General features: G+C 59.4%; 45 protein-coding genes (2 of these 45 running past the window's edge). 19 read left to right on the top strand and 26 right to left on the bottom strand.

Annotated elements, in window-relative coordinates; translation table 11 throughout:
- On the bottom strand, positions 1-729 hold the 5' portion of the coding sequence (locus WJU23_RS10830) for a tyrosine-type recombinase/integrase (protein ID WP_346332576.1). Its footprint begins 753 nt before the window's first position; only the first 729 of its 1,482 coding nucleotides appear in the window; the start codon lies at positions 727-729; the stop codon falls past the left edge of the window.
- 216 nt (positions 730-945) lie between these two features.
- Between WJU23_RS10830 and WJU23_RS10825 the strand changes: the two genes are divergently transcribed.
- Positions 946-5,226 (top strand): PVC-type heme-binding CxxCH protein, encoded by a 4,281-nt coding sequence (locus WJU23_RS10825; protein ID WP_346332575.1) that lies wholly within the window; start codon positions 946-948, stop codon positions 5,224-5,226.
- 121 nt (positions 5,227-5,347) lie between these two features.
- Here the strand turns inward: WJU23_RS10825 and WJU23_RS10820 are convergent, their stop codons facing one another.
- From WJU23_RS10820 to gatC, 5 genes are read right to left on the bottom strand one after another with little or no spacing between them, the layout of a single operon-like run.
- Complete coding sequence (locus tag WJU23_RS10820) at positions 5,348-6,658, bottom strand: putative DNA modification/repair radical SAM protein (protein WP_346332574.1); 1,311 nt, start codon at positions 6,656-6,658, stop codon at positions 5,348-5,350.
- 36 nt (positions 6,659-6,694) lie between these two features.
- Positions 6,695-6,931, bottom strand: a complete 237-nt coding sequence (locus WJU23_RS10815; RefSeq protein ID WP_346332573.1) for a TIGR03643 family protein — start codon at positions 6,929-6,931, stop codon at positions 6,695-6,697.
- A 1-nt stretch (position 6,932) separates the two neighbouring features.
- Positions 6,933-7,757, bottom strand: coding sequence for a hypothetical protein (locus WJU23_RS10810; RefSeq protein WP_346332572.1), 825 nt, complete (start codon positions 7,755-7,757; stop codon positions 6,933-6,935).
- Between the two features lie 56 nt (positions 7,758-7,813).
- Positions 7,814-9,232 carry an Asp-tRNA(Asn)/Glu-tRNA(Gln) amidotransferase subunit GatA gene (gene gatA, locus WJU23_RS10805; RefSeq protein WP_346332571.1) on the bottom strand — a complete coding sequence of 473 codons (1,419 nt, stop codon included), beginning with the start codon at positions 9,230-9,232 and terminating at the stop codon, positions 7,814-7,816.
- A 55-nt stretch (positions 9,233-9,287) separates the two neighbouring features.
- The gene (gene gatC, locus WJU23_RS10800) at positions 9,288-9,572 is read right to left on the bottom strand and encodes an Asp-tRNA(Asn)/Glu-tRNA(Gln) amidotransferase subunit GatC (protein ID WP_346332570.1); all 285 of its coding nucleotides are present in this window, start codon (positions 9,570-9,572) and stop codon (positions 9,288-9,290) included.
- Positions 9,573-9,738: 166 nt separating this feature from the next.
- Between gatC and WJU23_RS10795 the strand changes: the two genes are divergently transcribed.
- Positions 9,739-14,577, top strand: a complete 4,839-nt coding sequence (locus tag WJU23_RS10795; protein WP_346332569.1) for a PVC-type heme-binding CxxCH protein — start codon at positions 9,739-9,741, stop codon at positions 14,575-14,577.
- A 576-nt stretch (positions 14,578-15,153) separates the two neighbouring features.
- Positions 15,154-15,876 carry a methyltransferase domain-containing protein gene (locus tag WJU23_RS10790; RefSeq protein ID WP_346332568.1) on the top strand — a complete coding sequence of 241 codons (723 nt, stop codon included), beginning with the start codon at positions 15,154-15,156 and terminating at the stop codon, positions 15,874-15,876.
- A gap of 15 nt (positions 15,877-15,891) precedes the next feature.
- Here WJU23_RS10790 and WJU23_RS10785 read toward each other — a convergent pair whose 3' ends face one another.
- On the bottom strand, positions 15,892-17,202 hold the full coding sequence (locus WJU23_RS10785) for a hypothetical protein (protein WP_346332567.1): 1,311 nt from the start codon (positions 17,200-17,202) through the stop codon (positions 15,892-15,894).
- 172 nt (positions 17,203-17,374) lie between these two features.
- Here WJU23_RS10785 and WJU23_RS10780 point away from each other — a divergent pair, with 172 nt between their 5' ends.
- Positions 17,375-18,508: an ATP-binding protein gene (locus WJU23_RS10780; protein WP_346332566.1), complete on the top strand. Its 1,134-nt coding sequence runs from the start codon at positions 17,375-17,377 to the stop codon at positions 18,506-18,508.
- 14 nt (positions 18,509-18,522) lie between these two features.
- Here the strand turns inward: WJU23_RS10780 and WJU23_RS10775 are convergent, their stop codons facing one another.
- Both WJU23_RS10775 and glmS read right to left on the bottom strand, forming a co-directional pair.
- Positions 18,523-19,347 carry a hypothetical protein gene (locus WJU23_RS10775; protein ID WP_346332565.1) on the bottom strand — a complete coding sequence of 275 codons (825 nt, stop codon included), beginning with the start codon at positions 19,345-19,347 and terminating at the stop codon, positions 18,523-18,525.
- A 228-nt stretch (positions 19,348-19,575) separates the two neighbouring features.
- Complete coding sequence (gene glmS / locus WJU23_RS10770) at positions 19,576-21,429, bottom strand: glutamine--fructose-6-phosphate transaminase (isomerizing) (protein WP_346332564.1); 1,854 nt, start codon at positions 21,427-21,429, stop codon at positions 19,576-19,578.
- Between the two features lie 153 nt (positions 21,430-21,582).
- Here glmS and WJU23_RS10765 point away from each other — a divergent pair, with 153 nt between their 5' ends.
- Positions 21,583-22,734 carry an iron-containing alcohol dehydrogenase gene (locus tag WJU23_RS10765; protein ID WP_346332563.1) on the top strand — a complete coding sequence of 384 codons (1,152 nt, stop codon included), beginning with the start codon at positions 21,583-21,585 and terminating at the stop codon, positions 22,732-22,734.
- Between the two features lie 79 nt (positions 22,735-22,813).
- Entirely contained in the window at positions 22,814-24,082 is a 1,269-nt protein-coding gene (locus WJU23_RS10760; RefSeq protein ID WP_346332562.1) for a hypothetical protein, read from the top strand.
- A 20-nt stretch (positions 24,083-24,102) separates the two neighbouring features.
- On the opposite strand, the gene WJU23_RS10755 is transcribed toward WJU23_RS10760, so the two are convergent.
- From WJU23_RS10755 to WJU23_RS10745, 3 genes are all read right to left on the bottom strand, one after another.
- Positions 24,103-24,480 carry a hypothetical protein gene (locus WJU23_RS10755; RefSeq protein WP_346332561.1) on the bottom strand — a complete coding sequence of 126 codons (378 nt, stop codon included), beginning with the start codon at positions 24,478-24,480 and terminating at the stop codon, positions 24,103-24,105.
- A gap of 54 nt (positions 24,481-24,534) precedes the next feature.
- Positions 24,535-25,410, bottom strand: a complete 876-nt coding sequence (locus tag WJU23_RS10750) for an alpha/beta hydrolase (protein ID WP_346332560.1) — start codon at positions 25,408-25,410, stop codon at positions 24,535-24,537.
- A 121-nt stretch (positions 25,411-25,531) separates the two neighbouring features.
- Entirely contained in the window at positions 25,532-28,261 is a 2,730-nt protein-coding gene (locus tag WJU23_RS10745; RefSeq protein WP_346332559.1) for a helicase-related protein, read from the bottom strand.
- 167 nt (positions 28,262-28,428) lie between these two features.
- Between WJU23_RS10745 and metG the strand changes: the two genes are divergently transcribed.
- Both metG and WJU23_RS10735 read left to right on the top strand, forming a co-directional pair.
- Complete coding sequence (gene metG, locus WJU23_RS10740) at positions 28,429-30,006, top strand: methionine--tRNA ligase (protein WP_346332558.1); 1,578 nt, start codon at positions 28,429-28,431, stop codon at positions 30,004-30,006.
- 39 nt (positions 30,007-30,045) lie between these two features.
- On the top strand, positions 30,046-30,987 hold the full coding sequence (locus WJU23_RS10735; RefSeq protein WP_346332557.1) for an AEC family transporter: 942 nt from the start codon (positions 30,046-30,048) through the stop codon (positions 30,985-30,987).
- Positions 30,988-30,991: 4 nt separating this feature from the next.
- Here WJU23_RS10735 and WJU23_RS10730 read toward each other — a convergent pair whose 3' ends face one another.
- The 3 genes from WJU23_RS10730 to WJU23_RS10720 form a co-directional block, all read right to left on the bottom strand.
- On the bottom strand, positions 30,992-32,197 hold the full coding sequence (locus WJU23_RS10730; RefSeq protein ID WP_346332556.1) for an alpha/beta hydrolase: 1,206 nt from the start codon (positions 32,195-32,197) through the stop codon (positions 30,992-30,994).
- A gap of 103 nt (positions 32,198-32,300) precedes the next feature.
- Positions 32,301-32,942: a hypothetical protein gene (locus tag WJU23_RS10725; RefSeq protein ID WP_346332555.1), complete on the bottom strand. Its 642-nt coding sequence runs from the start codon at positions 32,940-32,942 to the stop codon at positions 32,301-32,303.
- Between the two features lie 110 nt (positions 32,943-33,052).
- Positions 33,053-34,237, bottom strand: a complete 1,185-nt coding sequence (locus WJU23_RS10720) for a hypothetical protein (protein WP_346332554.1) — start codon at positions 34,235-34,237, stop codon at positions 33,053-33,055.
- Between the two features lie 118 nt (positions 34,238-34,355).
- On the opposite strand from WJU23_RS10720, the gene WJU23_RS10715 reads away from it, so the two are divergent.
- Positions 34,356-35,048 (top strand): SDR family oxidoreductase, encoded by a 693-nt coding sequence (locus WJU23_RS10715; RefSeq protein ID WP_346332553.1) that lies wholly within the window; start codon positions 34,356-34,358, stop codon positions 35,046-35,048.
- A 3-nt stretch (positions 35,049-35,051) separates the two neighbouring features.
- On the opposite strand, the gene WJU23_RS10710 is transcribed toward WJU23_RS10715, so the two are convergent.
- Positions 35,052-39,374: an AAA domain-containing protein gene (locus WJU23_RS10710; protein ID WP_346332552.1), complete on the bottom strand. Its 4,323-nt coding sequence runs from the start codon at positions 39,372-39,374 to the stop codon at positions 35,052-35,054.
- A gap of 186 nt (positions 39,375-39,560) precedes the next feature.
- Here WJU23_RS10710 and zwf point away from each other — a divergent pair, with 186 nt between their 5' ends.
- The 6 genes from zwf to WJU23_RS10680 all read left to right on the top strand — a co-directional run bounded on the left by zwf (position 39,561) and on the right by WJU23_RS10680 (position 43,992).
- Positions 39,561-41,102, top strand: a complete 1,542-nt coding sequence (zwf, locus tag WJU23_RS10705; RefSeq protein ID WP_346332612.1) for a glucose-6-phosphate dehydrogenase — start codon at positions 39,561-39,563, stop codon at positions 41,100-41,102.
- A 44-nt stretch (positions 41,103-41,146) separates the two neighbouring features.
- Entirely contained in the window at positions 41,147-41,350 is a 204-nt protein-coding gene (locus WJU23_RS10700; protein WP_346332551.1) for a hypothetical protein, read from the top strand.
- Positions 41,347-41,583, top strand: coding sequence for a hypothetical protein (locus WJU23_RS10695; protein ID WP_346332550.1), 237 nt, complete (start codon positions 41,347-41,349; stop codon positions 41,581-41,583). Before WJU23_RS10700 ends, WJU23_RS10695 begins: the two co-directional genes overlap by 4 nt.
- Entirely contained in the window at positions 41,580-41,879 is a 300-nt protein-coding gene (locus WJU23_RS10690) for a type II toxin-antitoxin system RelE/ParE family toxin (RefSeq protein WP_346332549.1), read from the top strand. The genes WJU23_RS10695 and WJU23_RS10690 overlap by 4 nt, the downstream gene beginning before the upstream one ends.
- A 4-nt stretch (positions 41,880-41,883) precedes the next feature.
- Positions 41,884-42,939 (top strand): glucose-6-phosphate dehydrogenase assembly protein OpcA, encoded by a 1,056-nt coding sequence (locus tag WJU23_RS10685; protein WP_346332548.1) that lies wholly within the window; start codon positions 41,884-41,886, stop codon positions 42,937-42,939.
- Positions 42,940-43,008: 69 nt separating this feature from the next.
- The gene (locus tag WJU23_RS10680; RefSeq protein WP_346332547.1) at positions 43,009-43,992 is read left to right on the top strand and encodes a SurA N-terminal domain-containing protein; all 984 of its coding nucleotides are present in this window, start codon (positions 43,009-43,011) and stop codon (positions 43,990-43,992) included.
- Between the two features lie 34 nt (positions 43,993-44,026).
- On the opposite strand, the gene WJU23_RS10675 is transcribed toward WJU23_RS10680, so the two are convergent.
- Complete coding sequence (locus WJU23_RS10675) at positions 44,027-46,525, bottom strand: CehA/McbA family metallohydrolase (protein ID WP_346332546.1); 2,499 nt, start codon at positions 46,523-46,525, stop codon at positions 44,027-44,029.
- A 140-nt stretch (positions 46,526-46,665) separates the two neighbouring features.
- Here WJU23_RS10675 and WJU23_RS10670 point away from each other — a divergent pair, with 140 nt between their 5' ends.
- Both WJU23_RS10670 and WJU23_RS10665 read left to right on the top strand, forming a co-directional pair.
- On the top strand, positions 46,666-47,283 hold the full coding sequence (locus tag WJU23_RS10670; protein ID WP_346332545.1) for a YdeI/OmpD-associated family protein: 618 nt from the start codon (positions 46,666-46,668) through the stop codon (positions 47,281-47,283).
- 16 nt (positions 47,284-47,299) lie between these two features.
- On the top strand, positions 47,300-48,634 hold the full coding sequence (locus WJU23_RS10665; protein ID WP_346332544.1) for a POT family MFS transporter: 1,335 nt from the start codon (positions 47,300-47,302) through the stop codon (positions 48,632-48,634).
- Positions 48,635-48,661: 27 nt separating this feature from the next.
- Here WJU23_RS10665 and WJU23_RS10660 read toward each other — a convergent pair whose 3' ends face one another.
- The 3 genes from WJU23_RS10660 to WJU23_RS10650 are packed head-to-tail and all read right to left on the bottom strand — an operon-like array spanning position 48,662 to position 52,216.
- Positions 48,662-49,099 carry a TA system VapC family ribonuclease toxin gene (locus tag WJU23_RS10660; RefSeq protein ID WP_346332543.1) on the bottom strand — a complete coding sequence of 146 codons (438 nt, stop codon included), beginning with the start codon at positions 49,097-49,099 and terminating at the stop codon, positions 48,662-48,664.
- Positions 49,096-49,347, bottom strand: coding sequence for a ribbon-helix-helix protein, CopG family (locus WJU23_RS10655; RefSeq protein WP_346332542.1), 252 nt, complete (start codon positions 49,345-49,347; stop codon positions 49,096-49,098). Before WJU23_RS10655 ends, WJU23_RS10660 begins: the two co-directional genes overlap by 4 nt.
- Before the next feature lie 52 nt (positions 49,348-49,399).
- Positions 49,400-52,216 (bottom strand): PVC-type heme-binding CxxCH protein, encoded by a 2,817-nt coding sequence (locus WJU23_RS10650; protein ID WP_346332541.1) that lies wholly within the window; start codon positions 52,214-52,216, stop codon positions 49,400-49,402.
- A 90-nt stretch (positions 52,217-52,306) separates the two neighbouring features.
- Here WJU23_RS10650 and WJU23_RS10645 point away from each other — a divergent pair, with 90 nt between their 5' ends.
- On the top strand, positions 52,307-54,154 hold the full coding sequence (locus WJU23_RS10645) for a GDSL-type esterase/lipase family protein (protein WP_346332540.1): 1,848 nt from the start codon (positions 52,307-52,309) through the stop codon (positions 54,152-54,154).
- 57 nt (positions 54,155-54,211) lie between these two features.
- On the opposite strand, the gene WJU23_RS10640 is transcribed toward WJU23_RS10645, so the two are convergent.
- The 3 genes from WJU23_RS10640 to WJU23_RS10630 all read right to left on the bottom strand — a co-directional run bounded on the left by WJU23_RS10640 (position 54,212) and on the right by WJU23_RS10630 (position 55,578).
- Positions 54,212-54,742, bottom strand: coding sequence for a hypothetical protein (locus tag WJU23_RS10640; RefSeq protein WP_346332539.1), 531 nt, complete (start codon positions 54,740-54,742; stop codon positions 54,212-54,214).
- 261 nt (positions 54,743-55,003) lie between these two features.
- A complete protein-coding gene (gene rnhA, locus WJU23_RS10635) occupies positions 55,004-55,495 on the bottom strand; it encodes a ribonuclease HI (RefSeq protein ID WP_346332538.1) in 492 nt (163 codons plus the stop codon).
- Positions 55,492-55,578 carry a hypothetical protein gene (locus WJU23_RS10630; protein ID WP_346332611.1) on the bottom strand — a complete coding sequence of 29 codons (87 nt, stop codon included), beginning with the start codon at positions 55,576-55,578 and terminating at the stop codon, positions 55,492-55,494. Before WJU23_RS10630 ends, rnhA begins: the two co-directional genes overlap by 4 nt.
- A gap of 18 nt (positions 55,579-55,596) precedes the next feature.
- On the opposite strand from WJU23_RS10630, the gene WJU23_RS10625 reads away from it, so the two are divergent.
- Complete coding sequence (locus tag WJU23_RS10625) at positions 55,597-55,845, top strand: hypothetical protein (RefSeq protein WP_346332613.1); 249 nt, start codon at positions 55,597-55,599, stop codon at positions 55,843-55,845.
- A gap of 130 nt (positions 55,846-55,975) precedes the next feature.
- Here the strand turns inward: WJU23_RS10625 and WJU23_RS10620 are convergent, their stop codons facing one another.
- The 3 genes in view from WJU23_RS10620 to ribD are tightly spaced (at most 4 nt apart) and all read right to left on the bottom strand, a layout consistent with a single transcriptional unit that may run on beyond the window.
- The gene (locus tag WJU23_RS10620; protein WP_346332537.1) at positions 55,976-56,215 is read right to left on the bottom strand and encodes a UPF0175 family protein; all 240 of its coding nucleotides are present in this window, start codon (positions 56,213-56,215) and stop codon (positions 55,976-55,978) included.
- A 4-nt stretch (positions 56,216-56,219) separates the two neighbouring features.
- On the bottom strand, positions 56,220-56,777 hold the full coding sequence (locus WJU23_RS10615; protein WP_346332536.1) for an HAD family hydrolase: 558 nt from the start codon (positions 56,775-56,777) through the stop codon (positions 56,220-56,222).
- A protein-coding gene (ribD, locus tag WJU23_RS10610; RefSeq protein WP_346332535.1) for a bifunctional diaminohydroxyphosphoribosylaminopyrimidine deaminase/5-amino-6-(5-phosphoribosylamino)uracil reductase RibD crosses the window boundary here: on the bottom strand, positions 56,774-57,671 show its 3' portion. 161 nt of this gene lie beyond the right edge of the window; only the last 898 of its 1,059 coding nucleotides appear in the window; its start codon lies beyond the right edge, outside the window; it ends in the stop codon at positions 56,774-56,776. Before ribD ends, WJU23_RS10615 begins: the two co-directional genes overlap by 4 nt.

Raw genomic sequence — 57,671 nt, 5'->3', positions numbered from 1 at the left:
GGGAAGCGGGGAGGGTAAAATCACCCGGTTTGTCACCAATCGCAGCAAGCGTTTGGCGAAAAGGCCTTTGCCCATTCGGATCAGCGAGTTGGCGCTGTTTTTCGATGCACGGGCTTGAGTTTCATCCTTTTTTGCACGGCTCCTCACATAGCGCAGCTTCCAGGCCTCAATCTTGTCAGGGGTGAGGTTGGCCAAAGGCACCGCATCCACAGCCGCCAGCCATGAGGCTCTCCCGTCTCCAGTGCGGGCGAAACGCCCAGCATTGGCCTCAATGCCCTCGACATCGGCTACGATGCGCCTGAAGGTCGCTTGATAGCTCCGTAGGGTGACAGGACGCACATTCGCCAGTTCAGCGACAGCGGTCAGCAGTTCCCCAACCGTGGAGCCTTTGACCGGTTTGACGGTGCCTGGCTTGTATTTGGCAATGGTGGCTTCCCAGCCGCTTGCACGAAGGTGCTGGTAGATCGCCACGGCCTTCTTGGCGGCAGCGTCTTTGTTGGGCGTTTCCAGAGGGAACCGGCTGCGCTGCCCGTGGTAGGCAATCTGGATGCTATAATCAGACGAATCCTCTTTGCGCACGCGAGACTGCCAATAGCGAACATCACCTTTGGCAAATCCACCGTGCGTTTTCCGTGCACTTTTTTTGCTCACTCTTGATCTTTTCTGATCACTTCCGATAGTGTCAGAAAGCTCTGCGTCCCCTTTGTTTGCTTGGCTAGAAGTGATCACAAAGGATCATAAGCGATCAGGAGCTAAAATTCAATTAATGAATTTGTAATCATCAGGTCGTCGGTTCAAATCCGACTCTCGGCTCCAGCTTTAGTTTTGATGGATTGAGTGAGTCAGCCAAACAGGCTGACAATGGGAATCTTCCGGCAAGAAAGAAAAAGTTGTCCGGTTTAGATGGCTGGTGCGGTATATCCATCCCTGCCTGTTTTTCCAACCATGAAGCTTCTCTTACTCACCCTTGCCCTTTTTAGCTCTTCCGTGCTCGGTGCGGACTGGCTGCATCTGCCGGCCAAACCTGGAACTGCCAATGGCAAAAAGATCGTCCTGGTGGCCGGGGATGAGGAATACCGCACGGAGGAGACCTGCCCGATGCTGGCCAAGATCCTCAGCCAGAAGCACGGCTTCGAGTGCACCGTCCTGTTTTCCATCAATCCGGACGGCGGCTACATTGATCCCAATTTTCAGAAGAACATTCCTGGCACGGCTTCCCTGGCCTCGGCGGACCTGCTCATCATTGGCTCGCGCTTCCGCCAGCTTCCGGATGACCAGCTTGTTCATTTCGCGAATTACCTGAATTCGGGCAAGCCGGTCATCGGCTTCCGCACGGCCACCCATGCCTTCACGGGTGCGGCGGCGACGGGGGATTTTAAATGGGCCGAGTTCGGCCTGAAGATCCTGGGTGAAAAATGGGTGAACCATCATGGCAAGCACAAGGTGGAAGGCACTCGCAGCCAGGTTGTCGAGGCAAACAAAACCCATGAGGTGCTCAATGGCGTGGGCGAAATCTTTGCCACCACGGATGTCTATGGCATCGCCAATCTGGATGAAAAGGTCGCCAAGGTGCTGCTGCGTGGCGCGGTCACCGAATCGCTGGACCCGGCTTCCAAGGCCGTCACCGGAGTGAAAAACAGCCCCATGATGCCGCTGGCCTGGCTGTATGAATACACCGCGCCGGATGGCAAGACGAAGGGCAAATCCTTCTGCACCACCCTGGGTGCCTCCGTGGACTTTGCCGATGAAGACCTGCGCCGTCTGGTGGTGAATGCGGCTTACCATCTGGTGGGCAGCAAGGTGCCGGAGAAGGCGGATGCGGGTTATGTGGATCCTTTTCAGCCGACTTTTTATGGCAACAACGGTGGCGAACATTATAAAAAACTGAACCGTAAACCAAGCGACTACGGTCTGGGCAAAAGCCCGTCCACCGGCCTGGCACCGGCCCTGAAAAAGCCAGGCAACGCCAAAAAAGACCGGCCCAAAAACAATGCCGCCAAAAAGGCCGAGGCGAAGAAAACTGCCGCCAAGACCCCGCCGGTGGATGCCCAGGGCGAGCGCATCCGCCCGGACAACAGCGGCGACGGCGGGCCCCACCAGCCGAAGATTGAGCCGCCTACGGCCACTGCCAAGCGCGCCCAGAATGTGACCCCGCCTGTGGATGGCGAGCGCATCGTGCTCATTGGCAACGGCCTCGCCGAGCGGGATGTGTATTACAGCCGCATCGAGACGGAACTGCACCTGCGCTATCCCGACCAGAACCTGTTCTTCCGCAACATGGGCCATGTGGGTGATACACCCGGCTTCCGCCCGCATCCGTCACGTGTCTCCCAGTGGGCCTTCCCAGGCGCGGAGAAGTTTCATCCCGACAAGCAGATCCATCGTGGCAAGGGCTTCTACGCCACACCGGACCAGTGGCTCACGCACTTGCAGGCGGATACCATCGTGGCCTTTTTTGGGTATAACGAATCCTTTGATGGCCCCAGCAAAGTCGGCAACTTCGAAGCGGAACTGGATGCCTGGGTGCAGCACACGCTGAGCAAGGCGTACAACGGCAAGGCCGCTCCACGGGTGGTGCTCGTCTCCCCCATCGCCTATGAGGACCTGTCCGCCAGCCGCGACCTGCCCAATGGCCAAAAGGAGAATGCCAATCTGATCCTGTATTCGGCAGCGGTGGAAACGGTGGCCAAAAAACACGGTCTGACTTTCATTGACCTGTTCTCCCCGACCAAGGCGCTCTATGCCAAGACGGAGCAGCCGCTGACCACCGGCGGCTTTATCCCCAATGACGAAGGTTATACCCAGATCGCCGACCTCCTGGCGACGGGCCTATACGGCCATCAATCCCGCGTTTCCAAGGCGGATCCCGCGCTGGTGCATCAGGCAGTGAAGGACAAGGACTGGTTCTGGAACAACGATTACAACATCGTCAACGGCGTGCATGCCCACGGCCAGCGGTATAACCCCTTCGGCCCGCAGAACTACCCGGACGAAATCAAGAAAACGCGCGAAATGGCCGCGCTGCGCGACAACCTCATCCATGAGGTGGCCGCCGCCAAAAAGACCGATCTGGCCGTGGACGACAGCAAGACCCACAAGCTGCCGGACGTGCCCACCAACTACCAGCCGAGCGTGAAGAACGGCAGTACCGAATACCTTTATGGTGACGATGCGGTGAAATCCCTGACGGTGCCGGAAGGGTATAAAGTGGAGCTGTTTGCCAGTGAGAAGGAGTTCCCGAATCTGGCCAACCCGATGCAGCTTTCTTTTGATGACAAAGGCCGTCTTTGGGTGGCCACGATGCCCACTTATCCCCATTACAAACCGGGCGATGCGCTGCCGGATGACAAGCTGCTCATTTATGAGGACACCGATGGCGATGGCAAGGCGGATAAGGAAACCGTCTTCGCCGACAAGCTGCATCTGCCCATCGGCTTCGAGTTCGCCCCGGAAGGCGTGTATGTTTCCCAGGAACCGAATCTGGTCTTGCTTCGCGACACCAATGGCGATGACAAGGCCGACAGCATGGAGATCATCCTTGGCGGATTCGATACCCACGATACGCACCACGCCATCAGCGCCTACACGGCGGATCCCAGTGGTGCCTTCATCATGTGCGAGGGTGTCTTCCTGCATTCCAACATCGAGACACCTCATGGCCCAGTGCGCTGTGTGGACGGTGGTTTCTTCCGCTACAGCCCGCAGCGCGGTCTGCTGGAGCGCACCGCCCAGCTCGCCATCCCGAATCCCTGGGGCGCGGTCTTTGACCAGTGGGGCCAGGATTTCTTCCTGCACACCTCCGGCACCAGCATGAACTGGATGCTGCCCGTCTCGGTCAAGCCCGCCTTTGGCAGCAAAACACCCTCCACGCCGGATCTCATTCCGACGGAGCACAAAGTGCGCCCCACCTCTGGTCTGGAGATCGTTTCCTCCCGCCACTTCCCGGATGAAGTCCAGGGCGATATCATCCTCGCCAATGCCATTGGTTACCTCGGCATCAAGCAGCACCAGATTGTGGATGACGGCACCGGCTGGAAGACCACCTACCGCCAGGACCTGCTGAAGAGCAGCGACGGTAACTTCCGCCCGGTGGACCTGGAGTTTGCCCCGGACGGCTCCCTCTACGTCATTGACTGGCATAACGTACTGGTCGGCCACATGCAGCACAATGCGCGAGATCCCCTGCGCGACCACGTGCATGGCCGCGTCTATCGCATCACCTACCCAGGCCGCCCGCTCGTCAAACCCGCTCAGATCGAAGGCGCACCGCTCGCCACGCTGCTGGACAATTTAAAGGAACCAGAACTGCGCACCCGCTACCGCAGCCGCCGCGAGATCCGCAGCCATCCGGTCAGCGAGGTGCTGCCCGCCGTGAAGGCCTGGGTGGCAGCGCTGGACAAGAATGACGCCCGTTATGAGCACCACGTCCTGGAAGCCCTCTGGACCACCTGGGGCATGAATGAAACGGATGAAGCGCTGCTGCGCCAGATGCTGGAGGCCAAGGATTTCCACGCCCGCGCAGCCGCCGTCCGCGTGCTGCGTTATAACCACCACCGCATCGCCGATCACGCCGCTTTGCTGGAAAAAGCCGCCGCGGATGAGCATGGCCGCGTGCGCCTGGAGGCCATCGTTGCCGCCTCCTGGATCCCGGATGTGGCCGCCGCCAAAAAGATCGTCGCCATTGCCGCCGCCAAACCTCTGGATGTGTGGAGCGAAAACGCCGCCAAAACCGCCGCCGACCGCCTGGCCGGCGTGGTGGAAGTGGAGAAGCCCGAGTTTGCTGCCGCGCCGGTCCCCGCTCATTTGAAAGGTGCCGCCAGGAAGCAGTTCGTCGCAGGGGAGAAGATCTACCACCGCGAAGGCCACTGCGTGACCTGCCATCAGGCCAACGGCAAAGGCCTGGACCCCGCCTTCCCTTCCGTGGAAAACAGCCCGTGGGTGCAGGGCGATCCCGACCGCCTCATCAAGCTGGCCATGTATGGCCTCATGGGCCCACTGGAGGTCAACGGCAAGAAGTATGACGGCCAGGTCCCCATGACTCCCTTCGCCGGCATGCTGAAGGACGATGAAATGGCCGCCGTGCTCACCTTCGTCCGCAACAGCTTTGGTAACAAAGGCGATGCCATCCAGCCCGCCCAGGTCAAAGCCATCCGCGATGCCAACGCCGGCCGCCTGCAGTTTTACACCACCGAGGAACTGCTGAAAGAGCACCCGATGAAGAACTGAGGCCGGGCCTCATGAACCGCGGTTTACTCACCGCCTGAAGACCCGGGTCTTCAGGCGGTTTTTTGCCTTTATCAGGATGCGGAAGGTGAAGCCATGAGTCAGACGGTCTAACAAACGATTATCAAAGCTCACCACTCCGCGCCATAAGAGCATCGGCGGACGTGCTGAGGCTGACAGGATTGGCGAAATTCAGCTCCAGTTGCTTGGGCGCTGGCAGGAAGCGCTGGCGGAGCTGGTCGCTTTCCAACAGGGAAATTTTAGGGATGTGATCGGCGGCGATGATGAAGGGCAGGACCTTTTTCAGGCTCACGCGCATCCTTTGCAGATCCGCCAGGTGCAGGCGGGTGTAGCGGCGGGCGGCGAGGATGCGGGCCACGTTGGTGACGCCCAGGCCGGGGATGCGCCAGAGCAGCTCCTGCGGGGCGCGGTTGATGTCCACCGGGAACATCTGGCGGTTGCGCAAGGCCCAGGCGAGCTTGGGGTCCAACTCCAGGTCTAACAAAGGATTCTCCGCCGGGAGCAGCTCCTTCACATTGAAGCCGTAAAAGCGCAGCAGCCAGTCGGCCTGGTAAAGGCGGTGCTCGCGGACCAGCGGCGGCGGCTTGATGGGCAGCAGCACGCTGGGCTCAGGAATGGGGCTGAAGCCGCTGTAATAGACACGGCGCAGCCGGTAGTCGCGGTACAGCTCATCGGCGCGGCCCAGGACTACGGCGTCATCGGAGGCATCCGCACCCACCAGCATCTGGGTGCTCTGGCCGGTGGCAAAGGCGGGCGGCCTGGCGCGTGGGGCGGACTTGATCTGGCGGGCCTCTTTTTTGGCGGTGAAGGATTCCTGGATGCGGTTGCGGATGCCGCCCATGGCAGCCTGGGTGCGCTTCAGGTTCTTCTCCGGGGCCAGGGTGTCCAGGCTCTGCTGCGTGGGCAGCTCGATGTTGATGCTGATGCGGTCGGCATACTGCCCGGCTTTTTCGATCAGTTCCGGTGAGGCCTCCGGTATGGTTTTCAAATGGATGTAGCCGCGAAAGTGATGCACCTCCCGGAGCTGCCGGGCCACCTCGATGACCATCTCCATGGTGTAATCCGCGCTGCGGACGATGCCGGAGCTGAGAAAGAGGCCTTCGATGTAGTTCCGCTTGTAGAAATCCAGGGTCAGCTTCACCACCTCCTCCGGCGAGAAGCGGGCGCGGTTGACGTTGCTGCTGCGACGGTTGATGCAGTAGTGGCAGTCATACAGGCAGACATTCGTTAGCAGCACCTTCAGCAGGGACACACAGCGCCCGTCCGGCGTGTAGCTGTGGCAGATGCCCGCCCCGCCTGTGGACCCGACGCCCTGGCTGCCGCGCGAGTCCTTCCGCGCAGCGCCAGAGCTGGCGCAGGAGGCGTCATACTTGGCCGCATCAGCCAGGATTTCGAGTTTGCGGTCAAGGTCCATAAATTCAGACGAACAGTATTCATTGGAATACGTTTGTCACGCTTCATCGTCCGTCCTGATCGCTGAAAGATGCCTTTCCAGGAGTTTGCGGTGTTTGGTCACCCGCCCGGAGACGCGCTTCCGCCACAGACGGAAACTGGAGGGCTTCAGCTCGCGGCGCATGATGGCAATGACCTGCGGTTCCGTCAGCCCGGTGCGTTCTTCGATCTCCTCGAAGGTCGTCCGGTCCTCCCAGGCCAGCCGGATGATGAGGGAAGGATCCGTGGCATTCATGTTAGCGGACACGTTGACCCTCCAGTTTCAGGCCAACGAGCTGCCATTCGTGGGCTTTAAAGACAAAGGGCCGGCGGACGTATTCGACAAACCGTGTCGGCCACACACTGCCATCGGAGGCGGTGATAAAGTCATGAAAAGCGACGTCTGCATCGGCTCCTCGGGTGCTCTCCAGGCCATTGAGGGAAAACTGCACGCGCCGCAGTTTCCCGCTTTTTTGGGAAACCCAGGCGATGACAAAATCCGACTCGCTGTCGCCCAATCCAGGACGGATTTCGCAGTGGATCAGGTCGCAGCGGTCACCCTCGACGGCACGCGCCCGCAACATGGAAAAGGCATCCGCGTTTTCCAGCAGCCAACTGCTGCCAAAGAGGAAAAGCGTGTAGGCATCGGTCACCAGACCGGCGGCGGAGATGACTTCGGTGTCGCTGCTTTTTTGGCCGTTGTAGGTCACGACCGCAGGCTCCCGGCCCTGGCGGAGAACCGTCTTCATACCCGCAGGTCCGCGATGCGTCTGGCGGACCCGCTTTTGCCCAGGAGTATAGATCTCCTCGGAGGCATGGCGGTATCTCTCATCCACGAGCACGGGCTGGATCTTTGGCGACAGCCGCGACCACTGGCCCTGGTAGCTCACCTCCACGGTCCGGTAGCGCTGCCAGGCCTGGCCGGTGGTTTTCGCACTGCGCTCCAGGACGGCTCGCGCCTCGTGATCCGAGGTGGCCTTGGCGGGAGGCGATGCGCCTGGACGCGGCAGGGAGGAGCACTGGGGAAGCGTGACCAAAAGGAGGCCGATGAATGCCCAACGGGAGAGGGAGAAAGGAAGCATTGTTTCCTTTACGCTCCGCAAGCTCCCGTGGGCGGGCTTCGATCCATCACTTCACGTCAGGCTTTTTCAAATGCATCTGCCACACGCAGGATCGTGGCTTCATCCAGGGGCTTGCCGATGATCTGGAGGCCGACGGGAAGCTGCTTGCCGCCTTCCTCCGCCGTGCCGCAGGGGATGCTGATGGCGGGCAGACCGGCGAGGTTGACAGGAATGGTGAACACGTCCTCCAGATAAGCGGCCAGCGGGTTTTCCTTTAGCTCGCCCAGCTTGTGGGCAGGAGTGGGACTGGTGGGGCTGACGATGACGTCCACCTGCTGGAAGGCTTTTTCAAAGTCCTGGCGGATGAGCGTGCGGGCGCGCTGGGCCTTGATGTAATAGGCATCGTAATAGCCGCTGCTGAGCACGTAGGTGCCCAAGAGGATGCGGCGCTTCACCTCGGGGCCGAAGCCTTCCTCGCGGCTTTTCATGTAATGCTCCAGCAGGTCCTTGGACTCTGCCGTGCGGTGGCCGTAACGCACGCCGTCAAAGCGGGCCAGGTTGGCCGATGCCTCTGCGGGAGCGATGATGTAATAGGTGCTGACACCGACATCGGTGTGCGGCAGGCTGATCTCCACCGGAATGGCTCCCAGCGACTCCAGCTTTTTGATCGCCGCATTGACGCTGGCGGAGACTCCGGCGTGGATGCCACTGATAAAATATTCCTTCGGCAGGCCGATGCGCAGGCCCTTGATGTCGCGGCCCAGGGCGGCGGTGAAGTCCGGCACTTCCACGTCCAGGGAGGTGGAATCGCGCAGGTCCTTGCCGCAGAGGTGGTTCAGCAGCAGGGCGGCGTCTTCCACCGTCTTGGTGATGGGACCGATCTGGTCCAGGGAGGAGGCAAAGGCGACGAGACCGAATCGGGAAATGCGCCCATACGTGGGCTTGATGCCGACGCAGCCGCACAGGGCCGCTGGCTGGCGGATGGAGCCGCCCGTGTCCGACCCGAGCGTGGCGATCGCCAGGTTTCCGGCCACCGCAGCAGCGCTGCCACCGCTGGAGCCGCCAGGAATGCGGTCCAGATCATGCGGGTTGCGCGTGAGGCCCAGGGCGGAGTTTTCCGTGGAGGAGCCCATGGCGAACTCGTCCATGTTCAGCCGCCCAAAAGGAATGCCGCCGCCTGTGCGGAGTTTTTCAATCGCGCCCGCATTGTAAGGAGCGGTGTAGCCGGAGAGCATCTTGGACGCGCAGGAGCAGGGCTCGCCGATGACGTTCATGTTGTCCTTGATGCCGATGGGAATGCCGCCCAGCGGCTGGGAAAGGTCCGCCTGGTCCGCCTCGGCCAGGGCCTTTTCCAGATCCCAGGACAGGTAGGCCCCGAGGGAGGCATTCTGCGCCTCAATGGCGGCGGCGACATCCTGGACGATGTCACGCGCGGTGATTTCTTTGGAAACAAGCCGCTGGCGAAGGCTGGCGATGGTGGAGGAGACGAGGGACATCGGGGAAAGACGAATGCAAAAAGGAAGGACGACGATGCAGAGACGTAGGCGGAGGTTACTCCATGACTTTGACGATCTGAAACTGGTCCATAACGCGGCGCGGCGCATTGACCAGGGCTTCATCCTGGGTGAAACCGGGGCGGGCGATGTCCGGGCGGACGACATCAAAAATGGGCATCGCGTGGGCGCTGGGTTCAGCATCCAGCGGGTAGCTGCTGAGCTGGTCAATGTGGCCGAGGATTTGCGAAAGCTGCTCCTTGTAGCATTTGGCCTCCTCCTCGGTCAGGTCGAGGCGCGACAGCTTGGCGATGTGGGCGATGTTGATCTCAGGAGACGGCATACGCCTTTTTTAAACCGCAGGGCGGGGCGTGCAAGACGGAGAACGATTTTTCCACAGGTATGGCAAGGAGGGCGCGAAAGGACAATCGGTGTCCGATCCATCCTAAATCTTGTCCGAGAGCGGGCTTATCTGATAACGTTTCCTCTGGCCAACCAGCCAGCGAACCATGAAAAGCCAGATCCTCCTCGCCCTCGTCGGTGTGTCCTTGTTACAGGCGGAGCCTTTAATCACCTGGAATCGCGTCCAGCTCACGGACAAGTTTTATGCTGAAGGCGCGAATTATGCCGACCTGAACAAGGACGGCCACATGGACATCATCAGCGGCCCTTTCTGGTATGAAGGGCCGGACTGGCAGAAGGCGCACGCCTATTACGAGCCGAAGGAATTTAACATCGTTGGTTATTCCGATCACTTTTTCTGCTATCCGCAGGACTTCAATGCAGACGGCTGGCTGGACATCCTGGTTCTGGGTTTTCCCGGCAAGGAGGCACGGCTGTATCTGAATCCGGGCCAGTTTGAAAAGGAGGTTCACTGGCCGGTGCACATCGTGGCGGACGTGGTGGACAATGAATCGCCGACCTTTACGGACATCACGGGAGACGGAAAACCGGAGATCGTATGCAGCACGGGCGGACGGTTTGGCTGGTTTGCGCCGGACTGGGAAAAGCCGACGGAGAAGTGGATCTTCACCGCTGCGACGGATGACAGGAAGGTGGCCAAGTTTACCCATGGCCTCGGCGTCGGCGATGTGAATGGCGATGGCAAGATGGACCTGCTGGAGGCCAGGCACTGGTGGGAGCAGCCGAAAGAGGCCGGCGGATTATTCACCCAGCATACCTTTGCGACAGGGATCCGGGGCGGGGCGCAGATGTTCGCCTATGACTTCGACGGCGACGGTCGCAACGACGTGGCTACCTCTCTGGCCGCGCATGGTTACGGCGTGGCGGTTTACATGAACCGGGCCGGTGATGAAGGTGCCCAGTGGCAGAAAAAGATGCTGGTGGGCGAGCAGCCCTGGGAGAATGATTATGGCATCGTTTTCAGCCAGCCGCATGCCGTGCATCTGGCGGACATGGACGGCGATGGTGTGATGGATCTGGTGACGGGCAAACGCTACTGGGCGCACAATGGCAAGGGTGACCAGGACGAGGGCAATGCCCGTGTGCTCTACTGGTTCCAGACCAAGCGTGACGGTAAAGGCGGTGTGGAATTCATTCCGCATCTGGTGGATGCCGAGAGCGGCGTGGGCACGGATGTACAGGTGGGAGATGTGAATGGCGACAAGCTGCCGGACATCCTCGTGGGCAACAAGGCGGGTGTCTTTGTGCTGCTGCAGGAGCGCAAAGAGGTGACGCCAGAGGTCGCAGAACTGATGCGGCCCAAGAAGATGTACGGTGAGGGACTGGTCCCACAAAAGGATTACAAGGCAGGCCAGTCGCCGCAGGAGGCGTTGAAGAACTTGCAGTTACCCACGGGTTTCAAAGCGGAGCTGATCGCCGCTGAGCCGGATGTGGTGCAGCCCATCGCTATGGCCTGGGATGAGCGCGGCAGGCTGTGGGTGATGGAGGGCAACAGCTACCCTAAACCGCGTGAACCGGGCGCAGGACAGGACCGCATTTTGATCTTCGAAGATGCGGATGGCGACGGCAGCTTCGAGACGCGCAAGGTCTTCGCGGAGGGCATCAGCCTGGCCAGCGGCATCGAGCTCGGCTTCGGCGGTGTGTGGGTGGGCGCGGCACCTTATCTGATGTTCATTCCGGATGCAGACCGCGATGACAAACCCGATGCGGCGCACAAGGATTATGAGGCCAACGGTGTGCCCAAAGTGCCCGGTTTAAACTTCACCGCCTATGCGCTGCTGGATGGCTGGGGCAGCCAGGACACGCATGAAACGCTGAACAGTTTTATCTGGGGGCCTGATGGCTGGCTGTATGGCTGCCATGGCATCTTTACACACTCCAAGGTAGGCAAGGTGGGTGCGCCTGAGGCTGAGCGGGTGCCGCTGAATGCGGGCGTGTGGCGGTATCATCCAGTGCGGCACACCTTTGAAGTCTATACGCACGGCACCAGCAATCCGTGGGGCCTGGACTATGACCAGTACGGCGAGTTTTTTGTGACCGCCTGCGTGATTCCGCATTTGTATCACATCGTGCCCGGCGGGCGCTATCACCGGCAGGGCGGGCAGCATTTCAATCCTTATACCTATGAGGACATCAAGACCATCGCGGACCACTCCCACTTCGCCGGTGACATCCGCGAGAATGCGCATTGGGGAAAACGCAAAGAAGGCGGCATCGTGGCGGAGGATACCAACCAGGCCGGCGGCGGCCATGCCCACTGCGGTCTGGCCATCTACCAAAGCAGCCAGTTCCCGGCGGTGTATCGAAATCAGCTCATGTTCGGCAACCTGCACGGGCACCGCCTGGTGACCAATTACCTGGACCCCAAAGGCAGCACCTACGTCGGCAAGCATGGCAGCGATTTCATGCGGTCTAACGACATGCATTTCATCCCCGTAACGCAGAAAGTGGGCCCCGATGGCTCCCTCTACATCAGCGACTGGAGCGACAAACAGATCTGCCATCGCGGCAGCAATGCCATTGAAATGTGGGACCGCAGCAACGGGCGGATTTATCGCGTGAGCTATGGACCAAGTACTGCGGGCACTCCTGCCCGCATCAAAAACAGTGGCGGCGAAGCCGCGAATAAAAACGAAGCATACAAAAGTGTCCGCGCTCCTCTCGGCTTCGCTGCACGCGACTTCCAGTTCCCGAAAGCGCCGTTCGACCTGGCGAAGGAGAGCGATGTGACGTTGGCGAAATTGGCGGTGCAGTCGGAGAACGATTGGTTCTCACGGATGGCGCGGCGTGTGATCATGGAGAGTATCGCAAACTCGCCTCCATCAATGAAGGGGAGTAACAAAAGCGAGGTGGAACGTGTTCTCTTTGGGACTGACGAGACGAAGGCTCTTAAATCTCTTTGGGCAGAAGCCGCGTTTGGTTCGGGAATTACCGGAGATTATCGAAACTACCTCTCTCATCCCAATGAACGCACCCAGGTTCAGGCGATCAGGTTCGTGAAGGAGATCATCTTGAACAATCTCTTGGTCCTTGCCGATTCGCAGCACGACATCGCCGAGCCTTACAAGACCTGGTATGGCAGCCTACGTCCACTGGCCAAGGATTCTTCATCCGCGATCGTTCGCCGGGAACTCGCATCCCTCGTCATCGCTCTTCCAATAGATCTGTCTCTAAAGATGGAACTCGCCACCGCCCTCCTCCAACGCGCCGAAGACAAAGACGATCCTTACATCCCGCTGCTGATCTGGTATGGCATTGAGCCACTCGTGGGCACAGATGCACAAGCCGGGCTGGAGCTGGCGAAGGCCTCCAAGATGCCGAAGGTGACGGAGTTCATCTACCGTCGCCTCGGAGCTGAGGAGGCGGGCCGGGCGACGCTGCTGGGCATCGCGGCGGATTCAGACGATGAGGTCTTGCGAGAGACCCTGCTGCGCACCGTCGTGGAAGCGGCGAGGAAAGGGAACCTGGTGACGCTGCCGAAGGACTGGAATTTGATGAAAAGTAAGTTAGGCGATTCGGCCCTGGTCCCGGAGCTGGAGGCTTTCATGGGCGTGGAGGCAAGCATTGTGGCGTATCGTGAAAAGCTGCTGTCGAAAGAAAATGCATCTGCGCGTGAGGCGGCTTTGCGCATCCTGCTGCAAGTGCGCGATACCCAGACAGCCGGTCTTCTTCATCAGCTCATCCAAAAGGATGACAAGGCCATGATGCGCCGTGCCGTGCAGGCTCTGGCCACGCTGCCGCATGAAGGAACACCAGCGCTGCTGCTGGAGAAGTTCGCCAACCTGGATGCGACCACGCAGAATGATGCGATCAACACACTGGCGACGACTCCTGCCGGGGCCAAAGGGCTGCTCCTGGCGGTGAAGGATGGCCGGGTGAAACGGTCCATGCTTTCGCCTTTCCTGGCGCGACAGATCTCGGCGCTGGATGACGCAGAGGTGCGGAGCCTGATCAAAACAGTGTGGGGAGATTTGAACGCACCGAAACCGGACATGGAGGAAAGGAAGGCCAAATTCCGCACCACCCTTTCCAAAGAGGCGCTGGCCCGCGCAGATGCGGCGAAAGGCAAGGTGATCTTCAGCGCCACCTGCGGCACCTGTCATCGTTTGTTAGGCGAAGGGCAGGATGTCGGGCCTGACTTGACCGGGTCCAATCGTGCGGACCTGGATTATCTTTTGGACAATGTCCTGGATCCGAATGCGGTGATCGGCAAGGATTACCAGCTCAACATCTTTGAGCTGAACGACGGCCGCATCGCCAGCGGCGTGATCAAGGAGGAAACGGCCGCCGCTTACCGTGTCGCGCTGCCAGGTGGCATCGAGCAGACGGTTACCAAGGCGGAGGTGAAAAAGCGCACGCTGTCTCCTATGAGCACTATGCCCGAAGGGCTGTTCGATGCCCTGCCGCAGGACATGCTGCTGGACCTGGTGAAGTATCTGCAAAGCCAGGCTCCCGCCGCCAGCGCTGGCAGCAAAGAAAAGGCGGAATCACCCTCAGTGCCCGGCGCAATCGAGGGCGAATCGCTCCAGGCCAAAGCCACTGGCGGCAAGACGAAGTCCCAAAATATGGCAGGCTTCAAAACCGGTGAGTGGAGCGGCGGCAAGCATCTCTGGTGGACGGGTGCCAAGGTGGGAGACAAGCTCAGCATCACCTTTCCAGTGACGAAAGCAGGCAGGCAAAAAGTGCATGCCGTCTTCACCAAGGCTCCCGATTATGGCATCGTCCGTCTGGCAGTGGATGGCCAGCCGAGCGTCCTGGGAGACCTGGATCTTTACCGCAGCAATGTCTCCAACACAGCCGTGCGTTTCATTGGCGAATTTGACCTCCAGCCTGGCAATCACACCCTGGAGGTGACCATCATCGGTAAGAATGAAAAAGCGAAACCGGCCATGATGTTTGCACTGGATTATCTGACGGTGAAGTGAAGTAGAACTATCATCAATATTCAGTCGAGATCATTGCTGCATGGAGTAATCACTGGCTTGTGACAACAAACGAATCAAGTAATGCTGTTGCAGCCGAATTTTTTCAGGCTGAATTGCTCGCGCTCTGGTTACAGTGTTCTGAGCAAGCACGACCACCTAATGTTTGGTTTCGGGAGCATGCGGCATTCATTCTGGACGATAACTCTTATCGTCCAGACTCTCCTGTACTTGCGGCATGGATTTTGAAGGCTGGGAAATTTGAAGAACGCTCAGTGTCCGAATTTTTGCGCTTTTACGTGGTTCAGGGAGACCGAATTTGGGCATCCGCCATGTCGCCACCGCCTTCGGAGCTTTGGGGACGTGGGCCGCACGAATTCGCTTTGTCGTCATTTGCACCCATAGCCGGAACCAATGACTTTTACTTTGAGTGGCAGTTTGCTGGCTGCCATGGTTGTGGTTCACGATATAGGCTTGAGAATGGCAGGTTTCGAATCATTGAAAATCTGTGGATATCTTGAGCGCACATCGGGGAAAATGCCGCCCTGCCATGCTCTCAGGCGTAGCTTCACTTCTCCCATGAACATTTACGAAACCCGTCGCCTGCTCGATGAATACCTGCTTTTCCATTATGGGTCTGCACAAGAGGTGCTGCCTTGGGCGGAGGGGCCGCAATCGGCGCTGGGGTTTGCGGTGCGGACGGTGACGGAGCTGGCGGATTTTTCCCGCAGGCCGCAGTCGGCGCTGGATCTGGGTTGTGCGGTGGGGCGCTCATCATTTGAGCTGGCGAAGCAGGTGCCCTCGGTGCTGGGCATGGATTACAGCCACAGTTTTGTTGAGGCGGCAGCGCAGTTGATCACGGCGGATCTGCCCTATGAACGGGTGGATGAGGGCGCGGCGACGACGGCGCTGGTGGCGCGGGTGCCGGTGGATTGTCCGCGTGACCGGGTGCGTTTTGAGCAAGGGGATGCGATGCATCTGCGGGCGGACCTGGGCAGCTATGATCTGGTGCATGCGGCGAATCTGCTGTGCCGTCTGACGGACCCGGCGCTGCTGATCGCACGCCTGCCGGAGCTGGTGAATCAAGGGGGGCAGCTTTTGCTGACGACGCCGTGCACGTGGCTGGAGGACTTCACGCCGCGTGGCAACTGGCCCACCGGCTCGACCTTGGACTGGCTGAAGAAGGAGCTTTCGGCGAACTTTGATCTGGCTGAGCAAAAGGACCTGCCTTTCCTGATCCGCGAGCACGCGCGCAAGTATCAATGGAGCGTGGCGCTGGGCACACGCTGGGTGCGCCGGTAAACGGCTCCATCGGACTCACCCGACGCAGGGCAGCATCATGGCGTCCTTCATGCCGTGGAGAATCTTTTTATCCGCCGGGCAGACAGTGGCCAGGACACCGCCGAGGCGGGTTTCCTCGGTGCCTTTGGGGACGAAGTAATAGGGGCAGAGGCGGACGCGGGATTTCATGTTGGCGGTCTCCTGGCGGGCCTCATCCCAGGCGGGATGGTTGACCACTTTGGCGCGGTGAAATCGCTGCATGACATAGGGATTGGTGGGGAAGCTGGCCAGGGCTTCATCCAGGGCGGCGGACCACTGCTCCTGCGAGAGGTCATGACCGATGGAGACGCTACGTGAGCCCCAGCCGACCTCGGAGAAGCCGCTGATTTTGAGCACCAGTTCACGTTGCTTGCCGCCGAATTTTTTGGCCTCCTGCCAGGACTGGATGTTGAGGCCCGGATACACGGCGAAGGGCGGCAGCGCCACCGGGTCCACGACCCAGCCCTGAGGGATGCATTTTTGCAAAAGGGCGAAGTGCTCTTCACCCAAGGCTGTGCGCCACCAGTCCTGAAGCTGCGGCGACCAGAACAGGACGAGCCAGAGCTTTTCCTCCAGGAAGGCTTTCAGCGGCGGAGTGAACTGCAACTCGCCCTCCTGCGCCATTTTCAGCATCTCAGCAGCGAGGTCCACGTTATCGAGGTCGAATAGCTCAAAGAAGCGGTAGATGCTGGAGCCGGCCACCTCACGGGGGGTGAGGTTCCAGGGGTTCATGACGCTGCGCGGGAAGCCGCCCGAGCGCGCGTTCAGCCTGCCGATGAGCCATTCCATCTCCGGCTGATAATCGCCGGATTCTTTGGAAATGAGGATGTCCTCATGCGGAAAAGCGGCAGCGAAGGCATCCAGCAGACCGGTGCTCCCGCCGATGACGGGCTGGTCCAGGGCGGCGTAGGTTTCATTCAGCCAGCCAGTGAGGCCGATGCCGCCGGGCAGGGAATCCAGTTCGGAAATGCACACGCCGTCCTCCGTCAGCACCAGGTCAGGCCGCAGCACACCGGGCAGGTCCTCCCGCCACCGGGCCTGCCGCCCCAGGGCGATGATGGAGTCCGGCTTGCCCTGGTCCATGAGCCTGGCCACCCAAGCGATGTCCGGGTTTTCCAGGCTGTCAAAATAGAGCTGGTTGCAGGCCCGCTGGAAGGCCCGCAGGGCAGGCCCCAGATCCTGGATCAACTGCACCGTCTCCGCATCCAGGTGGAAAGCCTCCGGCGACATGACCCATTCCTTGTCACGAAAAAGACCCTCCTCAGGAAAGCTCTGGCGGATATGGGCGATGCGGTCGGCGGGAAACATGGGGAGTAAGGTAACGAATGAACCGGGCTGCCGGACGATGCGCAGAGCGAGGCGGGCAGATGCTTGCCTTGTCAACTTCAGGGTCCTTCAAAATGCAGATCTTAAGTTCAATAATCGGATAAGACCTTGAAAATTAAACTTCAAGTGTTGGATTTTCATGGTAGAATGAGGAATGCTTGAACGCAGTTCAATCAAGGAATCCATCTCAGACGCCCTCCGCAGAAGCCGGATTGTGGCCCTGATTGGTCCACGCCAATGTGGCAAAACCACCCTCGCCCAGGAATTCCTTTCCCCTGATTCCGCCAATTATTTTGATCTGGAAGATCCTGTCAGCCTTGCCCGGCTGGATGAACCCAAGACAGCACTGGAGCCTCTGCAAGATCTGGTGGTCATTGATGAAATCCAGCGCAGACCAGAGCTTTTCCCCATTCTCCGGGTGCTGGCTGACCGCAAACCCAACCCTGCCAGATTCCTGATTCTGGGCAGTGCTTCACCCGAACTTCTGCGCCAGTCCTCTGAATCCTTGGCAGGCCGGATGGAGACGATTGAACTTACCGGATTCAAACTGAAGGAAGTGGGGGCTGAGCGTTCCCCTCTGCACTGGTTGCGCGGTGGGTTTCCGCTTTCGTTCCTGGCCGAAAATGAGAAGGACAGCTTTGCCTGGCGGAGAAACTTCATCGCGACTTTTCTGGAACGTGACCTGCCCAGCTTTGGCGTGGGCGTCTCCTCTGTCACGATGAACCGCTTTTGGACCATGCTGGCCCATTATCACGGCCAGATCTGGAATGCTTCAGAAATAGCGGGTTCCATGAATGTGACTGCTGTCACCACCAAACGTTATCTGGATGTCCTGACCAGCACCTTCATGATCCGCCAGCTCCAGCCCTGGCATGAAAACCTCGGCAAACGGCAGGTCAAAGCTCCGAAGGTTTATTTTCGTGACAGTGGCATTTTTCATACCCTGGCCGGTATTCGCACAGAGGCTGACCTGTTCACCCATCCCAAACTCGGAGCCTCCTGGGAGGGCTATGCCATTGAGGAATCCATCCGCCACTTTGAACCCGACCAAGCGTATTTTTGGGCCACTCACGGCGGGGCAGAGTTGGACCTTTTGCTCTTCAAAGACGGCAAACGCATAGGAATTGAGTGCAAGCGTCAGGACGCACCCAAATTAACCCCCTCCATGAAAATCGCCATTGAAGATCTCAAGCTGGATGAATTGCGTGTGATTTATCCGGGTTCCAAGTCCTATCCGCTTGCGGAGCACATTAAAGTCGAGCCTTTGGCTTCACTGGCCGATGGGTGATTACCCGTGGGTGCCTACTTCAGCGTCAGCTCCGCCATGACATCACGCAGTTGCTCATGGGTGCGGGCGACCATGGACTGGGTGGGAGGGCCGGTGTTGGTGTCGTTCCAGACTTTTTCCAGCTCGGTCAGCACGCTGATGACGGGCTGAACGAGGAGTGAGCGGCGGGTGACCTCGCCAAGGGTGGCGAAGTCCTGGCGCAGCTCGGCCAGGAGGGCAGGGGAGCCGATGCAAAGAGGGCGCTTGTCCACATCCGGGATTTCGACGACGAGCTTTGAGACGATCTCCAGGGAGCGCATCCAGGCTCCGATGTCTACCAGGATGGCCAGATCGTCATCCATCTGCTCACGCAGGAGGCGCATGAGCTCCTGGTGGCCGTCCACAATCTCCTGGCGAAGGTTTTTCCAGTCGTCCATTTCTGCCATTTTGGCCTGGGCCATGAGGCGGGGTTTCATTTTTTCCCCAAGGCCGAGCATGCGGCAGTAGGTGACGATGTCCTGGTTGTTATTGCGGAACTGCTGGGAATCCCCGGCCTCCCAGATGAGGAAGGTTTCTCCAATCAAGCTGCCGAGGGTGAAGGCGGCCTTGTTACGGTCCGCCGTGGGGGAGGGGGGCTGAGGACGGTACATCGTGCGCCAGCGCGCCTTGGTATGCTGCCCGGCCATTTCCAGGAAGTCGGCCGGGGTCTGGTCCTCCGTCCAAAAAATGACCTGGGCCACAAACGTGCCCGCACTGGCGGCAATGGAATTGGACTGGGATGTTTCCTGGCTCCGACCGTGATTTGTCATCACGACGACGAGCGCCATGCTGAGATAGAGCACGTTCAGAAACTTGGACACGGTGGGTTTGGTTGGAAAGGTTTTAGATGCTGGTTTGGAGCACGGTGTTCAATGAACCGGACTTTTTTCAGCATCCAAATTAATCTCTCCTGGTCACTTGTGTGACAGCTTTTGGATTTTGTCCACCGCACATCCGAGTGCAAGAGGGGCACAAAAGGATGCCTGGGGAGGTCTGTTTGCTGCTGACAAACCCATGTGTCTGCCAGCAGCATAAAACGGAGCCGCGAATCACTCCACCGTCACGCTTTTCGCCAGGTTGCGCGGCTTGTCCACATCGCAGCCACGGGCCACGGCGGTGTAGTAGGACAGGAGTTGCAGCGGGATGACGGTGAGCAGGGGGCTGAGGTAGGAGGGGCAGTCGGGGATGTAAATGACGTCTTCCGTCAGGCGTTCCAGCTCGGTGCGGCCCTCAGTGGTCACGCAGATGACGGGGCCTTTGCGGGCGAGCACTTCCTCGATATTGCTGACGTTTTTGTCAAAAACGGCATCGTCGGGAGCAATGAAAACGGAGGGCATGTCCGGCTTGACCAGGGCGATGACGCCGTGCTTCAGCTCGGCGCTGGGGTGACCGCTGGCGTAGATGTAACTGATTTCCTTCATCTTCAGCGCGCCTTCCAGCGCGACGGGGTAGTTGGCCTGGCGGCCCATGAAGAGCATGCCCTCGGCATGGGCGTGCTTTTCAGCGATGGCCTTGATGCGGTCCGTCTGGGTGAGGATGCTGGCGATCTTGTCCGGGATGGCTTCCAGCTCGTCAATCATCTCCATGCCGTCGGCGCTGGAGAGGTGATGAATGCGGCCAAAGAGCATGCCCAGGAGCGTCATGATCATCACTTGGGAGGTGAAGGTCTTCGTCGCGGCCACACCGATCTCAGGTCCGGCATGGATGTAGCAGCCGCCGTCGCTCTCGCGGGCGATGGTGCTGCCGACGCTGTTGACGATGCCGAGGCATTTGATGCCCTTACGGCGTGCTTCCCGCATGGCGGCCAGGGTGTCAATGGTCTCGCCACTCTGGCTGAGGACGAACTGGAGGGTGTTTTTATCCGCCGGGACGTTGCGATAGCGGAACTCGCTGGCGATTTCCACCTCCGTAGGGACGCGGGCCAGGGTTTCGATGACGTATTCACCCACCATGGCGGCATGGAAGGCCGTGCCGCAGCCGCTAAGGATGATGCGGTCAATGCCACGCAGCTCCTGGGGCGTCATGTTCAGGCCGCCCAGGATTGCGACGCCGTCATCGCGCAAAAGGCGGCCGCGCATGGCATTGCGCAGGGAGTTGGGCTGCTCAAAGATCTCCTTGAGCATAAAATGCGGGTACTCGCCCTTTTCGGCATCATCCGCAGTGAACTCTACCCGGCTAACTTTGACCTGGGCAATGCCGCCATCCATGGAAGTGACGTCATAACGGGCCTCAGTGAGGCTGACGATGTCATGGTCATTCAGATAAACGACATCGCGGGTATGAGCGACGATGGCGGAGACATCGCTGGCTAGGAAATGCTCACCATCCCCCAGTCCGACGACGAGCGGGCTGCCCAGACGGGCGCCGACGATGACACCGGGAACGCTGGCATGCATGGCGGCGATGCCATAGGTGCCTTTGACCTTGGCCAGGGCAGCCTGCAGGGCCAAGCGAAGACGTGCGGCACCGTCTTTTTCATCGCTGGCATCGAAGTAGCGCCCGACTAAATGGGCCAGCACCTCGGTATCGGTCTGTGATTCAAAAGTATCACCTTGGGCCAGCAATTGATCCCGCAGCGTCTGGTAGTTTTCAATGACGCCGTTGTGGACGAGAACGAGCTTGCCGCTTTGATCACGATGCGGGTGGGCATTCTCATCTGTGGCAGCACCATGGGTGGCCCAGCGGGTGTGGGAGATGCCGGTTTCCCCCGTCGGGGCAAGGTCGGCCACAGCCTGGCGGAGATTTTCTATCCTCCCCGCGCGCTTGATGATGTTGACGCTGTCGCTGCCGTTGAGCAGGGCGATGCCTGCCGAGTCATAACCGCGATATTCCAGCCTGCGCAGCCCATCCAGAAGGATCGGGCTGGCCTGCCGCTTGCCAATGTAGCCTACAATTCCGCACATAGTGTTCGTTTGCCCGCCGTGCAGCGGGGCCTTAAATCTAGCTGCTACAATGCCAGACCGCCAGTGAAAGGACGTTTGTGTGAAAGATTGGATTCAGTCAGGGCAAAGACTTCGCTGATTGCAGTTTTTCATCCCACCACAGAAAGTAGCCTCATGACCTTCGAATTTGCCACCGCCACCCGCATTCTCTTTGGACGCGGCACCGCTGCCCAGCTGCCTGCCCTGACCCGGGAACTGGGGAAAAAAGTGCTGGTGGTCACCGGGCGCGACCCTTCCCGGCTGTATCCGGTTTTATCCAAGATGGAGGCGGCAGGCCTGGAGATCACCACTTTTCCCATCGCTACGGAACCAACGGTGGACGATGTCCGGCGCGGAGCAGCGCTGGCCCTGAGAAGGGGAATCGAGGTGGTCATTGGGCTGGGTGGCGGCAGTGCGGTGGATGCGGGCAAGGCCATCGCGGCCATGACCCGGCAGCCGCGGGATTTGCTGCATTATCTGGAGGTGGTAGGTGCAGGGAACCCGCTGGATGAAAAATCCCTGACTTTCATCGCCGTGCCCACCACGGCAGGAACGGGAGCAGAGGTGACGCGCAATGCCGTGCTGGTGAGTCCCGAAAATGGCGTCAAAGCCAGCCTGCGGCATCCTTCCATGCTGCCTACGGTGGCGGTGATTGACCCAGAACTCGCCCGCGACTGTCCGGCGGCCATCACTGCGGCCGCTGGCATGGATGCGCTGACGCAATGCCTGGAGGCCTATGTTTCCTGCCGGGCGCAACCGCTGACGGATGCTCTGTGTGTGGAAGGCATCCGGCGGGCTGTGAGATCCCTGGAAAAAGCGGTCAATAACGGCCGGAATCTGGAGGCGCGGGAGGATCTGGCCCTGGCGGCCCTGTTCAGCGGCATGGCCCTAGCCAATGCCGGTCTGGGGGCGGTGCATGGCTTTGCCGCACCCATCGGTGGCAGCTACAAGGCTCCCCATGGGGCGGTCTGCGCAACTCTGTTGGCCCCGGTTTGGAAAGTGAACTGGGCCGCCATCCAGAAAGTGGGCAGCGCGGAAACAAAGGCCCGCTTTGAAGCCGCCTCCCGTCTGCTCCTGCCAGAGGAAAAGGGAACGCCGGAGGAGGCCGTCACATTCCTGGAGGCACTGGCCCAGCGGCTGCAAATCTCCCGCCTGGGCCGTCATGGCATCGTGGAAGCCGACCTGGAGGACATCGCCACCAAGGCCGCCAAGGCCAGCAGCATGAAGGGAAATCCTGTGCCGCTGAGCCAGGAAGAGCTGCTGACCATCCTGCGTGCCGCCCTTTGAGCGGGACAATGCTGGCGGGGTACGGAACAATCCTGGAGTGAAGAGTATGACGGTGAGGAGCGTATTCTCTCTTCCCCCCATGCGCCTTTTGTTTTGCCTCTTCCTCCTCCTGCCACGGCTTTGCGTGGCCGAGGACGAGTATGAACTGGCACCGATTTTTTATTCCCAAAGCCAGCCGAAGGATGCCGTTCAGGCTCTGATGCAAAAGATGCAGGCGGGCCAGGTGACGCTGAACCGGCAGGATGCCTGGAGTGTCCTGAAAGATCTCCTGAAGCATTTCGACATCCCGGAGGAATCCCAGGTCCTGGTCTTTTCCAAGACCAGCAAGCAGAATGAGCGCATCACGCCGCAGACACCCAGGGTGATCTATTTTGGCGATGAAACGTACCTGGGCTACACGCTTGGCGGCAGCATCGAAGTCGCCACCGTGGACCCCCGCCTCGGCCCGATTTTTTACCTGCTGGAGCCTCATGGGGACCGAAAGGAACCGCTCAAGTTTGAGCGGGATCAAAGCTGCCTGAGCTGCCACGGCGGCCCCTTTACTCCCGGTGTGCCGGGCGTGCTGGTGCGCTCGGTTTTTCCCAGCGCCAGCGGCCATCCCATCCTCAGCCAGGGCAGCACCGTCGTGGACAGCACCACACCGTTTAGCGATCGATGGGGCGGCTGGTACGTCACCGGCACTCACGGCAGCGCATTGCATCGCGGCAATGTCATCGCCGTGGAAAATGACGACAACACCTGTGACATGCCCGTGGAGGATGGGGCCAACATCATGGACCTGACCGGTCTCTTTGATACACGCCCCTATCCGCGCACCAGCAGCGACATCGTGGCACTCATGGTGCTGGAGCACCAGACCTCCGTCCAAAACATCCTCACCAAGGCCCATCACAGTGCCCTGCGTGCCGTGCACATGCAGACGTCATTGCAAAAAGAGTTAGGCGAGCCCGTGCAGCATGAACCGGCCGGGACCGCCCTGCGCATCATCGGCCACTGCGCGGAAGACGTGCTGGATGCGCTGCTTTTCAAAGACGAAGCCCCGCTGCCCGATGGCGGCATTGAGGGCGACGAAGCGTATCAAAACGCCTTTGTCAAAAACGCCCGCCGCAACAGCGAAGGCCGTTCTTTGAAGGACTTCCAGCTCCTCAACCGCGTGTTCAAATACCGCTGTAGCTACATGATCCACAGCCGCACCTTTGCCGAAATGCAACCCGCACTCAAACAGGCCGTGCTGACGCGCCTGGAGGCGGTCTTGAAAGGGGAGGATGTCAGTGGGCGGTATGATTATCTGGGTGAATCGGAGAGGAACAGCATCCGCAACATATTGGCGGAGACGGTGATGAAGTGAACCGGTTCCCGTATCAAGGCTCACCGGGAAACAGTGGCAACTGCAATGAGCAGTGCCACAGCCCCGAAGTAGCCTAAGAATGCCCTCATGGCCCAGCGCTGTGAGGTGCTTGGCTGCGAAAGCCTGGCAAGACAGACCCCCACGCCTCCCATGAGAAAGGGTGCAATGAACAGCAAAAAACCGAAGCCCAGTGAGGCCATGCCGGACCACTGCCAAAACAGGGAGGTCAGCGTCACCATCAACAATCCGCCCCAACAAATAAAGATAAGGAAAAGCTGACCGAGAAAGACAGGTGAAGCCCCTTGTTGAAGGATCTTCCGGCAAAGTAGGCTGTAAACCAGCATCCCCGCCAACGGCACGCAGAGATGAATGAAAAGTGCTGTTAAGGCTTCGTTCATTCCGGCTCTTTCCAATGGGCTGAAGAGCGCGCATAAAGTCGAAGCAGGCTGGCCTCAGGGCTTTTTGAGGTCGGCCAGCGTCTTTTCCACAAAGCCGATGACATGCGGCCAGCATTCCTTGCCGCAGCGGGCATGGTCGGCGCCTTCGATGACGACGTGCTCAATCTGGGTGTGGCCGACGAGCTTCATCATGGAGACAAAGTAGAGATTTTCCTCCGCACGCATAAGCATGTCGGTGCCCCAGCCGCCAGTGATGCAATAGGTAGGCGGTGCGTCTTTGCGCACATGATACAGCGGGCCGAAGCGGTCAATGGTGGGCCGGTAACGGCTGGGCTCGATGCCCTGCTCCACACGCACGGTCTGGTGGGTGATCATCTGGCCGGTGACAGGGATGAGGGCGGCGATGTGGTCTGCATCAATGTCATGTTTGGCCAGATAGCTTTTGTCCAGGCCAACCATGGAGGTGAGATAACCGCCGGCGGAGATGCCGGTGACGAAGATCTTCGTGGGATCACCCCCATGCGAGGCAATGTTCTTGAAGGTCCAGGCCAGGGCCGCTGCGGCATCCTCGATATACACCGGATGCTGCACTTTCGGGTGCAGACGATAACCGACGCCCACAACCGCCCAGCCACGATTTTTAAGCTCCGAGGGGATGGCGCGTTTGCCGTTTCTGAGGCCACCGCCGTGGTAATAGACGACAGTCGGAAAGTCCTTCACGCCGATGGGGCGGTAGAGATCCACAAGGCATTGGGTCTTCGCATATTCGGAGCCTGCGATGACCTCCTCTGACTGATATGGGAGGCCGACATCAAGCTGATACTCGATCTTCGGCGCGATGTCTTGGGAGAGCGCGGCAGGGGTTGCCATAACGATGGCGGCGAGTGAGAAAAAACCTGCGAAGAAGGAGGTGAAGCGTGAGTTTTTCATGGACCCTGCACTGTTGAGGCTATGGAGCCAGATTGGCAAGCGTCGTTGCTGGCCATCGAATGATGAGCTTGCCTGCTGTCTGAATGGGTGTTTTTGCCGACGAACCGTCGGCGCTCCAGGATCACGTGCTCTGCAGCACCAGTCTCAGCGCATCCAATCTCACACGGGCGGATCCGATGGCTTCCTCCAGGGCGGTGATCTGGGCTTTGGCGGCTTCGATTTCCTCCGGGCGGACGTGGTCGTTGATCTGGCGCAGGTCTTCGAGGCGGTCCACTTCGGCCTGGAGGCGGTCCTTCATGGTCTGGGTGGCCTCGGTGACGAGCTTCTTCATTTCGGCCTCGGCCAGCTTGCGGGATTTACCGAGCATCGCGGGGAAGATTTTCCTTTTGATGCCGGCGTTTTCCAGCAGGCGGGTGGGGCTGCCTTTTTCGATCTTCGCATGCAGGTAGCCGGCGTCATCGCGGCGGTCCTTGTTGGTATGGTCCACGATGATACGAATGGGCGTCGCGGAGAGGAAACGGTCCACATGCAGGGCGGCGGGGGCAATGCACTCGACAACGAAATGGGTCTCCAAAACGAGGCCCTCGGCACCGGAGCTGCGCCACAGGCCGAAGCTGCTATTGCCGCTTTCTGCGCCTAACAAAAGATCCAACGCGCCGCGAACCAGCGGGTGGTCGGGTGTAAGGAAGGCCATGTTTTCGCGGGAGAGAGCACGGGTGCGGTCGAAGCTGGCCAGCAGTCCTTCATCTGGAAGGGCAGGGAATTTGTCGGTGGTGAGGTGGGCGGGCATCAGCACATAACTGCGGTTGCCATGCTCCTCCACATGCAGGCCGAAGTGGTCCACGAGACGGATGAAAAACTCCTCGAATTCGGTATCGGCATCCTGGGCGCGGATGGCTTCAATGACGGTCTCCGCCTGCTCAGGTTTGCAAGAGTTTAGTTCCAGGAGGCGGTCATGTCCGCGCTCCAGTTTAGCGGTGACAAGCTTGCGCTGGGCCTGGGATTTTTTGATGAAGGCCTTCAGCGGTGCCGCCTTCATGGATTCCATCAGCGGGGCCAGTTCCTCCTTCAGCGCCTGGACGATTTCCGTGGCGCCATGGAGGTTCTGTTGGAAGGCCTCCAGACCTTCATGATACCAGCGGGCCAGCACTTCTTCAGCGCTCCCTTTGATAAAGGGCACATGGATATGAATGGTGCTCGTCTGGCCGATGCGGTCCAGTCGGCCAATGCGCTGCTCCAGCAGCTCCGGATCTTCCGGCAGGTCAAACAGCACCAGATGATGGGCGAACTGGAAGTTACGTCCTTCACTGCCGATCTCCGAGCACAGCAGGATGCGGGCACCTTCTTCTTCAGCAAAGTAGGCGGCCTGGCGGTCGCGTTGAAGCATCGTCAGGCCTTCGTGGAAGAGGGCGGAGTTGACGTTGATCTCATGCAGGAGCATCTCGTTAACCTGCTCGGCGAGCTTTTTCGTCCGGCAGATAAGCAGCACTTTTTCTTCGCCCAGTTCTTTGAGCAGCTTGGCCAGCCACTTGACCTTGGCTCCCAGGGGTTCGTCGCCTCCGGCCAGGGGCACCAGTTTGGCGGAGCGCTCAGGGAACCCGGTGAGGGCGGCGCGGGTGTTGCGGAACATCACACGGCCGGTGCCGAATTCATCCAGCAACGAGGAGATCAATTTCTCGCGTTCACCTTCACCTCCGGCCTTCATGGCGGCGAGGTGCTCCTTGAGATGCGGGGATTTTTTGATGAACAGCTTTTCATCTGCCGCCGTGAGATTCTTGCCAGAAGCCAGGCGGTCCATGGCCTTGGCCACTTCTTCATAGTGCTCCGATTCTGCCAGGAACTGGCCCAGATCGGCATAGCGGTTCGGGTCCAGCAGGCGCAGACGGGCGAAGTGACCTTCCGGCCCGAGCTGCTGCGGCGTAGCGGTGAGCAGGAGCAAACCGGGGATTTTGGAGGCCAGGTTTTCCACCAAGGTGTAGGAGGGACTGACGGTTTCTGGGCTCCACTCCAGGTGGTGGGCCTCATCCACGATCAGCAAATCCCAACCCGCCTCGGAAGCCTGCTGGGCTCGGTTAGGCGAGCCAGCGAGGAAGCTAGTGCTGCAAAGAATGAGCTGGCTTTCCAGGAAAGGATTGATGCCTTCTTCCTCGGTCTCCAGGACATCACAGCGGTCCTCATCGTAGATGGAAAAAGTGAGATGGAACCGGCGGTAAAGCTCCACAAACCACTGATGCACCAGCGGCTCAGGCACCAGGATGAGCACGCGCTCCGCACGTCCCGTGAGATGTAAACGATGCAGGATGAGGCTGGCCTCGATGGTCTTGCCCAGACCCACTTCATCCGCCAGCAGCACGCGGGGCACGAGCCGTCCGGCCACCTCGCTGGCGATGTACATCTGGTGCGCCAGCAGGTCCACCCGCCCGCCGCTGAACCCGCGCACGGGCGACTGGCGCATTTCAGCACGACGCCTCAGCGCCTCCACGCGGACATCAAAGGCCAGCAGTTCATCAATCTGGCCAGCCATCAGGCGATCTTCCGGCTTGCTGAAACTGATGGTGTCTGAAAGCTCCGCCTCACTCACCTCGCGGTCTGTGCCGATGTAATAGAGCATCCCTTTGCGGTCCTCCACCGACTCCACTTCCAGGGATTTGCCATCGTGGGTGGTGACCGTGTCACCGGCCATGAAGTGCACCCGGCGCAGTGGGGCGGTTTTCGTGGCATACTGGCGGTGCTCGCCAGCGGCAGGGAAAAAGATTTCCACACGGCCGAACTCGGCCTTCATGACCACACCGAGGCCAAGTTCAGGTTCACTGTCGCTTACCCAGCGTTGTCCAGGGATAGGTTGTTCCATTGAAGAGATAAAAAGGGGGCATTGATGGTAGGGGCTGTGCGGCGGAGTGCAAGGGAGTTTACGTTTTCATGTGATGCGCGTGTCACGGGAAGATCGGAACTGGCCATCACACCCGCTTGCCCTCGGCCCAGGCACGGCGTATCACTGCGGTTCTCTTTTTTCCGATTGTGAAGCCTTACTATATCACCACCGCCATTGACTACACCAACGCGCCGCCGCACATCGGCCATGCCTATGAAAAGGTACTGGCGGATGTGATGGCGCGTTTCCAGCGGCTGAACGGCCGGGAGGTGTACTTCCTCACCGGCGTGGATCAGCATGGCCAGAAGGTGCAAAAGAGCGCCGAAAAAGCCGGCCAGTCGCCACAGGATTTTGTGGACGGCGTCACGCAGCATTTTGTCTCGCTCTGGGACAAGCTGAACGTGCGCTACGACGGTTGGGCCGCCACCACCGACCCGGTGCACAAGCGCGTGGTCCAGACCATTCTGCAAAAGCTGCACGATGCCGGCCAGCTTTATAAACAAGGTTACACCGGCTTTTACAGCCTGCGTCAGGAGCAGTTTCTCACAGACAAGGAGCGTGGTCCGGACGGCAACTTTGGCGAGGAGTGGGGCGAGGTGCAGGAGCTCGAAGAAGAGAACTGGTACTTCCGTCTCAGCGATCACGTGGAATGGCTGAAGGGCTACATCAAAAGCCACCCAGATTTCATCTTTCCCGCCCACCGCGCCAATGATGTGCTGAATGCCCTGGAGGGCACTCCCCAGGATCTCTGCATCAGCCGCCCCGTGGAGCGTCTGAGCTGGGGCATCCCGCTGCCGTTTGATGAGCGTTTTGTGAACTACGTCTGGTTTGATGCCCTGACGAACTACATCAGCTTTGCTGGGTATCTGGCGGCTGAAAGCGGCAATGAGGACGCCGGCCTGCCGGATTTCAGCCAGCTATGGCCTTCGGAAGCGCACGTCATCGGCAAGGACATCCTCGTCCCTGCCCATGCTGTTTACTGGCCCATCATGCTGCATGCGCTGGGCTTCAGCGATGACCAGATCCCACGCCTCATCGTCCACGGCTGGTGGAATGTGAAGGGGGCCAAGATGAGCAAGAGCCTGGGCAACGTCATTGATCCCAACGTGCTCGCCGCCACCTTCACGCCCGACGGTTTGCGCTATTACCTCTCCCGCGACATCGCCACCGGTTACGACAGCGACTTCAGCGAAGGGCGCATCATCATGTCCTATAACAAGGAGCTGGCCGGTGGCCTGGGCAACCTGCTGAACCGCAGCATCAACATGGCGCAAAAATACCGCAGCGGCCTTCTCACCCCCGGGGCCTATGACGATGCGGAAAACGCCGCCCTGCGCCAGACGGTGGCGGAGGCGCTGCCTGCCTATCTTGAAAACATGAGCACCTGGGCCATCCACGATGGCATCGCCGCTGCATGGAAAATTGTCAGCGCGGCCAATGCCTATGTGGACAGCACCAAGCCCTTCTCCCTGGCTAAAGATCCTGAGCAGGCCGCCCGCCTGGACAGCGTGCTGTATCATCTGGCGGAAGCTTGGGTGCATGTGAGCGTGCTTTTGCATCCCGTCATGCCCACCGCCATGGCCACGGCCCGCGCCCAGATCGGCTGGGAGATGCCGGAAGGTTTCCAGTTCAGCGATCTTAAGTGGGGCATGCTCAAAGACGGACATCAGCTCGGCACACCCGTGCCCTTGTTCCCAAGGCTCGAACTGACCGAGACTGAATAACCTTCCCGCTGATGCATCCTCCCGGGCTGCATCTCTCCCATGCTCGACTTCGCCACTATCCTCACCGTGGTCCTGCCCGTGTACCTCACGATGGCCACCGGGGCTGCCGCGCGTAAGCTGCGCATCCTGCCTGCGGAGGCGGATGCCGGCCTGATGCGCCTGGCCGTCACCATTCTCACCCCCTGCCTCATCCTGGAGCGGGTGGTGGGGAATGAGGCCGTGATGAGCCCGCTGCCGGTGCTCATTGCCGCCAGTCTGGGATTCGGACTGGTGTCGCTGGGCATCGCCCTTTCATTCTTCGCCGCGCCATTGATTGGCCTGCGAAGGCACGAAGGCCGCCGCACCTTTGCCGTCTCCTGCGGTTTGCAGAACTACGGCTTCGTGGCCATCCCCATCGTCACCGCCTTGTTTCCTGAAAAAGGCACGCTGGGTGTTATGTTCACCTTTACGTTAGGCGTGGAACTGGCCTGCTGGACCGCGGGCGTGGGTCTGCTCACCGGACTGGGAAAGGCACCCTGGAAGCTGGCGCTGAACCCGCCCGTCATCACCATCCTCGGTTCCCTGATGCTCAATTTCACCGGGCTGCATGTTTACATCCCGGAGGTGGCCCATCTCACCCTGGGCATGATGGGCGCCTGCGCCGTCCCTCTCGCCGTGATGATCATCGGCGCGTCCATTGCGGACATCTGGGGTCAGGAAAAAATGCGCTGGTCCATTGCCGTGCTGGCTCCGGTGCTACGTCAGCTCATCATCCCGCTGGCCTTCCTGGCCGCCGCCTATTATCTGCCGCTGGAGACAGAGCTGAAGCGCATCCTCATTGTCCAAGGGGCCATGCCCAGTGCCGTTTTTAGCATCATGATCGCCCGGCATTATGGAGGCCATGCACCCACCGCCGTGCAGTGCGTGCTGTCCACCACCGTCGTCAGCCTCATCACCGCGCCAGCTCTCATTGCGTGGGCGTTGAAGGTGGTCGGCGTCTGACGGCTCACCGTTCCACGTTCAGCTCCAGTTTGTTGTCGCCGGGCTTGATCTCCACCACCCACTCGCCCGCGCCAGGCTTCTGCTCAGCGGCAGTGGCCGTGCCATCTGGCGTCTCCAGGCCGGGCACATCGGCGGCACTGTAACTTACGCGCAGTTTCACCTTGCCCACCACGGGGCCATTCTTGCCATCCAGCTTAAAGTTACCGCCCCTCACGCGGACCGCCGCCACCGCCGCCGAGGCATCCTCAGGCATGAAGACCACATTGCCCCAGCTCACCGGCGTACCGTTGACCGTCAGTTTGCCGCTTACCGCCGCCCGCTCAGCAGGGTTTAGGAAACCCTGATTGCGCAGCCAGTCGCGCAGATGACCGCTCCAGGTGCCCAGCACCGGATCACCCAGATACAGACCCACGCCATGCGGCCCCGGCTGGTAGCAATGCAGTTCCGCAGGCACACCATTTTTGCGACAGGCCAGGTAAAAACTGACCGCATTCTCCGCTGGCACCACCGTGTCCTCATCCGTCTGGAAAAGGAAGGTCGGCGGTGTCTGAGGTGTCACCCGCAGATGTGTGCTGACCTTGCGGGCAAGCTCGTCGCTGTCATTCGGCCCCAGCAGATTTTTGCGCGAGCCAGAGTGCGCGAACTCATCAATCATCGAGATCACCGGATACGTCGGTGCCGCCACATCCGGGCGTGCGCTCACCTGGTCCACCGCATCATTCGTCATGCCCTCGGGCTTCTCATCGAACAACGTCGCTGCCATGGAGCTGAGATGACCGCCGGCAGAAAAACCGATGACGCCGATGCGCTCCGGATCAATGCCATACTGCGCCGCATTCGCCCGCACATGGCGGATAGCGCGCTGCACATCCATCAGCTGGATGGGATAATGATACCCCTGCGTGCCTAACCGATAGTGCAACACAAAAGCGGAAACTCCCTGTCCATTAAACCACTTGGCCACTTGCACCCCTTCATGATCCGCCGCCAGCCCACCATATCCTCCACCCGGGCAGACCACAAAGGCAGCCCCATTGGCCTTCTCCTTCGCTGCGGGCCATACATACACAAACGGCTGGTCCTTGTCCTCCTGCCCCTTCGCCCCAGGTGCTCCCTCCGGCCAAAGGCGGACCTTGGCAGGCTCTGCCGCTGTGGAAAGGGAAGTACTGAGAAGAAAGGCCAGACCGAGCGTGCTGAGAATTCGTGACATGGCAGACTTCTACGCAGGATCGGCCAAAAACTTCAAGTCTTGTGTTGATCACCACCGGTGCCTTTTCCAGACATCGGCCAGAAAGTGCCCCAGGCCGTTGAACTTAAATCCCGGATCCACGCACCCTCACAGCTTCCAGTTCCGCAATCAGCGCACGGAGATGGCTGCGTGCGCGGTCTTCATACTGCTTGTGAAAAAAGGCGGTTTGGTAAAGACGCTCGCGTGCTAAAAAGGAGGCCAGGATTTCCAGGCGTTTCTCACGATAGAGGGACCAGTCCACCCAGGAGTATTCCTGACGGATCTGGTATTCGTATTCACGTACACGGGCTAAGTCCTGACCAAAGATGGACAGGTCAATGTCGGCCATCCAGGCATCGTAAGGACCCCCGCGAGGTCGGTGGTCGCGGGTTAACAGAACGAGCTGCGTCACCCTGGGGGAGGCTTCATCACCAGCCAGAAACTCGAGCGCCAGTTCCGCGCTCTTCTCCTCATTACCGCTGCCTTGCGGATCATAAACGGCGTCATGAAACCACAGGGCGCATTCCAGCTCAAGGGGATTATTGATTTCACCTGTCTGGATGGCCCGGTCGTATTCGGCCAAGCATTCCTCAAGATGCTGCAGCGTGTGGTAGGCGCGCTGCGGTTCCGCATAGGCAGCCATTAGCCGGGCATGCCATTCTGCAATCTGCATGACACCGGGGAAATGAGCACACAGATTCATCCAATGGTTGAGGTCTGTTCTCATGGATTCATAGGGAAGCTTCAAAGCCCCTAACCAAAAAAGCCCAGGCCGCAAAGATTGCCAGCCTGGGCTTTTCCACAATTTCAATCAGAGTCGTTCTGCGACCACTGGTCTCACTCTCCCGCCAGTGCCTCCAGCAGGTACCTGGCAGGCTGGAAATGCTCGATGAGGATCTCCTGATGGCCACCGCGGTTCATGCGGACCTGGCGGATGTCAAAGTTAGGTGTCTTGTGCGGGGCAAAGAGGATGTCATCATGCGTGGCATTCTGATGGCGCTTAAACTGGGCGGGGGTGATGTGACCGCCCAAATGATCATCACGACCGGTGGCCAGATGGCAGGTGCCCAGCACTTTTTCATCCTGGATATCGGCACCCGAAACGGGCAGCACCTGGGTGCCAAAACCCAGCTCGCCAAGAACCCCGGTCATCGGGTCGTCGAGCAGCTTGGCATTGTGCGCTTCAATGGTGGCCGGGTCGCCGGCGATAAGCTCGCTCTTGATGATGCAGCCGCCGGTGACGGTCAGCTTGCCCAGCGTGCCGTCCTCATACTTCATTGGGAAGAAACCTTCCGCGCCGGTGGGCACAAAATACACTTCGCCCGCTGGCAGGTTGGCCACATCCGGCGTCGTACCCCGGCACAAGCCGTGGCTCTTCTGCGCCTCCTGGCCGCTGAGTTCCAGCTTCGCCGTCAGCACCTCTCCGCTTTCCAGAGCGAAGTCAATTTCCACCGAATCCGCCTTCGTCATGGCCCGGCGCAGCTTCTCAGCATCGCGGCTCACTTCGTCATAATCCACCGCCAGGCCGGTATTCAAAATGATGTCATTGAGACCATGCAGCGTCGCTCCACGGAAGCCATACTGCTTGGCAAAGGCCGTCAGAGGAGCCGTGGCAGAGAAGGTGGAGATGCAGAGGATGATGTCGTAATTCGTGTAAATATCCTTTTCCAGGCTCAGTTTGTTGCCAGCCATGTCCACGCATTCATCTGGCAGGTCCAGGTTGCTGCCGGTCGTTTGTGTATAGGCATACATTTCACCGCCCTTGAGCGCCAGCTCCTCCATCACGCCGTTTTGCAGGCCCAGATAAAAATGCTTGTGGGCATTGCGCTGCACGGCACGGACTGGATTGTTCAAGAAGGCCATGTCCTTCGCCTCGGCAAGGTCTGGCAGGTCAATCAGGATACAGATCTTGCAGCCGAAGGTCGGCTGGAAGACGGTGTGGAGAAGGCGATAGAGATCGAACTTCGGGAACTGGCGGCCGTTGGCCGTTGTCTGAACGGTGGGCATGGGAGCATTCATCATGAGCGGAGAGTGATTCGGATTCGGGTAATGTGCATTACGGCATCAGCATAAAAGCCGGGCGCGCTTTTCTTTTTCCAATTTTGGCGCATCCATGGTCCGATAGCATCCCTGAAAAACCATGAATGCGAAAAAAACCGTCCTCATCACCGGCTGCAGCCGTGGCCTGGGCCGCGCCATGATCCCTGAGTTTATCCAGCGCGGCTGGACCGTCGCCGGCTGTGCGCGTGATGCCGCCATGGTGGCGGATCTGCAAAGCCAGTTTCCTGCCCCACACCATTTCATGATGTGTGATGTGGCCGATGACTCCCAGGTGAAGTCCTTCTGCGAGGAGGTGCTTGACCGTTGCGGCACTCCCGATCTCGTCTTGAACAACGCCGGCATCGTCAATGCCAGCGCACCGCTGTGGGAAGTGCCTGCCGAAGAATTCAGCCGCGTCATAGACATCAACATCAAGGGCCCGGCCAGCGTCATGCGGTATCTTCTCCCTGCCATGCTGAAACGCGGCAGCGGCGTCATCGCCAATTTCTCTTCCGGCTGGGGCCGCAGCACCTCTCCCGACGTGGCCCCCTACTGCGCCACCAAATACGCCATCGAAGGCCTCTCCCAGGCCGCTGCGCAGGAGACCGACGGCAAAGTCGCCATCATCCCGCTGAACCCCGGCATCATTGATACAAGAATGCTGCGCAGTTGCTTCGGCAATGAAGCCGCCCATTACCCCAGCCCCGAAGAATGGGCCCGCACCGCCGTCCCCTTCCTCATCAATCTTGGACCAAATGACAATGGCCGCCCGCTGACCGCGCCTGGTGGGTGAAATTCAGGTCACCATGGCTGCTACCTGTTTTTCATCAGGTGGCAGGGACAAGCGGTCATGCTCGTTTTTGACCTGCTGAATCATTTCCTGGGACCGGCGGAACAGCACCGGGGACCACAGACGTTGCAGCTCCCAGCCTTGAGCGCGGAGGATGCGCGTTCGGAAAAGGTCCCACTCGATGGGGTCAGGCGTTTTATGAAATCGGGTGAAATCCGTCAGGACGCCAACGGTGACATCGGCAGGCATCAGGGGGTGAATGCAGGCCACATCCACGCAGAAGCCTTCATTTCCCCAATGGACATGCGAGCCTGTCTGGTGCTTTTCCAGCAAAGTTTTCCCAAAGGCAGTGGCCAGCGGCGAGGGGGTGGAAGTGTCCCAGTTTTTAAGCTCGGGCAACGTATCGCGGCGCATCTTTTCCAGTTCCTCCTGATAGTTCGTGAAGAACTCTGCCAGCTTCTCTGCATACCGCAGATAAGCGTAAAGCTGAAGCCGGCCATTGGGGAGCTGGCCGGGCGGAGTGGCCTCCACCGTGGTGTATTCTGCCGTGGGAATGGAGGTCAGCACATGCACCGCATCACGGGCACGGGTGACCAGCACATTGAGCCTGCGGCCACCTTCGCGTTGGGAGAGCGCGCCAAAGTTGCGGCGGAATTTGCCCTTCGGATCAGGGCCGAAGGTGGTACAGATGATCATGACATCCCGTTCGTCACCCTGGACGTTTTCGAGATTTTTCACAAACAGGCCTTCGAAGGAATCCCGGCCTTTCCGGTTCTTGGCCACTTCATACCGTTGGGCAAATTCAGCATCCTGAGTCACACGGTTGGCGAGGGCCTCATGGATCGCTTCCCTTTGGGTGAGATTAAAACAGGCCACTCCAATGGAAGGCGGCTGCGGCGTGGCCAGCAGTTCCGCAATGAGGTTCACCGTAGCCTCGGCTTCCTGGACGTTGGCACGATCCAGATAAACGCCATTAACCCGATGCAGCCGGATGGGCGTGTTAAGGGCTTTGTTACGCGGATGGCCGGGGATGGGCTGCAGGCGCGAACCGTAGTAATGCTCATTGGAAAAGCCGATGAGCGCCTCATTGCGGCTGCGGTAGTGCACATCCAGGTAGGCCTCGCGGACGTCGAGGTTCAGCGCGGCTGTGAGGAGATCCTCGGCTTCCTGTTGCTGCTGGTAAAAGAGCTCTTCGGCGGTCTCTGCATCGCTGTCGCTGGAGTCTGCGAGGGTAGACTCAAAGAAACGGGTCGGTGGCAGCTGCTTCTGGTCACCGGCGATGACCACGCGGTGACCGCGCAACAGTACCGGCAGAGCTTCTTCGAGACGGCACTGGGAGGCCTCGTCAAAAATGACCACATCAAAGATGGGCTGGCGCGGGAAGATCTGGGCGACAGTGGACGGACTGGCCATCCAGACGGGGCAGAGGTCGAAGAGGGGATCTCCGCCTTCCACATCGGCGCCGGTGGCCAGCATCTGCCGCAGTTTGAGGGCCTTTTTCCCCTTCACGTAAAGCCGCTGGCGCAGGGCCGCCCCATGTTTGTTTAACTGGGAGCCGGTGGTGGCCAGCAGGCGGGAACGCTGATGCTTCAGCCACAAAAAGCGGATGTAGTCACCCACATGATGAAGCTTTTCCTGGGACAGCTTTAAATATGAATCAAAGGCGGCTTCGATGCGTTCACCATCCATGGCGGCGAGTTCCGGATCGTTGTGCAGGCGCTCCCGCAGTACATTTTCCACCGCCTGATGCATGAACGACGGCAGGAGTTCATCAAACAAAACCCCCTGGGCGAGGAAAGTCTGGGTGATGTCCTGCAAGGCTGAAGGCAGCTGGGCCAGCGTGTGCTGCAGGCGCACCATGTCCTCCATGCTGCTGGCATGGGCCAGCCAGGCGCGGGTGGTTTCCTGGGTAATGCCGGTGCTGAGCCAGAGACTTTGAAGGTGCTTCGGGGCGCTTTCCCGGAACAGACCGCTTTGTGACACCAAGGTGGTGAGATGATGCAACGCCTGAGCCCAGCGGGCTTCTTTTTCCAGTGCCTCTGCCAAAGCCTGTGATTGAGAAGGGCTTTCCAGGCTGGCCGCCAGACGCTCCGCACAAGCCAGGTTCACCAGCAGGGCCTGCAGCTCCCAGGCGGCTTCAGCCTGCCTGACCAGGGCCTGGATTTCCTTATCCTCCGGCATGACGATGGTGCTCGCACCCGTAATCCGCGCCAGCCAGTCAGCAATCAGCAGACGGCTTTTGACTCCCTGGTAGAAGGTCTTTCCCTGCTGCCATCCAGTCTCCACACCCAAGCCCAGCGGCATCAGCGCCCCGGCGGCAGCCTGCTTGGCCGCACCGGCCAAGAGACGTTTGAAGAAAGTGCCGGCCACTGCTTCCCAAGCCTTGAGGGCGGCCAGGTGCTGGTTCACCACGGTCAGGGTCAGAATGCCCGCGCTGCGGGCACTGCTGACCAGACTCCTGTCCAGTGGGGTGGCGCATGACCCCATCCAGGTTTTCACATCGGACAATTCCTTGCGCAGTTCCTGTCGGCGGGCCTCAGGTAACGTGGCAGCAGCGCAGGCGAAAGAAAGATCCTCAGCAGCCGCCAGCTCCCGGAGAAGGTGTGCTGAGGATTCGCGTAAAGAGGCCTGGGCGAGGAGAGGTTTGTTGGCATCCAGGCTCGCCATCAAAGGTCCAGGATTGAGTGAATCCGCTTTTTCGGCGGCGGACTGGAGTGCCTCCAGGGTGGTGCGAAGATCACTTGAAGAACGGGCGAGAAATTCTGTCAGGCCGATGCCCAAAAGATCCCGGAAGGGATTGGTGGGATACCTGGCTTTTTCTGCCCGGCGGCAGATTTCATCCAATGCCGTGGAGGCTTCTTGAATGTCCTGCGGAGTTACTCCTGGGATGACCGTGGCGGGCGGCAAGCCTTCCTGAGCCGCGTGTTCCAGCCAGGCTCCCAGCAGATCATGAAAACTTTGCGTAGCGGCGTCCGGGCTGAAGTGGATTTTTTTCCGGTAACCTTCCAGCTCCTGATGCAGCGCGGAAAGCTGCCTGTTTACCGATTCGAGCTGCGGCCGCGGATCCTTCGGGGCGGGCTGGTCAGCCAGGTTTTCCAGCTTTCCACGCAGCCCCATGTAGAAGTCTTTCCGGTCACTGCTGGGATCATGAACCACCCCGCAGAGATCACCAAGGCCCACGGCGTCCAGGCGGTATTTGACCACATCCAGGGCCGTTCGTTTGTCGCAGACAAAGAGCACCCGCTCACCCCGCGCCAGGTGATCGGCGACCATATTGGTGATCGTCTGGCTTTTTCCAGTGCCGGGCGGTCCATGAACGACCAGAGCTCTCGCCTCCCGTGAAGCCAGCACCGCATTCGCCTGGCAGGGGTCAGCGGCAGAAACGAGCCATTCTTGCGCAAAGTTCCGTCCCTGGATGGCCAACGGCTCTGCGGGAGCAGTGTCCGGGGGTGTTTCATGCAAGACCTGCGGATTGAGAAACGCGGAAACGGGCTCCTGCAATGCGGTCTGGTTATCCTGCATCCAGCGCGTGTCTCGCAGCAGAGACTGATTGGACAGGGGAAAGAGGCCGAGAACAGCAGAGGGGAGGATGGTGACGCCTTTGGGCAGCTTTTCCAAAAGAGGCACCGGCTCAAGCAGAGTATCGCAGTGAAATGAAGTCGGGATGTCCAGATCAAGCAGGCTGTGGATCTGCTGGAGCAGCTGGTCCACTTCCCGCCAGGGGTCAGCCGCTTCATCATCCAGATACAGATCGCCAAGCGCTTTTCCTGTCTGGCGTTCCAGCCAGGCGATCAGGGCCGGGTTGGCCACCAGGAGGTCCGCCCCTTCTCCCATGCATTCCAGGGTCACACCAGATCTGGAGCCGGTTCGCACCTGGAGACTTACTGGCATCAGCAGAAGTGGGGCGAGCACCCGGCTGGAGCCGCGAATAGATTTTTCATCGGCTGCCGGGGGCATGGAGATGAGCGGAAAACCCAGCGCCAGGCAGGATTCTCCGTGATCGTTCATGTATTCCATGGCATCATCGGCCATGTCCCGCAGCTTTTTCAGCAGCCGGCTTTGTTTCTGAAAGGCATCCCGCGCCTTTTTTTGTTCGTCGGACCATTCGGCCTCGGGAAACGCAGGACTGGAGAAAACGGGGACTTTGGCGGGAAACTCGATCTTCCTTTTTTCCAGAAGACTCTTGAGCGCTGAGGCAGGTTCCAGCCCCTGAAGGGAAAGCAAATCCATCCAGTCACAGCGCTGCCGTGAGCGGTGGGGCCGGGCGTTCATGGAAGGACCGTGGACGAGACTGGCGAAGAGCCTCTGAAGCATTGTTTCGAGAATCATGGCAGCATCGTAAAATCCCTGTGGGGCATACTCGGGGAAAGCCCAAAGTTCAAATTGTGTCTGGCGGCAGGCTGCAAGTCGTTTCATCCCGTCCATGAACCCTTTTCATCCATGTCCTGGCCCGGAGGCTGCATCGCCAGTTGCCAGTCGTGGGGGGTGCGCTACTCTTCATGCCCCATTCTCATCATGCCTGAACTGGAAAATCCCTTTCAAGAAACGCTCCTCCAGCGCCACCGCGCGGAGCCTTGCACCGTGGTCATCTTTGGCGCCACGGGAGATCTGACCAACCGCAAGCTCATTCCGGCGCTCTACAATGTCGCTGCGGAGGGGGATCTGCCGCCACAGTTCAAAGTGGTGGGTTTCGCCCGGCGTGACAAATCTGACGAGGTCTTCCGCACCGAGTTGGAGGAGGGCAACCGCAAAAACAGCCGCAGCGGCCACAATGACGAATTGTGGGCCAGCTTTTCCCAAAGCATCCATTATCACCGGAGCGAATTCGGCGACCTGGAGGGATACAAAGCCCTGGCCGAGCTGCTGAACAAATTCGACGAAGAGCGCGGTGCCCCTGCCAACCGCCTGTTTTACCTGGCTTCCGCCCCGGAGGCCTTCAAGCCCATCCTGGAGATGCTCCGTGATGCTGGACTGAATCACGGCGTGGGCGGCAAATGGGCCCGGGTGGTCTGTGAGAAGCCGTTTGGCAAGGACCTGGCCAGCGCCCGCGCCCTGAATGAAACCGTGGCGGGCACCTTTGAGGAAAAGGACACCTACCGCATTGACCATTACCTGGGCAAGGAAACGGCCCAGAACATCATGGTGCTGCGGTTTGCCAACATCCTTTTTGAGCCCAACTGGAACAGCCGTTACATTGACCATATCCAGATCACCTGCGCAGAAAACCTGGGCATGGAAGGCGGTCGTGGCGGCTATTATGACACTGCCGGCGCCCTGCGGGACATGGTGCAAAACCACCTTTTCCAGCTTCTCTCCCTCGTGGCCATGGAGCCGCCGACCGATCTCAGCGCGGACAGCGTGCGCGACGAAAAAGTGAAGGTCATCCGCGCTCTGCGTCCATTAGTTGGGCCGGAAGCCGTGGGGGCCAACGTTATCCGCGCCCAATACACCGCCGGCAGCGTGGACGGTGCGCCGCGCGTCGGCTACCGGCAGGAGGACCGGGTGAACCCGGAATCCAAGACGGAGGCCTATGTGGCCCTGCGTCTGTTTGTGGACACCTGGCGCTGGCAGGGGGTGCCCTTTTACATCCGTGTGGGCAAGCAACTGCCCAAGAAGGCCACTGAGATCAGCGTGCATTTCAAAAAGCCGCCGCAGGTGCCCTTCGCCACCGCCCGCCTCCCAGGCAGCAGCGAAAACACCCTCGTCATCCGCATCCAGCCGGATGAGGGGATCGCCCTGCGCATCCTGTGCAAGCAGCCTGGCCAGGCCCTGTCCATGCAGCAGGTGAAGATGGACTTCCGCTACAGCGGCAGCTTTGGCAAAGCCAGCCCCGAGGCTTATGAGCGCCTGCTGTTGGATGCCATGGCCGGCGATGCCACCCTCTTCGCCCGCCGCGACGAGGTGGAAAGCGCGTGGAAGTTCATTGATGAACTCGAGCACGCCTGGCACAAAACAGACACCCCGCCCCCCATGTGCGAATACCCTGCCGGCTCCTGGGGCCCTAAAGAAGCCGACGACCTCCTCCGCCAGGACGGCCGCGAATGGCGGCTGCTGTGAAGGCAGAACAGTTGTTTTTCCCAAATTCTGATCCATCTTATACCATGAGTGCTCCATCCGAATTTGTGCTTCGTGAAGAAGCCCGTGGTACTGATGTGGATCTTGAGCCTGCTGTGGACTTTGAACCTTCAGAACAAGACTGGAAACTGGCTCTGGAAGCCCGGGAACGCTGGCTGAAGGGCGAGGAAGAAGTGCTGACTCTAGAACAACTGAAAAAAGAACTTCAGGCAGAACTATTACCGTCATGAATGCGACATTGATGATAAACAGCTTCACTCCTGAAGAACAGAAAGAACTGCTGCACGCTTTAGTGGACCGACTTTTCCCAGAGGCTGAATCCAATGAGGAGGAAGACGCTTTTCCCGAGTGGCTCTTGAAAGACCTGAAAGAGCAAAACCAGCGGTATCATGCCGGACTTGAAACTGGAGATGATCTTGATGTGGTTGAAGCTCGTCTAAAGGCTAAGTTTCAGTCCCGATGAAGGTCATTGTCCTCGCTTCTGCCGAGAATGATCTCGATGACGGCTGGCACTTCTATGAAGACCAGGAAGCAGGCGTCGGGGACTATTTCTTTCAGTTTGTCTTGAGCAGCATCCGCAGCCTTAAATCTGACTATGGCATTTATCCCATAAATGCGGGCTTTCATCGCATGCTAGTGCGCAAGTTTCATTGCGGAATCTATTATACCGTCGAATCCGGCTCCATCATCATCCACCGCGTCATGGACCAGCGCCGGGATCCGAAGTGGATCCGCCATCAACTCAAACGCTCCCTTTAATCCCATGCCCCTTAACGAAGACACCCTTTCCAGCCTCGGCACCGAGGTCGAGCTGCCCAAGATTGACCGCGCGCTCAAGGAGCTGTGGTCTAGCGATGAGGCCAAGACCCGCGCCTCGCTCATCAACTTCGCCATCTACAGCGAGGACCCGGACACCATTGTCGCCAACAATGACAAGCTGACCCGCATCACTGATGACAATGCCTGCCGCGCCTTGCTCATCACCTGCCTGCCGGATGTCAAACCCCAGCGCGCCCGCGCCTGGATCAATGCCCTCTGCCGCCCTTACCAGGGTAAGCAGGTGGTCTGCAGCGAGCAGATCTCCTTTGTCCTGGAAGGGGGCGATGCCGCCCAGGTGCAAAACATCGTCTTCGCCCATCTGGACTCGGACCTGCCGCTCATCGTCTGGTGGCAGGGGGACCTGACGAAGAATTTTGAAGAGCGATTCTACAGCCGCATCGGTACTCTTATCATTGACAGTGGTCGCTGGACCGATCCCGTCGCCGAGTTTGCCGGGCTGATAGAAGCCAAGGCCGCCGCCGGCTTTGATGTCCGCGACCTGAGCTGGACGCGCAGCCACTTCCTGCGCACGGCCCTGGCCAACAGCTTCCAGGATTTCAAGGCACGCGAGCACCTGCCGCGGGTGGAAAAAGTGGAAATCACCCACGCCCCCGGTCAGCGCTGCGCCGCCCTGCTGCTGGGTGCCTGGATTGCCCAGCGCCTGGGGGCCACCCTGGATGAAAGTCAGAAAGGGCTCGTCTTTATCAAGGCGGACGGCAGCACCCTGACCCTTCATCTTGAGGCAAAGAATGAAGGTTGCGCTTTGCAATCCCTGCGCCTCACCGCCCCCTGCCTGGACGTCTCCATCACCCGGGAAGGAACCTCCTCCTTTGTCCACACCCACGCCTCCTGCGAGGGCCACAGTCATGAAGAAATGCTGCCGGCCGACGTCGTTGGGGATGCTGACCTGATCTCGGAGCAGCTCAGCCGCGCTGGCGGAAGCACGCATTATTCACATGTATTGCCGCTGATTCAGCCTATGTTAGCCAGGTTGCCATAGTCACAAAGCAGGTTAGTTTTGCCCTTGCTACCCCCGCCCGTGATGGTTAACCGTCCCCTGAAACCCGCCATGTCCGTTTTATCGCGCCCCCTTTTCTTCGTTGCCGCCCTATTCTGCCTGGCGTCTCCGGTGTATTCCCAGTCCTCCAGCAATGGCATTGCCGCCATCGTCAATGGTAATGTCGTCACCAAATCCGAGGTGCGTGATGCGGTGAATGCCCAGGAGCAGATGCTGCGCTTCCAGTATCAAAACGATCCCACAGCCCTCCAACGTGAGCTGGCCAACCTCCGTGCGACCGCACTGGACAGCCTTATTGACCGGGAGTTGGTGCTGGCTGAGTTCAAGCGCATGGGCGCGGCCATCAAGAGCCAGTGGGTGGATGATGACATCAACGGCATCGTCCGTGAGAGCTTCAAAGGCAACCGGGAGGCCTTTGTCAAAGAGCTGGCCCAGTCCGGCATGACGCTGAAAAAATTCCGCGACATGCGCGAGAAGATGATGATCGTCCAGGCCATGCGGGGCAAGCAGGCTTCCGAGCAGCCACCTGCCACACCCAAGGAAGTGGAAGACTTCTACAAGAAGAACATCGCCAAATGGCGCAGCGGGGACATGATCAAGATCAGCACCATCACCATCGCCAAATACAGCGGCGAGGCCACGGCCACACCTGAGAGCCAGAAAAAGATGGCCCAGGAAATCCGCAGCAAGCTAGTGAAGGGCGCCGACTTTGCCACCACCGCCAAGACTTATTCCCAGGACAGCCATGCTGAAGACGGTGGCGCGTGGGACTGGATGGCCCGCGAGCAGATGAAACCTTCCATCGCCAACGTCGCCTTCAACCTGAAGACCGGTGGCCTCAGCGAGGTCATTGATGACGAAGCCGCCTACATCATCATCGCCTGCGATGCCATCAAATACGGCAATTCCAAGCCCATGAGCGAAGTGCGCGACGAGATCGAGCGCGCCATCTCAGCGGAGAAGTCCAAGACCGTCATTGACCAGTGGATGGAGGGGCTGCGCAAGCGTGCCGTGATCAAGAAGATCGGCTGGTAAAAGATCGGATCTGCATTGGGAGACTCCTTCCAATTCATTTCCTTTTCTCCAGCAGGGCCTTCGCCTGGTCCACGGTCAATCCCATGGTCGGCGGGTCGAACCCCAGGTTGTCGCCGTTGGCCTTGAAACCGCCACCGTCCACATCAACGTAAATGGGATTGTTGTAAGCGCAGGGACGCATCGTCGCGTAGCTGCTGGTGCCGTAGCCGGTCTTCAGCGTCATCGTCTCATGCATCGCCACCACGATGAGGTGGGCATCCTCTTTCAGCGGCACCTGCAGGGTCTGATCAAACTTCACCACCCCGTCCTGGAACATCTGCGGATGGGATTCACGGGTGAAGTTCAGCGTCGGTTCCAGGCGGCCATTCACCAGCACCTGCACGCGGTTGATGTCCTGCCAGTCGGTGCATTGCACCGTCACTTTCAGCTCCACACCGCCAGGTGAGCTGACATCGCTGCCGGCGATCTTGCCATCCGCAGTGGCCACTTCCAGGAAGGGGCCGGTGGTCAGGATCATGTTGCCGGCTTTGGCCTTTGGGGAAAGCTCCGCCCAGTCAATGGCTGCCGGATCATCCGTGCTGCTGGGCAGGTAAACACGCCAGCATCCCACGCCATTGCCATAAACCGTGTGGGCATCCGCTACGCCGACCGCCACCAACCGGTGGCCCTGGTTCAAAAGCTGCCGCCACATGAACTCCCGGCACAGCATCACCTTGGTGGCGAGCGAGTTGGCAGCGCGGGAGAATTTGAAAGGGGCATCATGCAGGATGTCTGTGCTGGCGCCGTTTTGCGTCTCCATCCCGTCAATCATGCTTCCCACACCGATGAAGCCGCCGTCCACTTGGTCGTCTCTGTCACGGTCCACAAACATGTCCGTCAGATTCGGGTGGTTGAACTGGATCCACCGGTTGTCCTGCTCACCCTGCCAGCGCCGCAGGGTCAGGGCGCTGACGCGGGGATCGTCATTCCAAACCGGTGCCCCACCATCCTGGAGAAGCGGATCGGGTTCAAAGGGAAAGGCATTGAAATGCTGGCCCGCCCCCGTCAGCTCCATGCCCTTCACCGTCTTGATGAACGGACTCAGCCCGAGGGATTCAATGACCGGTTCCCAGTCATACAACCGGTTATGCTCCGTCGTAGGCGCAAATTCCAGATGCTCCGCAGCAATGTTAATGAGGCGTCCATCCGTATCGCAGACATTGTCGCCGCTGGGGGTGCTATGATTGTGGAAGTCGGCGCTGATCCAGCCTTTCGTATCCACCAGGCGCTTCAGAACACCTTTGAAAACAGACTCCTGGTTAGGCTGAACCGTCACTTCTTCAGCGAGGTGGCCATACTCAGGCCCGCGCACCACCACCACCCGGTACCTGCCCGGCGGCAGCTGCACGATGAACTGGCCCTTCTCACTGTGATACTGGTCCACGCAGCCATGGGCGCGTTCTTTGGGCCCCAGGTCCAGCTTGGGAGCATCCTTGTCCAGCGGTTCAAAGTGCGCCTTGCAGGGGAAGGACACCCCGCCTTCATCAGCGATTTCAAACCGGATACGGGCGGCAGCAGGCAGCGGCGTTTCAGGAGCCTCTGCCCCGGCCTTCCCCACGTGCACCTCAACGACTGTATCCGCCCGCCCCAGATCTGTGACTTTCAGTTCAACCTTGCCGGTTGGCATTTTAAACTGGTAGACCCCCTTTTCATCCGGGTAGGCGGGAACCGGCTTGCTGGTAAACGGCACATGCACTGTCGCCGTTGTCACCGGGGCGCCCCCGGACTGCAAGCTACCTGCGACCTGGCTCACGTTCTTTCCTTTAGCCTCCAGCGCCTCGCCCACCGCCTGGGCAGGGGAAGTGCCGACTGCGAAAAAGCGCCGGATGCTCACGCTCGCTCCAGGAGAGATCTGGATGTCCCCGGATACCTTGTCTGCACCGGTCACCTCAAGCGTGGCCAGGGCATAGCCGCACTTGTGCGCGGGGTTGATGGCATCGGCCCAGTAGATGCCTTCCACCGTCTCCCCGGTGGAGTTAAAGCGGGTGAGGTCAGACTTGGAGGGGACCTTTTGCACCGCATCGGTTTCATTGCGCCAGGTCGTCGTGATAATGAGCCCCTGCTGCCCGTCTTTGACACGGTATTCATTGCGCTTGTAAATGCCCCCATTGCTGGCCGCCGTGGTCACGGATTCGATCGCCGCCTCTCCTTTCGGTTGGTCCGTCAGGATCCGCACATACGAGACCGGGCCGTGCCCCCCTGGGCAGTAGGCCACCAGCTGGTCGTTGGATGCTCCGCGCAAGGTCAGGTCATAAAGGCTCCCAGGAGAGGCCCCGTCAGCCCCATAAAAAGTGCTCATGTTCGCCCGGCGATTGGGCCCATTGTGGGAGATCACCGCCTCCACCTTGTCATTGCGCAGCACAAAATCCCCCCGGATGCCATCGGCCTCCTTGCCTCCCGGGAGCTCCTTTTCACGGCCCTGGTTGGCTTCAAAAACCTCCGCGCTCCAGAGCGCAGAAGAGGTGGCTAGCAGAAACAAAGCAATGGTTTTCATGGTCGGCAGGATGAATGTCAGGCAATTACGCAAGATGAGGAGAGCCTTTTCCAAATCGATCCTTTCTCCCAGAACAAAAGCAGCCGCCTTGACGAAAGTCCTGTCACACAACTAGGTTTGACAGAAGTTTGCCTGATGCCATGGACTGCCGCCGCTCCCGCACGAATGACCCGGATGAATGGATCGCCACCTGCCCGGAAGGCTCTCGTTCGGTGTGCGAGGAACTGCGCAATCTCATCTTCCGCTGGGAGCCGGACTTGAAGGAGAGCATCAATTCCAACATGCTCTGCTTCAGCCTGCGCAAACGGGTGTGCGGCATCAGCGGCTTCAAGAGCCATGCCCAACTGACCTTTTACCGGGGCAGCGAGCTTCCAGACCCCGCACATCTCTTCAATCACGGACTGGAGAACGCCAGCATCCACAGCATGGATCTGCCGCCCACCTTAGAAGGCTACAACCTGCGAGCGCTGCGCACACTCCTCCATGCCGCCGTCCGGGTGGATGCCCAGTCGGCACAACCAAAGCCGCCCCAGGCTCCGCGAGAAGAATGGCCCATGCCGGAGGTCCTGGCGGCAGCGCTGAAAAAGAACAAAGCCGCCGCCGTCTTTTACAACCAGCTCAAGCCCACCTACCAGCGCGAGTACAAAGTCTGGATCAGCATGGCCAAACAGCCGGAGACCATTGCCCGACGGCTCGATGAAACCCTCCGCGCCCTCGTTGCCGGAAAGAAATGGGCACAAAGGAAAGAAGCCTGCTAACATTCCAAATACCGCCATGGCCTACCGCACCGCTCCCGTTGCCACCTCCACGATGCCACCCGGCATCCCCTACATCATCGGCAACGAGCTGGCGGAGCGCTTCAGCTTCTATGGGATGCGCACCATCCTCATGGTCTTCATGACCACCGCCCTCGTCACCCATGAAGGTGCCAAGGACCTGATGAGCGAGGCCGAGGCTTCCAAATGGATCCATGCCTACATGGCCGCTGTTTACCTCACTCCGCTTGCAGGCGGCCTTATTGCCGACCTCTGGTTAGGCAAATACAAGACCATCATTTCACTCTCGCTGGTCTATTGCCTCGGGCATCTGGTGCTTGCCCTGGACAGCACACGCGACGGCCTCTTCTGGGGCCTCACACTCGTCGCCATCGGCGCAGGCGGCATCAAGCCCTGCGTGGCCTCGCATGTCGGTGACCAGTTTGGCAAATCCAACGCTCATCTGCTGCCACGCATCTACAACTGGTTCTACTTTTCCATCAACTTCGGTTCCGTCTTCGCCACCCTGCTCACCCCCTGGCTGATGAAGGAGCATGGCCCGCATGTGGCCTTTGGCGTGCCTGGCGTGCTGATGTTCATTGCCACATTTCTCTTTTGGTTAGGCCGAAACCAGTTTGCCCATATCCCCCCTCAGCCGCGTGAGTTCCTCCAGGAGTTGCAACGTCCCGTGGTGCTGCGCTCCATCGCCGGTCTGATGATGATTTATCTCTTCATCGCCATGTTCTGGTCCCTGTTCGACCAGACCGCCTCCCGCTGGGTGGCGCAGGCCACCCGCATGGACCTCACCCTTTTCGGTGTCGAAGTCCTGCCAGACCAGATCCAGAGCGTCAATCCCCTGCTGGTCATGCTCATGATCCCGTTCTTTTCCCTGGTCGTGTATCCCTTTGTGGGCCGCTTCTTGACCCTCACACCCCTGCGGAAAATCTGCCTGGGCTTTGCCATCGCCGCCGTCTCCTTCGTCATCCCCGCGCTGGTGGAAACCTGGATCGTTGCTGGCGAAAAGCCGACCATCTGGTGGCAGGTCTTCGCCTATGTACTCATCACCGGCGCCGAGATCATGATCTCCATCACCGCCCTCGAATTCAGCTACACCCAGGCCCCTGCCCGACTGAAATCCATCATCATGGCCCTGTTTTACTCCAGCGTTTTCCTGGGTAACATCTTCACCTCCGCCGTCAATGCCTCCATCGAGAAAACCGGCCTCGCCAGCAGCCTCAACGGCTCCGCTTATTACTGGTTCTTCGTCCAGTGCATGGCCGTCACCACCGTGCTGTTTGTCTTCGTCGCTCTGTTTTACAAAGGCCAGACGTATCTGCAAGAGGAGAAGGTTTGATGTGAAGTGTCCTCGTTTTTCTTTTGCTTAGCGCAGAGGATTCCACACCTTCTCAAAGCCAAAGGATTGGAAATGTTTGTCGTTAGATGTCGCAAAGTGGGTGACACCGTGGTGGCGCAGAGTCAGGGCAAGACGAGCATCAATGATGTTGCGAAAACCGGTGGATGTCTTGGCGGCCCAAGTCCACAAGGGTTTACCAACCTCGGGTTCATAATCGCCGTATTCCCAATATGGGTTGGCCTGTAAAGTCTCACAAAAACGGGCTGCCTCCTTGGCAGATTTTGGCTTGCTAAAGACTGCCGGATTGCGGAGCTGCATATAAATTTCCACCAACACAAGACCGCATAGCAGGAAGCGTTCACCCTTTGCAGCCTGTTCAACAAAGAAGGCTTGGGCGGCTGCATGATGCGGTGAATCGGGGTTCGCCGCGTACAGGAAGAGATTGGTGTCAGCAGACAGTATCATGCTTCTGTTCGCTGCAAAATGGCTTCAACTTCAGGCCGCAGAGCTGCGGGATCTGTCAGGAAATCGCCTCCACAATCCAGGATCGGAAAACTCCATGCCGGTTTGGCTCTTGGCTCTGTGGGAAAGCGGCTGACAAAGTGCTCCGCCGCTTTCCTCATAACTTCGGAAAGGGACCAATCTTGCCGCTCGGCAATTTCTTTGAGCCGCTGATAAAGCGGATCTGGGAATTGGATTTGGGTGCGTGTCATGATGTTATTTATACATCAACGTGCGATTGACGTCAACGATTGTGATTCGCCCTCATTTCCCCAACAACCAGCCGATCAAATTCACAAAGTCCGCCTCCGGGATCATCTGGCCGAAGGCGGGCGGCATGAGGGACATGGGGATGACGTCATCTTGGGTTAGGTCGGCCTTGGAGACGCGGTGCTCCTGGCCTGCGGCATCGGCCAGGATGAGGACCTGACCGGCCTCGCCTTTGAGGAAGCCGCTCATTGCGCTACCATCCTTCAGAGTGAGCGTGTGCAGATGGAAGTGGGCATCCACATTGCGGTTGGGATCGAGGATGTCCTCGCACAAGCGTTCCACTCCACGGGTACCGATGCCATCCAGTTGAGGACCGATGAGGCCGCCCTGGCCGCTGATCTGATGGCAGGCTGAGCAATGGGCTGTGAAGACCTTTTCACCGGCGGCGCGGTCCGGGCTGGCCTGTGCATACGCCGCACTGCGGGCGGCAATGAGCGCATCCAGTTGCTGGCGTTGCTCCGGTGAAACGGGCAGGGGCGGCGGTGCGGGACGGGCGGGGAGATAATGGGCCAGCTTTTCACGCAGGCTGGCCGGAGCGGTGTGCTGGAGCATGGCGGCCAGACTGCGCAAGGCAGTACGCGCCTGGTCTTCTCGCTGAAAGTCCTCCACAGCCACCACGGCAGGCTGGATGCGGGTGATGCCAAGCCAAGCGTAAGACCGGCCATCATCGCCATCTACGATTTCGAGCCGCGCCTGCTTGCCTGCATGGGCAGACAGATCCCATTCCACGCGCTCGCAACTGTCCCTGCGCGGTGGGAAGGCCGTGGCGAGCATCGTGCCGGATCCAGCCTCCACCAGCCTAACCAGGTTTTTGTCATGAGGTGGCTTGTTGGCGAAACCGCGATGACCGTTGATCCAAAAGGTGAGCTTATCTGGCGCGGCAAACGGCTTGGACATGAGGATGCCCGTGCGGGATTCTTCATCGCCCCCTTTCTTCATGCTTTGTAAAACCTGGGCCTCCATGCCATCCGCACACGGGCGGGTCACGAGCGACCAAGCCGGCGGCGGTGCTTCCTGGGCCACCGGCTCCCAACTGACCGCAGGTTGCCGCTGCATCTCTTCGAGCAGCTTCGCAGCAAGCTCCTGTCCCCAGGCAAGCATAGCGGGATTCGCCGGAGCGCCGCGTTCGCTCAGGCCGTTATAGATGGCTTCGAGTGCCTGCACTTGGTGAGTGGACTTTTCTGTGGCAAGGCGAATGAGCCGCCCGAGAGCGCCCTCATCTCCATGCCTGGCGATATGTGACAAGGTGTCTTCCCTGATTGGAGCGCCCTCTTCAAGCCGTGCCAGCATGAAAGACGCTGAGGCGAATGACGTCACCGCAGGAGCCATCTCTGCCACTAGCGCTGGATTCGTCACGGTGTCAAAAGCCCCATCGAGCTTGAGGTGGTCGCGGATGGCCACTTTCAGCGCATGGCGCAGCATCACGTCACCAGAAGGCGCTTCCTGAAGAGTTTCCAATAGGACCGGAAGCGCCTCCAAAAGCGGTTTCTCCTGGAGTATTGCCACAGCAGATCGTTGAACAAAAGGAGAGGATGCGGCGAGGGCTTCACGCCAATCCTTCCCATGTGGAAGCGAGGTGACCTTTCTCTCAGCGGTGCCCTCTTTCTTCACCACCCGCCAGATCCGCCCGCGCTCACGATCACGACCCGGATGATCCAGAGGCACTTCGTAATGGCCGATGATGCGGTTGTAGAAATCGGCGATGTAGAGTGCGTTGTCCGGCCCGAGTTGGATGTCCACGGGGCGGAACCAGGGATCATCGCTGGTGAGGAAATCGGGCTCCTCATTCGCTTTGGGAGTACTGCCGGTGAAAGTGACGTGATCGTGGTTCACGCGTGAAGTCACGACATTGCCGACAAACATGTGGTCATCCCATTCCGGTCCCCAGACACCGCCGTCAATATAAGCGATACCGCAGATGCCGGTGGAGCCATGGGTGTGCTCGCACATCACGGGGGCGTGGCCGAGGCCGTCGTGAGGTTTGCCAAAGCTGGGATAATGGGCACCCCGGATGAGCTGGTAAATGGGTGCACTGTGGCAGTCGGCACTGTAGAGATTGCCATACCGGTCCCAGCACAGGCCGAAGGGATTCACCTGACCATGCGTCCAGGGTTCTACCCGTGAACCGTCCGGCCGGAAGCGGAAAACATTGCCACTATGGAGATCCAAGGTGCTGCCGTCTTTGGCTTTGAAGTGGCTGGTATTGTTAAAGCCGTGCGTCGCATAGATCCAGCCGTCCAGGCCTAACCGGAAGCTGCTGCACATGCCGTGCGTATCCTTTTCATAACCCAGCGGGCCGAAGACCACCTCACGCAGATCCGCCTTTCCATCGCCGTCGGTATCCGCGAAGTACCAGATATTGGGGATGCTCCAGGCGATGCAGCCGGCCTTGTGCTCCGGTTTGTGCCAGGGCACCACCCCGGTGGGGATGTTGAGACCGTCGGCGAAGTCGGTGACCTTGTCAGCGCGGCCATCGCCATCCGTGTCTTCGAGGATCTTGATGGCATCGCGGCTGTCTTTGACGCGGGTGCCCTGGGCATCACTCCAGCGGCTTTTGTCCGCACTGTAAGGATACTCCACCGTCGAGCTGACCCACAGGCGGCCCTTGGCATCGAATGCCATGTTGATGGGCTTGTTGATCATCGGCTCACTGGCAAAGAGCTGGATCTCAAAACCCTCCGGCACATGCAGAGCGGCCAGCTCCTGCTCAGGCGTGAGTGCCTCCGTCTCGCGGACCAGGCGGGTATCAGCAGCGAAGACGGATGCCGTGACCAGGACTAACCAGAAAGTAGGATGGGAAAAGGCAGGCATGTGAGGAAAGTATCAAGTCTGGCCAGCAGAGAATGCGCTGAAACCAACGTTGTTGAGAGCAACATCCTTTAATCCGCGTTTTTATTTCCCATGCGCTTCCTGATCCTCACCCTGTCGCTTGTTTCCTGTGCCCTGGCCCATGGGCAAAACGGGCTCCGTGTTGTCCTGGCTGGTGACTCCACGGTGGCCACCGTCGCTCAGACAAAAAAGGACCGTCCTGACTTGGCCGGCTGGGGGCAGATGCTGCCGGAGTTTATGCCGCAGGCCACGATCATCAATCATGCCAAAGGCGGGGCCAGTTCCAAGAGCTTCCGCAGCGCCGGTTATTGGGACAAGGTCATCGCGGAAAAGCCGGACTATGTGCTCATCCAGTTTGGCCACAATGACCAGCCCGGCAAAGGCGAGCGGCGCGCCACCGATCCTAAGGGCGACTATCGCGACAACCTGCGCCAGTTTATCAGTGAAGTCCGGGCCGTCGGTGGGAAGCCGGTGCTCGTCACCTCCGTGGTACGGCGTGTGTTCGAAAATGGCAAGCTGGTGGACACGCTTCAACCCTATGCGGAAGCCACGAAAGCAGTAGGTGCGGAGACCGGCGTGCCGGTGATTGACCTGCATCACCGAAGCAAGCTCTTCGCCATCCAGATGGGGGAGAAATTCGGCCTTCGTTATGCCCCCTCCGAAACCGACCGCACCCATTTTAACAAAGAAGGTGCACGTATGATCGCCCGCATGGTGGCCGAGGGGCTGGTGCGTGAAGTTCCTGAAATCCGCGAGCATGTGCAACTGCTTCCGCCACCTCCGAAAGGCCTGCCTTATCAGGTGAAACTGGAGACCGTGACCAGCGGCTATGATGGCAAGACTTGCTGGGTGCACGCACGTGCGGGCGCCATTCCCGGCCCCACGCCAACGGTGGTCATGACCATGCAGAAGCTGTTGCTCACCGGCAGCGACATCTTCTTTGCCCTCAATGACGTGCGCACGGATGACCTGGGCAAAACCTGGAGCAAGATCACCCAGCATGATGAAACCCTGGGCCGCCGCAACAAGCCGGATGACATCATCGTGGCCGCCTGTGACTTCACGCCGAAGTGGCATGCCAAGACCGGCAAGCTCCTCGGCACCGGTCACACCGTGCATTACCAGAACGACAAAGTGATGCACGATCAGCGCCGCAGCAGTACCTATGCCGTCTATGATGAGAAGGCCCGCACTTGGTCCTCCTGGGCCACACTAGACATGCCTGATGAGGCCAAGTTTTTCAACTCCGGCGCGGGCTGCGTTCAGCGTTATGACCTGGAAAATGGCGACATTTTGCTGCCCGTTTATTTCAAGGGCAAAGGGGACAAATACTACAGTGTCACCGTGCTGCGCTGCTCCTTTGATGGCAAGACACTGAAGTATCTGGGCCAGGGTAATGACCTGAAACTGGAATCCGGGCGCGGTGTCTATGAACCCTCCCTCACCCGTTACCAGGGCAAGTTTTACCTGACCCTCCGCAACGACACCGCCGCCTATGTCGCCACCAGTGACGACGGCCTGAACTTCGGCCCCATCCAGCCCTGGCAGTTCGAGGACGGCAGCGAGCTGGGCAACTACAACACTCAGCAGCACTGGATCTCGCATAACAAAGGATTGTACCTCGTCTATAACCGCAAGGGCTTGAACAACGACCACATCGTCCGCCATCGCGCGCCGCTGGTCATGGCCCAGGTGAATCCCGAAACCCTCAAAGTCATGCGCGCCACCGAGCGCATCCTGGTACCCGAGCGCGGCGTCCGCCTGGGCAACTTCGCCATCACCGAAGTCAGCGAAAACGAAACCTGGGTGACCGTGGCCGAGTGGATGCAAAACATGTCCCCGAACTACATTGTTACGCCGGACAACGCCTTCGGAGCGGATAACAGCGTGTTTGCAGCGCGGATCTTGTGGAAGAATTGAAACAATGCATGAGCTTGTGAGGGTTGGAAGCCCTCACTCCTTGTTTTGTCTTCGCGGTCACCAATCCTCCGCCCAGAAAAGTACTTCGTTGCTCTGGGTATTGATGGCAATTCCATGGCTTTGACCATGGTTCCAAACCCATTCATCCTTCCGCATCTCAGGAAAGTCGTTATCAAAAAAATAGACATCAAAGTCTTTGCCTAACCTTTCAGTATGAGGCTTTGAGCCAAGGTCAAAAGGCCTGTTGAACTGGTTGATCTCTGGCACGCCAGGAATATGACCTGCCAGATCGCACGCAGGATTGCGCTGATTTTCGGCCAAGGTTTGAATGTTGATCAAGGCTTCGGGGGTGGTTTCATACTGGAGATACAAATGGGAGCCGCCCATTAAAAAACCAGGGAGGAACGAAAAACGAATGTTCTTTGCATCCGCCGGAATCTGCTCTGGAAAGTGATCGTCCAGACCCGACCCCGAATAATATTTTTCTCGAATACGCTGGTATTGTTTCAGGCTTGTCTGCACTTGCGAAACTTCAGCCATCGCGTTGCCAAACGATACCAAAAAGCCAAGCCCAAGGGCCAAGAACATGGCCCCAAGCAGAATGGCTAGGTGCCAGCTTCTCACAAGAAACAGACATATCACGGCACAGAACAAAATCAACCCTGGCAGAAGTTGTAAAATGATAGACTCAGGCTTTAGGTCCCAGCTTCTCAATTCGGCGGCTTGGGACGTCAGCTTCAGCGTTATCCAGAGCCCGGTTGCTAATCACACCACGGCGAGCGAGACCCTGCCCCAGGGAAACCTTAACACCGAAGGCGGAGAATAATCCATTTCGGAAAAAGGTTTATGTTACAGCAACGACGCCGGCTTCGCTTTCGCCAGTTCATAACCCTCATCCACCAGCAGCGGTGTGGATCGCGTCGCTGCCACGGCGAGTTCATCGCAGCGGTTGTTGCCGGCATTGGAGGCGTGGCCTTTGACCCAGCGGAGGGTGACCTTATGCTTCTCCAGAGCTTTGAGGGCGCGGTCCCAGAGGTCGGCGTTCACGGCGGGTTGTTTGTCGGCCTTGATCCAGCCGCGTGATTTCCAGGTCTTGGCCCAGCCTTTTTCAACGGTGTCCACGACGTATTTGGAATCTGAATACAACGTGACCGTGCAGGGCCGGTTCAGCAGTTCCAGGCCTTTGATGAGGGCCATCAGTTCCATGCGGTTGTTAGTGGTCTTACGGTAGCCTTCGGAGAGTTCCTTGGTGTGCTGGCCGGCCTGCAGGAGCACGCCGTAGCCGCCTGGGCCCGGGTTGCCGCTGCATGCGCCATCGGTGTAGATTGTGACGGGAGTCATGTTTCGTCTGCTAATTGAAGAATCTTTTCACGCGTCCTGGCTGACAGCCAAAAGCGACTGCGGTTTTGAAGGTCATCGAGCACGGGACGCAGGAGTTGCAGATGACCGGCTTGCTTGGCCCTGAGAAGGATGCCCAGAATGCCCACAGCTTCGAGGCCCAAAGCTTCGGCGACTTTCCGGCCCTGCTGCTCGTCGAGCAGAACGGCGTCGGCCTGATGTTCCAAGGCCAGTTCAATTGCGGCACTTTCGCCCTGGTCAAGCTGAGCCCAGGGTGCCCGGCTTCCCAGGGACTGATTGGTCTGCAGGACTTGGATCCATTGGGAAATCTCACTCCTCCAAACAATGGATAAGCAGCTGTGATTCTGGCAAATTCTTCGGCTACTTCCATGGGCGCATAAACGACGTCGAAGAGTTCTTTGAGCAGGGGGTGCAAACCTACCTGGCAGAGATTCAAAATGACTGAGGTGTCTGCAACGACGATCACTTCGTAAAGAGTCGGTCAAGGGCTGCGATGTCCTGGTCAAGGCTGGCTTCATCGGCGGCGGGAATGCCGCGTTCATAGAGGGCCTGCTGAAAGGAAAAGAGATCCACCTCGGCGAGTTCTGACGCGGCGATCTTGCCCAGGCGGCCATGCTGAAAGAGGGCACAGGCGAGTTCCAGGCGCAGGTCATCCACGCTGAAAGCGCGGAGAGCCGGGGTGTCTGGAAGGGTCATGATCATGGGCTTATTCTACGCTTTTAGTGGGTTCTGCCAAGCAGCTTTCCAACAGCTCCGCCAGGCCGGTGGTATCGGGAAGAGTGTGGGTGGCGGGGATGAGGTGGGGGTTTTCACTTTCGATGCGGATGGTGAGGGGGATGCCGGCGTTGGTGCCCATCTGGATGTCGCGATCGGCATCTCCAACCATGAGGCTGAGGTCGAGGTCGAGGTCATGTTCCTGGGCGGCGCGGAGCAGCATTTCGGCGCTGGGTTTGCGACAGGTGCAGTCGGGGTCGCTGGAGAGGCAGGTGCAGGCGTAGATGCCGTCAAAGGCGGCACCGTGCGTGATCAGCTCCGCCTGCATGCGGGCGTGAATGTCATCCAGGGTGGCCTGGGTCATGAGGCCCTTGCCGACGCCCTGCTGGCTGGTGGCGAGGATGGTGGCATAACCACGAGTGTGGCAAAGTTTCAGCGCCTCAATGATGCCGGGGTTAAAATGGAAGTCTTCCCACCGCAGGACATAACCGGCACCTGGGGAGAGATTGACGACGCCGTCGCGATCAAAGAATACAGCCGGGCGGCTCATGGGGTTGGATTGTCGGATTCAATGTTAGGCCAGACCGGGGTGCCGGTGAGGCAGAGGTTGTCGCCAATGGGCAGGAGGGTGACGTTTTCCAGCGCGACGGATTGCGTCCAGGCGGGACCGCCGATGACGGGCAGGCCGCCGCCGCAAAGACGGGGGGCGATGTACCAGCAGACCTCATCCACACTGCGGGAGGCGAAGGCCTGGCCGAGGACGTCGCTGCCGCCCTCGATGAGCACACTGGTGATGCCGCGTGTGGCGAGCTCGCGCAGCACGTCAGGAAAGGCGAGGTCACGCAGCACGAGAGTGCGGTCCTGGTAGGCATCCGTGAAGACATGGGCCTCCGGCGGCAGGTGGCCGTTGCGGGTGAGGATGATGCGCCAGGGCTGCTCCTTGGGACTGCCGTTGCGGAGGGTGAGGCGGGGGTTGTCCTGACGCACGGTTTCCGCTCCCACCAGGATGGCGTCCACACGGGCGCGCAGGCCCTGGCTGTGGGCGCGGGCGGCCTCGCTGGTGATCCAGGGGCCTTCTCCGGCTGGGCGGGTGATGCGTCCATCCAGGCTCTGGCCGGCTTTGGCAATGACGTAGGGCAGGCCGGTGGTGATCCATTTGGCAAAGGGGCGCAAGATTTCCTGGCACTCCTTCTCCAGGATGCCGGTGGTGACGGTGATGCCCGCATTTTCCAAAAGCTGCTGCGCACGGCCCACATGGTCCGGATTGGGGTCCTGGGCACCCCAGACCACTCGAGCGATGCCTGCGGTCTGGATGGCGCTGGTACAGGCACCGGTGCGACCCTGCGTGCTGCAAGGCTCCAGCGTCACATAAATCGTGGCCCCGGCGATGCGCTCAGGCGCGCGGCTTTGGGCATCCAACAGCGCCTCAATCTCTGCATGGGGC

The organism is Prosthecobacter sp. SYSU 5D2 (assembly GCF_039655865.1).
Taxonomy (GTDB): Bacteria; Verrucomicrobiota; Verrucomicrobiia; order Verrucomicrobiales; family Verrucomicrobiaceae; genus Prosthecobacter.
Note: the sequence above shows the minus strand (reverse complement) of the source record. Positions and strands in the feature narration are given on the sequence as shown.

Coding starts and splice junctions, on each gene's coding strand:
- WJU23_RS10690 (WP_346332549.1), top strand. CDS start 41,580: ATGAAGGTCATTGTCCTCGCTTCTGCCGAGAATGATCTCGATGACGGC.
- glmS (WP_346332564.1), bottom strand. CDS start 21,429: ATGTGCGGAATTGTAGGCTACATTGGCAAGCGGCAGGCCAGCCCGATC.
- WJU23_RS10795 (WP_346332569.1), top strand. CDS start 9,739: ATGAAAAGCCAGATCCTCCTCGCCCTCGTCGGTGTGTCCTTGTTACAG.
- WJU23_RS10780 (WP_346332566.1), top strand. CDS start 17,375: ATGCTTGAACGCAGTTCAATCAAGGAATCCATCTCAGACGCCCTCCGC.
- WJU23_RS10655 (WP_346332542.1), bottom strand. CDS start 49,347: ATGACACGCACCCAAATCCAATTCCCAGATCCGCTTTATCAGCGGCTC.
- WJU23_RS10645 (WP_346332540.1), top strand. CDS start 52,307: ATGCGCTTCCTGATCCTCACCCTGTCGCTTGTTTCCTGTGCCCTGGCC.
- gatA (WP_346332571.1), bottom strand. CDS start 9,232: ATGTCCCTCGTCTCCTCCACCATCGCCAGCCTTCGCCAGCGGCTTGTT.
- gatC (WP_346332570.1), bottom strand. CDS start 9,572: ATGCCGTCTCCTGAGATCAACATCGCCCACATCGCCAAGCTGTCGCGC.
- WJU23_RS10750 (WP_346332560.1), bottom strand. CDS start 25,410: ATGAAAAACTCACGCTTCACCTCCTTCTTCGCAGGTTTTTTCTCACTC.
- WJU23_RS10680 (WP_346332547.1), top strand. CDS start 43,009: ATGTCCGTTTTATCGCGCCCCCTTTTCTTCGTTGCCGCCCTATTCTGC.
- WJU23_RS10825 (WP_346332575.1), top strand. CDS start 946: ATGAAGCTTCTCTTACTCACCCTTGCCCTTTTTAGCTCTTCCGTGCTC.
- WJU23_RS10820 (WP_346332574.1), bottom strand. CDS start 6,658: ATGGACCTTGACCGCAAACTCGAAATCCTGGCTGATGCGGCCAAGTAT.
- WJU23_RS10790 (WP_346332568.1), top strand. CDS start 15,154: ATGAACATTTACGAAACCCGTCGCCTGCTCGATGAATACCTGCTTTTC.
- WJU23_RS10735 (WP_346332557.1), top strand. CDS start 30,046: ATGCTCGACTTCGCCACTATCCTCACCGTGGTCCTGCCCGTGTACCTC.
- WJU23_RS10730 (WP_346332556.1), bottom strand. CDS start 32,197: ATGTCACGAATTCTCAGCACGCTCGGTCTGGCCTTTCTTCTCAGTACT.
- rnhA (WP_346332538.1), bottom strand. CDS start 55,495: ATGACTCCCGTCACAATCTACACCGATGGCGCATGCAGCGGCAACCCG.
- WJU23_RS10660 (WP_346332543.1), bottom strand. CDS start 49,099: ATGATACTGTCTGCTGACACCAATCTCTTCCTGTACGCGGCGAACCCC.
- WJU23_RS10710 (WP_346332552.1), bottom strand. CDS start 39,374: ATGATTCTCGAAACAATGCTTCAGAGGCTCTTCGCCAGTCTCGTCCAC.
- WJU23_RS10650 (WP_346332541.1), bottom strand. CDS start 52,216: ATGCCTGCCTTTTCCCATCCTACTTTCTGGTTAGTCCTGGTCACGGCA.
- WJU23_RS10765 (WP_346332563.1), top strand. CDS start 21,583: ATGACCTTCGAATTTGCCACCGCCACCCGCATTCTCTTTGGACGCGGC.
- WJU23_RS10760 (WP_346332562.1), top strand. CDS start 22,814: ATGCGCCTTTTGTTTTGCCTCTTCCTCCTCCTGCCACGGCTTTGCGTG.
- WJU23_RS10815 (WP_346332573.1), bottom strand. CDS start 6,931: ATGAATGCCACGGATCCTTCCCTCATCATCCGGCTGGCCTGGGAGGAC.
- WJU23_RS10755 (WP_346332561.1), bottom strand. CDS start 24,480: ATGAACGAAGCCTTAACAGCACTTTTCATTCATCTCTGCGTGCCGTTG.
- WJU23_RS10725 (WP_346332555.1), bottom strand. CDS start 32,942: ATGAGAACAGACCTCAACCATTGGATGAATCTGTGTGCTCATTTCCCC.
- WJU23_RS10720 (WP_346332554.1), bottom strand. CDS start 34,237: ATGATGAATGCTCCCATGCCCACCGTTCAGACAACGGCCAACGGCCGC.
- WJU23_RS10675 (WP_346332546.1), bottom strand. CDS start 46,525: ATGAAAACCATTGCTTTGTTTCTGCTAGCCACCTCTTCTGCGCTCTGG.
- WJU23_RS10640 (WP_346332539.1), bottom strand. CDS start 54,742: ATGTTCTTGGCCCTTGGGCTTGGCTTTTTGGTATCGTTTGGCAACGCG.
- WJU23_RS10685 (WP_346332548.1), top strand. CDS start 41,884: ATGCCCCTTAACGAAGACACCCTTTCCAGCCTCGGCACCGAGGTCGAG.
- WJU23_RS10670 (WP_346332545.1), top strand. CDS start 46,666: ATGGACTGCCGCCGCTCCCGCACGAATGACCCGGATGAATGGATCGCC.
- WJU23_RS10785 (WP_346332567.1), bottom strand. CDS start 17,202: ATGTTTCCCGCCGACCGCATCGCCCATATCCGCCAGAGCTTTCCTGAG.
- WJU23_RS10745 (WP_346332559.1), bottom strand. CDS start 28,261: ATGGAACAACCTATCCCTGGACAACGCTGGGTAAGCGACAGTGAACCT.
- zwf (WP_346332612.1), top strand. CDS start 39,561: ATGCCTGAACTGGAAAATCCCTTTCAAGAAACGCTCCTCCAGCGCCAC.
- WJU23_RS10810 (WP_346332572.1), bottom strand. CDS start 7,757: ATGCTTCCTTTCTCCCTCTCCCGTTGGGCATTCATCGGCCTCCTTTTG.
- WJU23_RS10625 (WP_346332613.1), top strand. CDS start 55,597: ATGACCGGCTTGCTTGGCCCTGAGAAGGATGCCCAGAATGCCCACAGC.
- WJU23_RS10620 (WP_346332537.1), bottom strand. CDS start 56,215: ATGATCATGACCCTTCCAGACACCCCGGCTCTCCGCGCTTTCAGCGTG.
- WJU23_RS10700 (WP_346332551.1), top strand. CDS start 41,147: ATGAGTGCTCCATCCGAATTTGTGCTTCGTGAAGAAGCCCGTGGTACT.
- WJU23_RS10615 (WP_346332536.1), bottom strand. CDS start 56,777: ATGAGCCGCCCGGCTGTATTCTTTGATCGCGACGGCGTCGTCAATCTC.
- WJU23_RS10695 (WP_346332550.1), top strand. CDS start 41,347: ATGAATGCGACATTGATGATAAACAGCTTCACTCCTGAAGAACAGAAA.
- WJU23_RS10665 (WP_346332544.1), top strand. CDS start 47,300: ATGGCCTACCGCACCGCTCCCGTTGCCACCTCCACGATGCCACCCGGC.
- WJU23_RS10715 (WP_346332553.1), top strand. CDS start 34,356: ATGAATGCGAAAAAAACCGTCCTCATCACCGGCTGCAGCCGTGGCCTG.